We start from the raw sequence: 55,120 nt of genomic DNA, 5'->3' as shown, positions 1-55,120 counted from the left end.
CAGATGCAGGTTGAATAAATACTTTAGCAGCGCCGTGCGTACCCACTACAGCATGATGCAATGTACCATTCTTCAAATTAACCTTTACAAGCTTTCGACGCGCTTCATCCATAGCTTTTTGGACTGCTACCGGCACTTCACGGGATTTACCCTTTCCCATACCGATACTTCCATCGCCATCTCCAACCACCGTCAAAGCAGCAAAGCCAAGAATACGTCCACCTTTAACAACTTTTGTTACGCGATTAACCTGAACCATTTTCTCGCGCAATCCATCAGTCGTTTCTTGCTTTTCGAATTTCGCCATTATAAACCCCGTCTAAAATTCCAAACCGCTTTCACGAGCAGCTTCAGCCAAAGCTTTAATTCTACCGTGATACTTAAAACCGGAACGGTCAAATGCAACCTTTACGATACCCAGGCTCTTTGCTTTTTCAGCAATGCTTTTACCAATACTGGTAGCAGCTTGTGTATTTCCACCATTAGGCATCTCTTTACGCACAACGACATCAAGCGTTGATGAACTTGCCAGAACTTTATTACCATTCTGATCGATGATCTGTGCATATATATGAGAATTTGTACGATGAACAGACAAACGTACCATATGCAACTCAGCGATTTTGGCACGAGTTTTACGTGCTCTGCGCAAACGAGTTTGCTTCTTATCCATAATCTTAGCCCCTAATTATTTCTTCTTGGTTTCTTTCAACTTAACCACTTCATCAGCGTAGCGCACACCTTTACCTTTATAAGGTTCAGGACGGCGATAAGCTCTAATATCTGCGGCAACTTGACCAACCACTTGCTTATCAACACCCTTAATCAAAACTTCAGTTTGTGTAGGGGTAGTTACCTGAATGCCAGCTGGCATTTTGTGAGCAACCGGGTGAGAAAAACCCAAAGTCAAATTAAGCGTATCTCCTGCAGCCTGAGCACGATATCCAACACCCACCAAAGTCAGTTTACGCTCATAACCAACACTTACACCCTGAACCATATTTGCAACTAGTGAACGCATGGTTCCAGACATAGCATTTGCCAAATTAGTTTCATTTACCGCCTTGCATTGCAATAAATCACCTTCGCGATCAATTGAAACATCAGGAGACATTTTACGAACCAATGTGCCGAGAGGGCCCTTAACCGAAATTTCAGAAGCACTTAAAGTGACTTCTACATTTGCCGGTACCGTAATAGGATTTTTAGCGACTCGTGACATACTTTACTCCATCACGCAACAATACAAAGAACTTCACCACCGATTCCGGTAGCACGCGCCTTACGATCTGTTATAACACCCTTCGATGTTGATACAATCGCAATACCAAGGCCATTCATCACCTTTGGTATTTCCTGGCTGCCCTTATAAACACGCAAACCTGGGCGGCTTACACGTTCAATTTTCTCAATAACTGGCAGCCCAGCATAATATTTCAAGCCAATTTCTAAAATAGGCTTACCATCTTCATCACGTACTGCAAAGCCATCAATATAACCCTCGTCTTTTAAAACTTGAGCTATTGATACTTTCACTTTTGATGAAGGCATAGCAACATTTACTTTTTCCGAACGCTGCGCGTTACGGATTCGCGTCAACATATCGGCAATAGGATCGCTCATACTCATAATTTCTCTCCCGTTACCAACTAGCTTTAACCATGCCTGGCACTTCGCCACGCATCGCAAATTCACGAAGTTTAATACGACCTAAACCAAACTTCCGATATACGCCTCTTGGACGCCCAGTAAGTGCACAACGATTTCTCAAACGAACTGGACTAGCATTTCGTGGCAATTGCTGAATTTTCAGACGAGCAGCAAAACGCTCTTCATCTGTCAATTTAGAATTGTTTACAATTGCAATAAGTTCAGCACGTTTAGCTGCGTATTTTTCAACCGTGTTACGTCTTTTCAGATCACGGTTAATCAAAGACATCTTTGCCATATCAGCCTCAGTTCTTGAAAGGAAATTTAAAGGCAGCTAGAAGGGCACGACCCTCCTCATCTGTCTTAGCGCTGGTAGTAATACTGATATTCATACCACGCAACATATCAATTTTATCGTATTCAACTTCAGGAAAAATAATCTGTTCTTTGACGCCCATATTATAATTACCGCGACCGTCAAAAGATTTACCTGAAATTCCCCTAAAATCGCGCACACGAGGAATTGCAATAGTAACCAGGCGATCTAGAAATTCATACATCTGGTGCCTGCGTAACGTAACCATGCATCCGATAGGATAATCATCACGAATTTTAAAACCAGCAATTGATTTCCTGGATTTTGTAACAACCGGTTTTTGACCTGCAATTTTTTGCATATCACCAACTGCAAATTCCATAACTTTCTTATCAGCAACCGCTTCACCAACACCCATATTGAGCGTGATTTTTTCAATGCGAGGAACTTCCATTACTGACTTATACCCAAACTGTTTAACCAGCTCAGGAACGATTGTTTCTTTGTAATAATCTTGAAAGCGTGACATATCTACTCCTTACACATCCAATATTTCGCCGTTAGATTTGAAAGCACGTACTTTACGTCCATCTTCCAACACCTTAATACTAACGCGATCGGCTTTTTGGGTGGCCGGATTAAATAAAGCCACATTTGAAATGTGTAGTGGCATCTCTTTTTCAACAATGCCACCAGTTGAACCTTTCATAGGATTTGGTTTTTGATGCTTCTTAACTTTATTAGCACCTTCAACCAGAATTCGGTCGAGATCCAGCATCTGCAGAACTGTTCCGCGCTTTCCCTTATCTTTTCCCGTGATAATGACCACATCATCACCCTTTCGAATTTTATTCACACTTCCTCCTTACAGCACTTCTGGTGCCAGCGATACGATCTTCATAAAACGCTCAGTACGTAATTCACGTGTAACTGGGCCAAAAATACGCGTACCAATTGGCTCAAGCTTTGCATTAAGAAGTACAGCTGCATTTGCATCGAATTTGATAAGAGAGCCATCAGGACGACGAACACCTTTAGCAGTGCGCACTACTACCGCACTGTAAATTTCACCTTTCTTAACACGACCGCGGGGGGCAGCATCTTTAATAGTGACTTTGATGATATCGCCGATACCGGCATAACGACGCTTGGATCCGCCTAATACTTTAATACACTGAACAGTACGTGCACCAGTATTATCAGCAACATCCAGCTTTGATTGCATTTGAATCATTTTATTTCTCCAACTTATTCCGTCTAATGCTGAAAACACGCAGCATACAAATCAGTCCGACGGACAGTTTTGGAACCACTGCGTGGTTTACTCGCAGAGGTGCACATTTAAAAGCGAGATTATAGCGTGTATTTGCCTGCTAAGCAAGCATTAAATCAGTTTACTTTTCTCAACCAGTTTGCTTACTTTCCAGGTTTTGGTCTTTGCCATTGGACGACATTCTTCGATCAAAACAAGATCACCCTCATGAAACTCATTAGACTCATCATGAGCATGATATTTCTTTGTACGACGAATAACTTTACCTAACAATGGATGCTTTACTTTGCGTTCCACCAATACAGTAACTGTTTTATCCATTTTATCACTTACAACTTTGCCAGTTAGCGTACGCTTAACTTTAACTTCGACGTTCATGCTATTATCGCCTTTTCAGTAAGAATGGTGCGTACTCGCGCTATGTCTTTGCGTACATTACGCAATTCACTGGATTTACTCAATTGCTGTGTAGCAAACTGCATACGCAAACCAAATTGAGCTTTAAGCAATTCAACCAATTCTTTATTTAAGTCTTCTACCGACTTACTTCTAAATTCAGCAGCTTTCATATTTTTAACTTCCTACCTGACGAACAACAAAGGTCGTTTGAATTGGCAGTTTTGCAGCACCCAAGCGAAAAGCTTCGCGAGCAAGTGCTTCATCAACACCGTCCATTTCGTACAACACTTTACCGGGTTGAATTTCTGCAACATAGTATTCAGGATTACCCTTACCATTACCCATACGAACTTCAGCTGGTTTCTGTGAAATTGGCTTATCAGGGAAAATACGAATCCAAATTCTGCCACCACGTTTAATGTGACGAGTCATTGCTCTACGAGCAGCCTCAATTTGGCGTGCTGTCAAACGTCCACGACCAACTGCTTTAAGACCAAACTCACCAAAACTTACTTTTGCACCGCGAGTAGCCACGCCAGTGTTACGGCCCTTATGCTCTTTACGGTATTTTCTTCTAGCTGGCTGTAGCATGTTTAGCTCCTGACTTCCGAGGTTTTCTTTCTGGTTCAACAGCCGGCGCTACTGGTAATTCACCTTTACCCAAAACAACACCCTTGAACACCCAAACTTTCACACCAATAATGCCATAGGTGGTTTTTGCTTCAGCAAAACCATAATCCAGATCTGCTCGTAAAGTCTGCAGTGGCACACGTCCTTCTCTATACCACTCTCTTCTAGCAATCTCAATTCCGTTCAGACGACCTGAACTTTGAATTTTTATTCCCTGTGCACCTAAACGCATTGCATTTTGCATAGCACGTTTCATTGCGCGACGAAACATGATCCGTTTTTCCAACTGCGTCGCTATACTTTCAGCAATCAACTGGGCATCAATTTCAGGTTTACGAATTTCTTCGATATTAAGATGAACTGGAACACCTAACATTTTTTGCAATTGTGTTTTCAGTGACTCAATATCTTCACCTTTTTTACCAATTACAACGCCCGGTCTTGCACTATAAATAGTAATCCGTGCATTTTTTGCAGGGCGTTCAATTACAATCTTCCCAACTGAGGCATGTGATAATTTAGCCTTAAGAAATGAACGAACTTTGATATCTTCATTCAACATGGTTGCAAAATTTTTACTGCTTGCATACCATTTGGAAGACCAATTTTTCAGAACGCTAAGGCGAAAACCTATTGGATGAATCTTTTGTCCCATTTTCTTTCCTTTAATCGCCGACAGTCACGGTAATGTGGCACGTGGGTTTAAGAATTCGATTACCACGACCTTTGGCTCGAGCAGTAAAGCGTTTGAGGGAAGACCCTTCATCCACTAAAATTGTTTGAACCTTAAGTTCATCAATATCCGCACCTTCATTATGCTCAGCATTTGCTATCGCAGATTCGAGCACTTTCTTGATTATGGCAGCACCTTTCTTAGGGCTAAAAGCCAGAATATTCAGCGCACGATCAACTGGCAAACCGCGAACCTGGTCCGCAACCAAACGACCTTTTTGAGCTGACAACCTTGTGCCGCGTAATATAGCAGAAACTCTCATCATCAGCCCCTATCTCTTCGCTTTTTTATCTGCAGCATGGCCTTTAAAGGTTCTCGTCAAGGAAAACTCACCTAACTTGTGACCAACCATGTTTTCCGAAACAAATACCGGTATATGCTGCTTCCCATTATGAACAGCGATAGTCAAGCCGACAAAATCAGGCAAAACCGTAGAACGACGTGACCATGTCTTCACAGGACGCTTATCATTTGTTGCACGAACTGTCTCAATCTTCTTGAGCAAGTGTGCATCAACAAATGGACCTTTTTTAATTGAACGAGCCATTATCTCTTACTCCTTATGTGCTACGACGGCGGACGATCATGCCGGTAGTACGTTTATTGCGACGAGTACGGTAACCCTTAGTCTTAGTGCCCCATGGACTAACAGGATCACGACCGGCGGCTGTTTTACCTTCACCACCACCATGCGGGTGATCAACAGGGTTCATAACAACACCCCTAACTGTTGGACGCACACCACGCCACCTTACAGCACCAGCCTTACCAATTGAACGCAGAAAATGCTCTTCATTGCCCACTTCACCAATGGTAGCTCGGCAATCTACGTGAACCTTACGAATCTCACCCGAACGTAATCGGAGTTGCGCATAACTGCTATCTCTAGCAAGCAATTGCACAGATGTACCAGCTGAACGAGAAATCTGCGCACCCTTACCTGGCTGCATTTCGACGCAATGTATCGTCGAACCAACCGGAATATTTCGCAAAGGTAGCGCATTACCAACCTTGATAGGCGCATCTGAACCAGAAACAAGCTGCATACCAGCAGAAACACCCCGCGGAGCAATAATATAGCGACGCTCACCATCCAAATAGCATAACAGAGCCAAGTTAGCAGTTCTGTTTGGATCGTATTCAATCCGTTCTACTTTTGCGACGACACCGTCTTTATTGCGCTTGAAGTCAACGAGCCGATAATGCTGTTTATGTCCACCACCTTGGTGACGAACAGTTATACGACCATTATGATTACGGCCGGCATGTTTTGACTGACTTTCAAGCAAGGGAGCATGCGGCTTACCTTTATGCAAACCGGGCGTTACAACTTTAACTTGAGCGCGTCGACCTGGTGAGGTCGGTTTTAATTTAACAATAGCCATATTTTTATCCCCTACTCGCCAGCTACAAAGCTGATTTCCTGGCCAGGCTTAAGACATACGTAAGCCTTTTTCCAGTCTTTACGCTTGCCTATAAACTTACCCGCGCGTTTGGATTTACCCTTAACATTCGCAACCTGAACATTGTCTACTTCAACCTTGAACAGCAGTTCAACAGCCGCCTTGATTTCAGGCTTAGTTGCATCTGGGACAACACGAAATATAACCTGTTCGTTCTTATCAGCAATATAAGTTGCTTTTTCAGAGATTTGCGGAGCAAGCAACACTTGCATCAAACGCTCTTGAGTCACCTGAACGGAATTCATAGCAAAATCTCCTCAATCAACTTCACTGCATTACGCGTCACAATAACGTTACTAAAGCGCACCAAACTTACAGGATCAGCATGCTTTGCTTCAACGATTAGAACGTTGTGTAGATTTCGTGAAGACAAGTAAAGATTTTCATCAAAAGTGTCCGTGATGATCATCACATCATCCATCCCCATGCCTTTGATTTTCTTCTCTAGCAATTTTGTCTTTGGCAAATCAACCTTAAAGTCTTCAACTACTGACAAACGTCCTTCACGGGCTAACTGAGACAGTATTGAAGCCACACCAGCACGGTACATTTTACGGTTTACTTTATGACTGAAATTCTCATCCGGGCTACTTGGGAAAGTTTTACCACCCCCTCTCCACAATGGGCTAGAAGCCATACCCGCCCTTGCACGACCCGTTCCCTTTTGACGCCAAGGCTTACGCGTGCTTTTTGCAACTTCAGACCGACCCTTCTGCGCTCGGTTTCCACTGCGCGCGTTTGCTTGATACGCGACTACTACTTGATGAATCAGCGCTTCGTTATATTCACGCGCAAACAACTCATCAGAAGTTGCTACTGTTGCGGTTGACTCACCTTTATCATTTATAAGCTTTAGATCCATTATGCACCTACCTTGATACCAGGGCGTACAATCACATCACCACCCTTAGAACCTGGGATAGCACCTTTAATCAGCAGCAATTGGCGCTCAGTATCAATACGCACAATTTCCAAATTTTGCACTGTACGCTGAACATTTCCGTAATGGCCCGCCATACGCTTGCCTGGAAAAACACGGCCAGGATCTTGCGCCTGTCCAATTGAACCTGCGGAATTATGCGATACGGAGTTACCGTGACTTGCACGGTTAGAACTAAAATGGTGACGTTTAATTGCACCAGTAAAACCCTTACCCTGGGTCGTCCCTGTTACATCAACTATTTGACCAACTTGAAAAACATCGACGCTTACAACACTTCCAGCCTGCAATTCGCCTACGTCTTTTGCATTCAGACGGAATTCTTTTAAACCACGACCAGCTTCTACACCTGCTTTCGCAAAATGACCAGCCTGAGGTTTTGCTACACGACTTACACGCCGGCTACCAAAAGCCAACTGTACAGCCGAATAACCATCATTTTCAGATGTTTTAATTTGTGTTACGCGATTATTTGACATGTCGAGCACTGTTACAGGAATGGAAGTACCATCATCTGTAAATACTCGAGTCATGCCAATCTTTCGACCGACAAGTCCTAACGACATAATTATTCCCTTTTAAAGGCGCCGATTACAATTGACCGACTTATTAAGTTCTATATTTCACAATAACTGTGAAAAGCCGTGCATTATACATAGCTTTATCAGTTATCGCAAATAACACTAAATTACAGTTTGATTTCTACATCCACACCGGCTGGCAGATCAAGCTTCATCAACGCATCAACAGTCTTATCTGTTGGATCAATAATGTCCAACATACGCAAATGCGTGCGAATCTCAAACTGATCACGTGAGGATTTATTTACGTGAGGTGAGCGCAAAATATCAAAACGTTCAATACGCGTTGGCATCGGGATAGGCCCTTTAACCACAGCTCCAGTACGCTTGGCAGTTTCAACTATTTCCAAAGCAGACTGATCAATCAAACGATAATCAAATGCCTTCAGACGGATACGAATTTTTTGACTTTGCATTATTTTTCCAAAGAGCGAAGCGGAGGATAAAATACCCTCCGCATATTAATAATATAATTTACTCGATTACTTTAGCAACAACACCGGCACCAACGGTACGACCACCTTCGCGAATCGCGAAACGCAGTCCTTCTTCCATCGCTACTGGCGCGATTAATGCGACGGTGACGGATACATTGTCACCCGGCATTACCATTTCTGTTCCTGCTGGCAATTCGACTGATCCGGTTACGTCTGTGGTACGGAAAAAGAACTGCGGACGATAACCATTGAAGAATGGGGTGTGACGACCACCTTCATCTTTACCCAACACGTAGATTTCTGCAGTGAATTTGGTGTGCGGGGTGATTGATCCTGGCTTTGCCAGAACCTGGCCACGCTCTACATCTTCACGCTTGGTTCCACGCAGCAATACACCTACGTTGTCGCCTGCCTGACCTTGATCCAGCAGTTTGCGGAACATTTCTACGCCGGTACAGGTGGTTTTGACAGTGGCTTTAATTCCAACAATCTCTACTTCTTCACCGACCTTGATGATGCCTCGCTCAATACGGCCGGTTACTACTGTTCCACGACCTGAGATGGAGAATACATCTTCTACAGGCATCAGGAATGCGCCGTCTACGGCACGTTCCGGTTCCGGGATGTAGCTGTCCAGTGCTTCTGCCAATCTGAAGATGGAGGGCTCACCGATTTCTGACTGGTCACCTTCCAGCGCTTTCAGTGCTGATCCTGTTACTACCGGGGTGTCATCACCCGGGAAGTCATACTTGGATAGCAACTCGCGAATTTCCATTTCTACCAGTTCCAGCAATTCCGGATCATCTACCATGTCTGCTTTGTTCATGTATACGATGATGTAAGGTACGCCAACCTGACGCGCCAACAGAATGTGCTCACGGGTCTGGGGCATTGGGCCGTCTGCTGCAGATACCACCAGAATCGCGCCGTCCATCTGCGCTGCACCGGTGATCATGTTTTTGATGTAGTCAGCATGCCCCGGGCAATCTACGTGTGCGTAGTGACGCTTTTCTGTTTCATATTCTACGTGGGAGGTGTTGATGGTAATTCCACGTGCTTTTTCTTCCGGTGCGGAGTCAATCTGGTCGTAACCTTTTGCATCGCCACCAAATTTCTTTGACAGAATCGTGCTGATCGCCGCTGTCAGGGTGGTCTTACCATGATCTACGTGACCAATTGTTCCCACGTTTACGTGCGGTTTTGTCCGCTCAAACTTGCCTTTTGCCATGATGATTTTTCCTCTTAATTTACCTGTTATTTCTTGTTCATAATTGCTTCAGCAACGTTCTTAGGCGCTTCAGCATAATGTTTAAATTCCATCGAGTAGGTTGCGCGACCCTGAGTTGCTGAACGCAATGAAGTTGAATAGCCAAACATTTCCGCAAGCGGCACTTCTGCCTTCACTACCTTACCTGAAGGGGTATCATCCATACCTTGAATCATGCCTCGACGGGAACTCAAATCACCCATCACATCACCCATATAATCTTCAGGAGTTTCAACTTCAACTGCCATCATAGGCTCGAGCAGCACAGGACTCGCTTTACGCATACCATCTTTAAATCCGATGGAAGCAGCCATTTTAAAAGCGTTTTCATTCGAGTCAACATCATGATAAGAACCATCGAATAATGTAACCTTCACATCGACAACTGGATACCCTGCTAGCACACCATTAGGTAACGTTTCACGCAACCCTTTTTCAACAGCAGGAATAAATTCGCGAGGAACTGTACCACCTTTGATCATATCGATGAATTCAAAGCCCTTACCCGCTTCGTTTGGCTCCATTTTGAGCCATACATGACCATACTGCCCCTTACCACCAGATTGCTTAACAAATTTACCTTCGACTTCAACAGGCTTTCTAATTGCTTCACGATATGCTACTTGTGGCGCACCAACGTTGGCTTCAACACCAAATTCACGACGCATACGATCAACCAGAATCTCAAGGTGCAACTCACCCATTCCGGAAATAATTGTCTGACCAGATTCCTCATCTGTACGTACACGGAATGAAGGGTCTTCCTGAGCCAACCTGTTCAAAGCAATTCCCATTTTTTCCTGGTCAGCTTTGGTTTTCGGCTCTACTGCCACGTGAATAACCGGTTCAGGGAAAATCATGCGTTCTAGCGTAATAATTTTGGCCGGATCACATAAAGTATCGCCTGTTGTTGCTTCTTTTAAACCTACTGCAGCAGCGATATCACCCGCATGTACCTCTTTAATTTCCTCGCGCTGGTTTGCGTGCATCTGCAATATACGACCAAGACGTTCTTTTTTGCCCTTGATAGGATTGTAAATCGTATCACCAGATTTCACGATACCGGAATAAACACGGAAGAAAATTAACTGACCCACAAATGGATCGGTCATAATTTTGAATGCTAACGCAGAGAATGGATCGGTGTCATTTGCATTACGCTCAGAAATTTCACCATTTTCCAACTCACCCTTAACTGCCGCAATATCAGTAGGTGCTGGCATGTATTCAATGACCGCATCCAACATTGCCTGAACACCCTTATTCTTAAAGGCTGATCCGCAAAGCATTGGAACAATTTCGCTGGCAATAGTACGTGTACGCAAACCAAGCTTAATCTCTTCAACCGACAAATCCCCTACTTCAAGGTATTTATTCATCAGATCTTCAGATGCTTCAGCCGCACTTTCAATCATTTTTTCACGCCATTCCTGCGCCAACTCTTGCAATTCAGCAGGAATATCTCTTAATTCAAACTTCATTCCCTGAGATGCTTCATCCCAGAAAATCGCCTTCATTTTGATCAGATCTACCACACCCTTGAACTGATCTTCAGCACCAATTGGAATCTGAATTGGCACTGGATTTGCTTTTAGACGAACACGCATCTGATCATAAACTTTAAAAAAGTTTGCCCCAGAACGATCCATCTTATTCACAAAAGCCAAACGTGGCACACGATATTTATTTGCCTGACGCCACACAGTTTCCGACTGAGGCTGAACACCACCTACAGCACAATAAACCATGCATGCACCATCCAATACACGCATAGAACGCTCTACCTCAATGGTAAAGTCTACGTGCCCTGGTGTATCAATAATATTAATATGATGTTCCGGGAAATTGCCATCCATCCCCTTCCAGAAACAGGTAGTAGCAGCAGAAGTAATGGTAATACCCCGTTCTTGCTCCTGCTCCATCCAGTCCATCGTGGCAGCACCATCATGCACTTCACCAATCTTGTGCGATACGCCTGTATAGAACAAGATTCGTTCTGTCGTTGTGGTTTTGCCCGCATCAATGTGCGCACTGATGCCAATATTACGATAACGTTCGATAGGTGTTTTGCGTGCCACGGTAAGCCTTAATAAGTCAAATAGCCGCTAAGACAGGTGAATTACACCCCATCTCGCGGCAAAATTAAACAAGAAACTATTTAGAAACGGTAGTGCGCAAATGCTTTATTTGCTTCTGCCATACGATGCACTTCATCGCGCTTCTTCATAGCGCCGCCACGACCTTCCGCGGCATCCAGCAGTTCGCCAGCCAATCGAAAGCCCATAGACTTTTCTCCTCGCTTACGAGCAGCATCTTTTAACCAACGCATTGCCAAAGCAGAACGACGAACAGAACGAACTTCAACAGGAACCTGATAATTCGCACCACCTACTCGACGACTTTTAACTTCAACCACAGGTCGCACATTAGACAGGGCTGTCGTAAACACTTCCAGCGGATCTTTACCGGTCTTGGTAGCAATCTGCGTAAATGCACCATAAATGATGCGTTCTGCAACGGATTTTTTACCTTGATTCATCAATACGTTTACAAATTTAGCAACATCATGGCTGCCAAATTTTGGATCCGGCAATACCTCGCGCTTGGGTACTTCTCTACGTCTTGGCATTTTCTACCTCAATTCAATTAAGCTGATTTCGGGCGTTTAGCACCGTACTTAGAACGACTTTGCTTACGGTCTTTAACACCAGCCGTATCCAAACTTCCACGCACCGTATGATAACGAACACCCGGCAAATCCTTTACACGACCACCCCGTATTAATACCACCGAGTGTTCCTGAAGGTTGTGGCCTTCACCACCAATATAACTACTTACTTCAAAACCATTGGTCAACCTAACACGCGCAACCTTACGTAACGCAGAGTTTGGTTTCTTTGGTGTAGTTGTATAGACACGCGTACATACTCCCCGTTTTTGAGGGCAACTTTCCAGCGCTGGCACTTTACTTTTTGCTGGTTTTGCTATGCGTGGCTTACGCACTAACTGATTAATTGTTGGCATTAGCATTCATTCCTGAAAATGATGGGGACGGCTCTAAAGCCGCCCCTTAATTAAATCTCTGCAAGCCGTACCACATAACAAAACTATGGAATCGGCTAAAAAGACTGTGGATTCTATTGGCTTTTATTCAGATTGTCAAGCAACTTGCTCATCACTCTGGGTTTCAGCCCCCCCTTCTTGCCTTAAATCACGGTCTGCAGCCATATCAACTCCCAAGCGCTGCTTGCGTCTGGCAGTATGATAAGCCAGTCCAGTACCCGCAGGAATCAGACGACCAACGATTACGTTCTCTTTCAGGCCACGCAAATCGTCTTTTTTACCCATAATTGCTGCTTCTGTCAGTACACGTGTTGTTTCCTGGAAAGATGCTGCGGAAATAAACGAATCTGTTGACAAGGATGCCTTGGTAATACCCAGCAGCATATAATCGAACGTCGCTGGTTGCTTATTCTCAACTGCCATCTTTTCATTTTCTTCCAACAGGTCAGCTCGCTCAACTTGCTCGCCTGGAATAAAACGTGTTTCGCCTGGATCAACAACCGCTACACGACGCAACATTTGACGCACAATCACTTCAATGTGTTTGTCGTTAATTTTAACGCCTTGCAACCGGTAAACATCCTGCACTTCATCCGTGATATAACGTGCAAGCGCTTCCACTCCCAGCAAGCGCAAAATATCGTGTGGATCTGCTGGCCCATCAACAATACTCTCACCTCTGTTCACAACCTGACCATCGTGTGCAGTAACGTGCTTTTCTTTTGGGATAAGGTACTCATTTGCCATGCCATCCAAATCAGTGATAACTAACCGCTGCTTACCCTTAGTATCTTTTCCAAATGAAACTGTTCCTGTTACTTCTGCCAGAAGACCTGCATCTTTGGGTGAACGTGCTTCAAACAACTCTGCTACACGCGGAAGACCACCGGTAATATCGCGAGTCTTAGAGGTTTCTTGCGGTATTCTGGCCAGTACATCACCCACACTCACCTGCAGACCATCTTTAACTGTAATAATAGATCCTACATGGAATGTAATGTTGACAGGCGTGTCTGTATCAGCCAGTTTAACTTCATTACCCTGCTCATCAAGCAATTTAACTTGCGGACGCAAACCTTTAGCTTGCGCTGCACTCCTGCGTTTTGGATCGATTACTACCAGTGTAGACAAACCTGTTACATCGTCAATTTGCTTGGCAACCGTAACACCTTCTTCAACGTTTTCAAATCGCACCTTACCCGCATATTCAGTGATAATAGGACGAGTATGTGGATCCCAAGTAGCGAATACCTTACCTGCCTTCACCACATCGCCATCTGTTACTATCAGCGTGGCACCGTAAGGCACTTTATGACGCTCACGTTCTTTACCTTTTTCATCCTGAATTATTAATTCACCGCTACGGGAAATAACAATTTTTTCGCCCTTAGGATTGGTAACATAACGTAAGCCTGTCAGGAACCTTACTGCACCATTAGACTTACTGTCTATCTGGCTAGCTACTGCGGCTCGAGATGCAGCACCACCAATATGGAAGGTACGCATAGTCAACTGAGTACCTGGCTCACCAATTGATTGCGCTGCAATAACGCCAACAGCTTCGCCCACATTGACAGGTTGCCCACGACCTAAATCTCGCCCATAACATTGAGCGCACAAACCAAAACGCGTATCACAACTTAATGGTGTGCGTACTTTTACTTCATCAATACTTAGCGCTTCAATATGATCAACTTTATCTTCATCCAGCAGTGTTCCTGCTTCGTATACCGTTTCCGCTGTATCTGGATTAATAACGTCTGCAGCAACCACCCGACCTAATATACGTTCGCGTAAAGGCTCAACAACCTCACCGCCTTCAACCAAGGCTTTTACATACATGCCTTCTTTGGTACCACAATCATGTACTGTCACTACCAAGTCTTGCGTTACATCAACCAAACGACGAGTCAGATAGCCTGAATTAGCCGTTTTCAATGCGGTATCAGCCAGTCCTTTACGTGCACCGTGTGTCGAAATAAAATACTGAAGCACATTCAAACCTTCACGGAAGTTTGCTGTAATCGGCGTTTCGATAATTGAGCCATCTGGCTTAGCCATCAATCCCCTCATACCTGCCAACTGCCTAATTTGTGCAGCAGAACCACGCGCTCCAGAATCCGCCATCATATAGATGGAATTAAAGGATTCCTGACTCACTGTCTTTCCATCACGATCAACGACGCTTTCAGAACCTAGCTGAGTCATCATTGCCTTTGCAACCATATCACCTGCACGGCCCCAGATATCGACAACTTTGTTGTAGCGCTCACCCTGAGTCACCAAACCGGATGTGTATTGCGCTTCAATTTCCTTCACTTCAGCCTCAGCAGCTGCAATCAAGGATGATTTTTGCGTTGGAACCAGCATGTCATTTACGGCAATGGATATACCTGCACGTGTTGCAAGCGTAAAGCCCATGTACATTAACTTATCTGCAAAGATAACTGTCTCACGCAATCCACAACGACGGAAACTGGCATTGATAAGCTTGGAAATTTCTTTTTTCTTCAGGGACTTATCAATAAAGGAAAAAGGCAATCCTGGTGGCAGGATTTCTGAAAGAAGCGCTCTTCCAACGGTTGTTTCATATCGATTGATTTTTTCAATATGTTCCCCATCCTTAGAAACTTCAATTTCCTTGATCCTCACCATAATCTTTGCATGCAATTCAACTTGCCGTGATTCATACGCACGTGAAACTTCATCTACATTGGCGAAGCGTGTCCCTTCGCCCTTTGCGTTAATTTTTTCGCGAGTTGTATAATACAATCCAAGCACGATATCTTGAGACGGCACAATGATTGGTTCACCGTTAGCAGGTGACATGACGTTATTGCTTGCCAACATCAATGTTCTGGCTTCCATTTGCGCTTCTAGCGACAGAGGCACATGAACAGCCATTTGGTCACCGTCAAAGTCGGCGTTAAACGCCGCACATACCAATGGGTGCAATTGAATAGCCTTACCTTCAATCAACATCGGTTCGAAAGCCTGAATACCTAAACGATGTAGTGTTGGCGCGCGATTCAGCAAAATTGGATGTTCACGAATCACATCTTCAAGAATATCCCAAACTTCGGGGATTTCGTCTTCTACCATGCGCTTTGCCGCTTTAATCGTTGTTGCAAGACCCATTACTTCCAATTTATGGAAAATGAACGGCTTGAACAATTCCAGCGCCATTTTCTTAGGCAGACCACATTGATGCAATTTCAACTGCGGACCAACAACAATAACGGAACGACCTGAGTAATCAACTCGCTTACCCAAAAGGTTCTGACGGAATCGTCCGCCCTTACCTTTAATCATATCGGCAAGAGATTTCAATGGACGCTTATTCGCGCCAGTCATAGCCTTACCGCGGCGTCCGTTGTCCAGAAGGGAGTCAACCGATTCTTGAAGCATCCGCTTTTCATTTCGAACAATAATTTCCGGTGCTTTTAATTCCAGCAATCGCTTCAACCGGTTATTTCTGTTTATTACACGGCGATACAAATCATTCAAGTCTGAAGTAGCAAACCTACCTCCATCCAATGGCACAAGTGGGCGTAACTCTGGCGGAAGTACAGGTAATACCTGCAATATCATCCACTCTGGTTTAATACCGGACTTCTGGAAACCTTCCAGAACTTTTAGACGTTTTGCTAGTTTTTTGATTTTTGTATCAGAACCAGTTGAATCCAGCTCGCGACGCAAACGTTCAATTTCAGCATTCAAGTCAAGAGAAGACAGTAGGTCACGAACCCCTTCTGCACCCATGAACGCTTTAAATTCATCACCATACTCTTCAACTTTTGCCAGATAATCATCTTCAGTTAATAACTGGCAGCGAGCTAAAGGGGTCATACCTGGATCTGTAACAACATACCCCTCGAAATACAATACGCGTTCAATATCGCGCAGTGTCATATCGAGAACCATCCCCAACCGGGAAGGCAGTGACTTTAAAAACCAGATATGTGCAACCGGGCTTGCGAGTTCAATATGAGCCATACGCTCACGACGAACTTTAGAAAGCGTAACTTCTACACCGCATTTTTCACAAATTACACCACGATGCTTTAAGCGTTTGTATTTACCACATAAGCATTCGTAATCTTTAGTAGGTCCAAATATTTTTGCACAAAACAGTCCATCGCGTTCAGGCTTAAATGTACGGTAATTGATTGTTTCAGGTTTTTTTACTTCGCCATACGACCAAGAACGAATTTTTTCTGGAGAAGCCAGACCGATTTTAATCGCATCAAATTCTTCTTCCTGTGTTACCTGTTTAAATAAATCGAGCAATGCTTTCATTTGCGACTCCTAATATTTGGCAGTCTTACTGGAATGACGGGTTTAGATCTTAATTAACGAAGCGTCGAGGTTACTCAGACGCTTCTAGCTCACAGTTTTCAATACCGCTCTAGATCAATATCAATTCCCAGCGAACGAATTTCTTTCACCAACACATTGAAAGATTCTGGCATACCAGCATCAATCTTGTGCTCACCCTTGACAATATTTTCATAAACTTTAGTACGGCCGCTTACGTCGTCTGACTTCACTGTCAGCATCTCCTGAAGCGTGTATGCAGCTCCATACGCTTCCAATGCCCACACTTCCATCTCACCGAAACGCTGACCACCAAACTGCGCCTTACCACCCAACGGCTGCTGGGTAACCAAACTATAAGGTCCAGTTGAACGCGCATGCATCTTATCGTCAACTAAATGGTGTAATTTCAGAACATGCATATAGCCTACAGTAACTGGTCGGTCAAACTTTTCACCGGTTCGACCATCAGTCAGATGTATCTGACCAGATCTAGGCAGATCTGCCAACTCAAGCATATCTTTAATTTCTTCTTCGTTAGCACCGTCAAATACTGGCGTTGCAAAAGGGACACCTTTTTTCAAATTGCCTGCCAAGTCCAATATTTCATTATCAGTCAAAGAAGCAATATCTTCTGGCTTACCAGTACTATTGTAAATTTTATCTATGAATGCACGGATATCGTCAACTTTAGCTTTTGCTTGCAACATATCGTCAATCTTTTTGCCCAGTCCTTTTGCAGCCCAGCCCAGATGCGTTTCAAGAATCTGACCAACGTTCATTCGCGAAGGGACGCCAAGTGGATTCAATACGATGTCCATTGGAATACCCCCATCTGTGTAGGGCATATCTTCTACTGGTACTATCCTGGAAACCACACCTTTATTACCATGGCGTCCAGCCATTTTATCGCCAGGCTGTAGACGACGTTTAACAGCAACATACACCTTGACCATTTTTTGAACACCAGGTGAAAGTTCATCACCACTTGTCAATTTTTTACGTTTTTCTTCAAAAGCCTGATCAAAATCAACACGCTTCTGAGCCAGACTATCTTTCAGGGATTCAAGCTGTCGTGCTGCCGTTTCATCAGCCAGTCTAATATCAAACCAATCATGACGATTCATATCTGCAAGATACGATTTAGTAACTTTCGTACCTTTAGCTAATTTCTTAGGACCGCCATTTGCTACTTTATCAAAAAGCAAACGTTCAATACGTCCGAACGCGTCATCTTCAACAATTCGCATCTGATCAGCCAGATCTTTTTTGAATTGCTTTAATTGATCATCAATAATCTGTGTAGCACGCTTGTCGCGCTCAATGCCTTCCCGTGTAAATACCTGCACATCAATAACTGTACCCGACATACCGGATGGAACGCGCAGGGATGTATCTTTTACATCCGAAGCCTTTTCACCAAAAATTGCACGTAGCAGTTTTTCTTCCGGGGTAAGTTGTGTTTCACCTTTAGGTGTCACTTTACCTACCAGAACATCGCCAGCTTCTACTTCGGCACCAATGTAGCAGATTCCTGATTCATCCAACCTGGACAACATGCGCTCAGACAGATTTGAAATATCACGGGTAATCTCTTCAGGGCCTAGCTTCGTATCCCTTGCCACCACTGACAATTCTTCAATATGAATGGACGTAAAACGATCATCAGCTACAACTCGCTCAGAGATTAGAATCGAATCTTCAAAGTTATATCCGTTCCATGGCATGAATGCCACCAGCAGGTTCTGCCCCAGGGCCAACTCACCCATATCGGTGGATGCACCATCTGCAATGACGTCTCCCTTTGCAAGTACGTCACCCACATGCACCAATGGTCTTTGATTAATATTGGTGTTCTGGTTAGAGCGGGTATACTTAATCAGCGTGTAGATATCCACACCCACTTCGCCTTCCAATGCCTCTTCATCGTGAACTCGCACAACAATACGACCAGCATCAACGTAATCCACCACACCGCCACGCAATGCCTGAACAGTAGTACCTGAATCAACGGCAGCTGTACGCTCTATCCCTGTACCCACCAATGATTTTTCAGCGCGCAGGCAAGGCACTGCCTGACGCTGCATGTTTGAACCCATCAAAGCGCGGTTTGCATCATCGTGTTCCAGGAAAGGAATCAATGAAGCAGCAACAGAAACGATCTGTGATGGCGCAACGTCCATATATTCAATTCGGTCTGGAGATGAAAGTGCAAATTCATTTTTATGTCTGCACGAAACAATATCCTGCTCGAATTTACCTTCTTTACTCAAGTCTGCATTAGCCTGAGCAATCACAAACTTACTTTCTTCAATGGCTGATAAATAATCAATCTGATCAGTCACCTTCCCATCAATCACTTTACGGTATGGTGTTTCAAGGAAACCATACTCATTGGTGCGAGAGAAAAGTGCCAACGAATTAATCAAACCAATATTTGGACCCTCTGGTGTTTCAATAGGGCAAACTCGACCATAATGTGTAGGATGTACGTCACGCACTTCAAATCCAGCACGCTCACGAGTCAAACCACCAGGACCCAGTGCTGAAACACGACGCTTATGTGTAATCTCGGATAAAGGATTAGTCTGGTCCATGAATTGTGAAAGCTGGCTGGAACCGAAAAACTCCTTAACAGCTGCAGACACTGGCTTCGCATTGATTAGATCATGCGGCATCAGGTTTTCTGACTCAGCCTGGCTCAAACGTTCTTTTACAGCACGTTCAACGCGCACAAGACCTGACCGGAATTGGTTTTCAGCGAGTTCACCTACGCTTCTTACCCGGCGATTCCCTAAATGATCAATATCGTCAATCTCACCGCGTCCGTTACGCAGTTCAACCAGTATTTTGATAACTGCAATAATATCTTCATTATCCAGCGTACCTGACCCTACTAGTTCTTCACGGCCTACGCGACGATTAAACTTCATACGGCCAACAGCAGACAAATCGTAACGATCCTCACTGAAGAACAATGATGTAAACAAGGCTTTAACTGAATCTTCGGTTGGTGGCTCACCTGGGCGCATCATTCGGTAAATAGCTACTTGCGCGGCCAATTGATCCAGAGTTTCATCTATACGCAGGGTCGAGGAAATGTACGTACCCTGATCCAAATCATTGGTATAGATAGTCTGAATCTTGGTAACACCCACTTCGCGAAGTTTTTCTAGCACTTCTTCAGTAATTTCGTCGTTAGCATTTGCGATGATTTCACCGCTTTCTTTATCGACAATATTATGAGAAAGCACGTGGCCGATCAAAAACTCTTCTGGTACTGCAAGCTTTTGAATGCCAGCTTTTTCCATTTCACGAGTGTGCTTAACGGTAATCCGTTTGTCCTTTGGTACGATTACTGTCCCATCTTTTGAAACAATATCGAAACGCGCAATCTCTCCGCGAAGACGATCAGGGACTAATTCAAATTGAATCCCCTTCTTTAAAATATGGAAGGTGTCATTGACAAAAAACAACGCCAATATTTCTTCAGAGGAATAATTTAAAGCCTTTAACAATGTGGTCACTGGCATTTTGCGACGACGATCGACTCGGAAATATAAAAAGTCTTTAGCGTCAAACTCGAAATCCAACCATGAACCACGGTAAGGAATAATCCGCGCTGAAAACAATAATTTCCCGGAAGAATGCGTTTTACCCCGATCATGTTCAAAAAACACACCCGGAGAACGATGTAATTGGGAAACAATCACCCGCTCAGTACCATTTATAATGAATGACCCGGTATGCGTCATGAGCGGCATTTCACCCATGTACACTTCCTGCTCCTTAACCTCTTTTACTGTAGGTTTGGAAGCCTCTTTGTCCATGATGGTTAAACGCACCTTTGCGCGCAAAGGTGCGGCATAAGTCAGACCACGTTGATGACACTCTTTCATGTCAAATGGTGGCTCACCCATAGTGTAACTAACATAGTCAAGCTTTGCATTTCCCGAATGACTTACGATAGGAAAGATAGACGTAAAGGCAGCTTGCAACCCTTCATTTTTGCGCATATTCTGAGGGACATCAGCTTGCAAAAATGAGGCAAATGAATCAAGCTGTGTGGACAGAAGAAAAGGAACGGGTAAAACGCTTGCGCGTTTAGCAAAACTTTTACGAATCCGTTTTTTCTCGGCAAAAGTATAGCTCATAATTTCTCCAAGGAGTTGGCTAGCGCAGCAAAAAACAAAAGACAACAAACTGCGTAATAAGGTTCAGAATTGTAATAAAAAATTCGGTGAATTATTGATTCCAACTCTTACGAACTGAATTCTGTCTTGTGTTTTCTGTAAACAGAAAACTCGAAGCAACTCAGAGAATTGCTTCGAGAATTAATTTGAGGGATGCGAACCGCACCACCCCAAGGGCACAACATTTTATTACTTAATCTCAGCAGTACCACCAGCTTCAACAATCTGTTTCTGGATTGCTTCAGCATCAGCTTTAGAAACGCCTTCTTTAACAGCTTTAGGTGCGCCATCAACCAAGTCTTTAGCTTCTTTCAAGCCCAAACCTGTAATGGTACGAACAACTTTAATTACGTTAACCTTGTTATCACCACAAGCGGTCAAAATAACGTTAAATTCGGTTTGCTCTTCAGCAGCAGCTGCACCACCAGCGGCAGCTGGTGCAGCAACAGCAACTGCAGCAGCTGCAGACACACCAAATTTCTCTTCCATTTCTTTAATCAGTTCGGACAAGTCCAGAACAGACATACTTGATATTGCATCCAAAATTTCAGCTTTTGAAACAGCCATTTTATTCTCCTGATTTAAATAGTCTTGGTGAACGGGGAGCATCCCACCTTCACCGAATTAATTAAGCAGCTTGCTTTTGATCGCGTACAGCAGCCAAACCACGAACGAATTTCGTAGGCACTTCATTGAGTGTCTGTACAAATTTCGCAATCGGTGCTTGCATCGTGCCCAACAACTTAGCCAGTAACTCATCACGGCTTGGCATAGCAGCAAGTGTCGCGACTTCTTTTGAAGTCATGACTTGATTTGCCATTGCGCCAGCCTTAATGACAAATTTGTCATTAGTTTTAGCGAAGTCGTGCAACACTTTAGCCACCGCAACCGGATCACTTGACATGCCATATACCAACGGCCCCACCATATGTGGCGCTAAATCGGCAAAAGGTGTGTCTGCAACTGCGCGACGGGCTAGCGTGTTTTTAAGAACTCGAAAATAAACACCAGCGGCACGTGCTTTTGCACGAAGCGCAGTAATTTGTCCGACTTCAAGACCGCGATACTCAGCGACGACAATAGCTTGAGCTGTTGACACCTGGATGCCAACTTCAGCTACAACCGCTTTCTTCTCATCTAGATTGAGACTCAAGGCCTTTCCTCCTTCCGTTAAAATTAAGCTGCTATTTTCAAATGCAAAAATAACAACCAACCCACGGCGACCTTTCTTCCAGGAGAACCAGATAATATGACTTAAATTTAGTCATCCTACCCAAATCCTGTTTCGGGTTCACCATCTGCGCGGGGAGCACACACGTTACTCATGCAAACAGAATTCACACAAATTAGGTGCATACAACATTAAATTTTTGGTTAATCATATTCTGATAATCATCAGTATTCGCTTAACTTCAAATCCCTGCGGTCTTTGATAATCTGTCAGAGCAAAATACCCTGACAGCCCAAAGTTCTTTTTACCTACAACAGAGCCGGACTTAATTCGAACTCTTAAACAATTACTTAGACTACTGTTGATTGGTCTACTCTAATACCTACGCCCATTGTGCTGGACAAAGATATCTTCTTAAGATATACACCTTTAGAAGCAGCTGGCTTTGCTTTATTTAAAGCATCAACCAAAGCAATAATATTTTCTTTGAGCGCTTCAGCACTAAACGATGCACGGCCGACTGTACATTGCACAATACCACCCTTATCTGTACGGTACTGAACCTGACCAGCTTTTGCATTTTTTACTGCAGTAGCAACATCTGGAGTCACGGTACCGACTTTAGGGTTTGGCATCAAACCACGCGGCCCAAGAATCTGCCCCAATTGTCCAACAATACGCATTGCATCAGGACTTGCTATTACCACATCAAAATCAAGATTACCGGCTTTAACTTGTTCGGCTAAATCTTCATATCCCACAATATCCGCACCAGCTGCTTTTGCAGCATTTGCTGATTCGCCTTGAGCAAACACTGCCACACGAACAGACTTACCCGTTCCCTGCGGAAGCACAACAGAACCACGCACAACTTGATCAGATTTACGTGCATCAACACCCAAATTTACTGACAAATCAACGGATTCATCAAATTTTGCTGTGGCGATTTCTTTGACCAGGCTTAATGCATCGACCAATGGATATGATTTATTGCTATCTACTTTTTCACGAATAGCTTTTATTCGTTTCGATAAATGTGCCATCTTATACACCCTCCACTTCAATACCCATACTACGTGCACTGCCAGCAATTGTTCTAACAGCGGCATCCATGTCAGCCGCAGTTAAATCCGGCATTTTGGTCTTTGCAATTTCTTCAGCCTGGGCACGAGTTAGTTTACCTACTTTGTCGGTGTGCGGACGCGGGCTACCTTTTTGAAGCCCAGCGGCTTTCTTAATCAGAATAGTCGCCGGAGGCGTCTTCATGATGAATGTGAAACTCTTATCTGCATAAGCAGTTATCACAACAGGGATTGGTAAGCCAGGCTCCAAACCTTGAGTTTGCGCATTAAACGCTTTACAGAATTCCATAATATTCAGACCACGTTGACCCAACGCTGGTCCAATAGGAGGACTTGGATTTGCCTTACCTGCAGGCACTTGTAGCTTTACATAGCCAACAATTTTCTTTGCCATTATTACTTCCTTTTAAAATGAGTTATAACGCGTTTGAGGTCTCTTTTGAATCTTTGACCCTACTTCGCTCCTCTTCCAGAATTCAGTTGCTCTGGATCAACCTTTTTCGACTTGACCAAAATCAAGTTCAACAGGCGTTGCGCGCCCAAATATCAACACTGACACACGCAACTTACTCTTGTCGTAGTTAACATCTTCGACATTTCCATGGAAATCGGTAAACGGCCCTTCAGTAACACGCACTGATTCCCCCACTTCAAACAGCGTTTTAGGCTTGGGCTTTTCAACCCCTTCCTGAATCTGATGAAGAATATTCTCAACTTCTTTATCACTAATCGGCGTTGGCTTCATTGCCGTACCACCAATGAAGCCCGTTACTTTAGGCGTACTTTTTACCAAATGCCAGGATTCGTCGGTCATATCCATCTGAACAAGCACATAACCAGGGAAAAACTTACGCTCGCTGATGCTTTTCTGGCCAGCCTTCATCTCGATGACCTCTTCAACGGGCACCAAAATTTCACCAAATTTATCTTGCATACCAGCACGCTCAATTTTCTCAAGCAATGCTCTTTGTACACTTTTTTCAAAGCCCGAATAGGCATGTACTACGTACCAACGTTTAGACATTAATCCCCCCGGCCCATCAACAACTTGACTGCCCATAAGAGGCCCGCATCCACGAACCAAAGAAAGATGGCCATAACGATAACCAGCAAAAACACAACACCCGTTGTTTGCAAAGTTTCCTTGCGCGTTGGCCAGACCACTTTCCTGGCTTCACCCCATGAGTCCTGGCTAAAAGCAAAAAACTGCTTCCCCGGTTCTGTATACCATGTAGTTGCTATTGCGAGCATGAGCCCGACTAACACAGCAACAACACGAATAACCATTGCTTGTTCGGCTAGCGCGTAATAACCAGCAATACCAGCTATTAGCAACAAAACCGCCAAACCCAATTTAATTTTATCTGCCATATTTATGATTTGGGTGATTAAATTTGCCTTAGAGCAATCTTATTAAATAGCCACAAGAAAACGACCTATTTAACCTTTTTCTCTTCAGCTCCTACATGTACATTTAAATGGCAGGCCAGGAGGGCCTCGAACCCCCAACCCTCGGTTTTGGAGACCGATACTCTGCCAATTGAGCTACTGGCCTTTAAACGTGAAAGTTCAGCAGTGCAACTCTGAATTCTATCAGAATTCAGAGTCATTCACAGCAGAACCATTTTCGAGTACCGCGTTTGCTTTACTCGATTACTTTAGCAACAACACCGGCACCAACGGTACGACCACCTTCGCGAATCGCGAAACGCAGTCCTTCTTCCATCGCTACTGGCGCGATTAATGCGACGGTGACGGATACATTGTCACCCGGCATTACCATTTCTGTTCCTGCTGGCAATTCGACTGATCCGGTTACGTCTGTGGTACGGAAAAAGAACTGCGGACGATAACCATTGAAGAATGGGGTGTGACGACCACCTTCATCTTTACCCAACACGTAGATTTCTGCAGTGAATTTGGTGTGCGGGGTGATTGATCCTGGCTTTGCCAGAACCTGGCCACGCTCTACATCTTCACGCTTGGTTCCACGCAGCAATACACCTACGTTGTCGCCTGCCTGACCTTGATCCAGCAGTTTGCGGAACATTTCTACGCCGGTACAGGTGGTTTTGACAGTGGCTTTAATTCCAACAATCTCTACTTCTTCACCGACCTTGATGATGCCTCGCTCAATACGGCCGGTTACTACTGTTCCACGACCTGAGATGGAGAATACATCTTCTACAGGCATCAGGAATGCGCCGTCTACGGCACGTTCCGGTTCCGGGATGTAGCTGTCCAGTGCTTCTGCCAATCTGAAGATGGAGGGCTCACCGATTTCTGACTGGTCACCTTCCAGCGCTTTCAGTGCTGATCCTGTTACTACCGGGGTGTCATCACCCGGGAAGTCATACTTGGATAGCAACTCGCGAATTTCCATTTCTACCAGTTCCAGCAATTCCGGATCATCTACCATGTCTGCTTTGTTCATGTATACGATGATGTAAGGTACGCCAACCTGACGCGCCAACAGAATGTGCTCACGGGTCTGGGGCATTGGGCCGTCTGCTGCAGATACCACCAGAATCGCGCCGTCCATCTGCGCTGCACCGGTGATCATGTTTTTGATGTAGTCAGCATGCCCCGGGCAATCTACGTGTGCGTAGTGACGCTTTTCTGTTTCATATTCTACGTGGGAGGTGTTGATGGTAATTCCACGTGCTTTTTCTTCCGGTGCGGAGTCAATCTGGTCGTAACCTTTTGCATCGCCACCAAATTTCTTTGACAGAATCGTGCTGATCGCCGCTGTCAGGGTGGTCTTACCATGATCTACGTGACCAATTGTTCCCACGTTTACGTGCGGTTTTGTCCGCTCAAACTTGCCTTTTGCCATGATGATTTTTCCTCGTTAGTAACCAAACAATATATAACTTGGCACCGTGGAGCAGGATTACCACGCGCTGCCTGCCCTTCTATATTTACCGGAATTTACGCCAACATTTCCTGCCGCCATAAATTCCAAATTCAATCTATGGAGCCCATGATCGGAATTGAACCGATGACCTCACCCTTACCAAGGGTGTGCTCTACCCCTGAGCTACATGGGCAATAAACCAACTCCAACACTTTACTGGAGCGGGTGAAGGGAATCGAACCCTCGTCGTAAGTTTGGAAAACTTCTGCTCTACCATTGAGCTACACCCGCTTTTTCGCACAGTTCAAAACCAATTAACTGCACCAAACTTTTCCCCTGCTCACATAAAAGCAGAGTTTTAATTCCGCCTAACTGCATCAAGGTGTATTTTGGTGGAGGGGGAAGGATTCGAACCTTCGAAGGCAGAGCCGTCAGATTTACAGTCTGATCCCTTTGACCGCTCGGGAACCCCTCCAGACTAAACCGCATATTATGCATTATTCACACAATATGTGTCAACGCATATAAGCAATGAATTCACTTATGGCTTTCACCTTAAGTACATCACCTACCTTCGATTAATCGAAGGTAGGGTTTATTGATGGTGCCGGCAAAAGGAATTGAACCCTCGACCTTCTGATTACAAATCAGCTGCTCTACCAACTGAGCTATGCCGGCGGAGTGCGCATTATAGATGGTTGTGCACAATTCATCAATATGAAAATGTACAAAATTTTTGACTATTACTTAATTAGCTTCAAATGTGATTTTTTTACAACGGGCTTTTGTGGCAATTTATCCTCAACTTTACTTGCAGGCTTTTGCTGCGCATCAACATCCGCAACAACTCCAACAATTTCTTTGACACCTTCTGGTTCTTTGGGGAAAAACATACCTTGACCATTTTCCCTGGAAAATATGCCAATAACTGCTTTTACTGGCACATACAACTCTCTTGACGCGCCACTAAAACGCGCAGAGAACTGTATTGCATCATTTCCCATTGTCAGGTTATTGGTTGCACTCAAGCTTAGATTAAGGACTATTTCTCCGTCCTTAACAAACTCCATGGGCACTCGCGTCTGCGAATCTACAGCAACCGCTAAATAGGGGGTCAAGCCGCTATCCGAGCACCATTCATATATTGCACGAATGATATAAGGTTTAGTAGATATGTCAGCCACGATCCCTCCCAAGCTTACTTACGCATCACTTTTTCAGACGGCGTCAACGCTTCAATAAATGCGGGGCGCACAAACAGGCGTTCTGCATATTTCAACAATGGTGCAGCCTGCTTTGGCAGCGTGATGGCATAGTGCTCCAGACGCCAAAGTAATGGGGCTATTGCTACATCCAGCATGGAGTAATCTTCGCCCAGCATGAATTTTTGCTTGACGAAAAGTGGCACCAACTGAGTCAGGTTATCGCGAATGACTGACCTGGATTTGTCTGCCGCTTTTTGACTACCATGCTCAATCACACTGACATGTGAAAACAATTCTTCCTCAAAACGGTAAAGGAAGAGGCGTGCTCGTGCTCGCATCACAGGGTCAGCAGGCATTAATTGTGGATGCGGAAAACGCTCATCGATATATTCATTAATGATGTTTGCTTCGTGCAGGATGAGATCACGCTCTACCAACACAGGAACTTTATTGTAGGGGTTCATCACCGCCAAATCTTCTGGCTTGTCATGAAGATCTACATCGATCACCTGAAAATCCATACCTTTTTCGTACAAGACAATGCGGCATCGTTGACTGAAAGGGCAAGAAGTGCCTGAATATAATGTCATCATAGTTTTTTTACTGCTTGAAGTGGTCATTTATACAAAAATTCTCATCTATGAACCGGGCTATTCTGACTTCGCGATTTCAGCAATGAACAGCCATGCGAGCGCCAGGATGAGAAGCGATGCTGTTTCAGACACAAAACAGCATCAGGAAGTTTCAACTTTTCTTACTGCAGGAGCTATTCACCCCTGCATATACAACCAACATCTTTACTACTAACAAATCAATGTATGTCTTTCCAGAACTCTTTCTTCAGATAGTAAGCTACCACAAAGAACACACTCAGGAACAACAATACATAGATACCGAGTTGCATACGAGTGGTTTTAGCTGGCTCACCCATATAGGCAAGGTAGTTAACCAGGTCTCCAACCATCGCATCATATTCCGGCTTAGACAACTTGCCTGGCTTGACCAACTCTAGCTTATGTACTTCATGTTTTTCGCCATGGGCATCGGTGTGCTCTTCTGTATGCAATACCTGCTCACCTTGCAGTTCATACAGAACGTGCGGCATACCCACTTTGTCAAATGCCGTATTATTCCATCCTGTTGGCCGAGTGTCATCGCGATAGAAGCCGCGCAAATAGGTATACAACCAATCCGGGCTGCGTGAACGAGCCACTACAGTTAAATCTGGCGGAGTTGCACCAAACCACTGCTTGGCATCTTTCTTATCCATTGAGATAGTCATGGTTTCACCCACTTTATCAGAAGCAAATAAGAGATTATCCTTAATTTGCCCTTCTGACAGACCGATATCCTGCAAGCGGTTATATCGCATGTAAGCAGCGCTATGACAACTCAAGCAGTAATTGACAAACACTTTAGCACCACGTTGCAACGAAGGATTATCATACGGATTTATCGGCGCCTTATCTAGTGGCACCCCACCCTCGGATGCGAACGCCAACACTGGCGCTAGCAGCAACAAATAGAGAATTTTCTTCATTATCCTGTCACCCTTTCTGGTTCCGGTTTAGTTTTATCAATCTTGGTGTACCACGGCATCAAAATAAAGAAGCCAAAGTAAACCACACTCAACACTCGCGCAATATTTGTATAAAGTGCAGTTGCAGGTTGGGTTCCAAGATATCCAAGACCTACAAAGCTGATTACAAACAATGTAAGCGCAAATTTGTAGATAGCTCCACGATAACGTATCGATTTGACTTTAGCTCTATCCAACCAGGGAATGAAGAAAAGTATCACAACACCTAACCCCATACCTACCACACCCAGAAACTTATCAGGCACCGCACGCAGAATGGCGTAGAACGGTGTAAAGTACCAAAGTGGCACAATGTGCTGGGGTGTTTTCAACGGATTAGCAGGAATAAAGTTATCTGGTTCAAGGAACCACCCACCCATTTCAGGCAACAGGAACACAATGGCAGAAAACACCATCAAGAAAACAATCACACCCACTATATCTTTCACTGTGTAATAAGGGTGAAAAGGAATACCATCAAGAGGAATGTGTGTGACAGGATCTTTGTTTTTCTTAATTTCCACGCCATCCGGATTATTGGAACCTACTTCGTGCAACGCAATAATATGCGCAACAACAAGACCCAACAACACAAGTGGCAATGCAATCACATGGAATGCAAAGAATCGGTTCAACGTCGCATCACCCACCACGAAGTCACCACGAATCCACAAGGATAAATCATCACCAATTACCGGGATCGCTCCGAATAGCGAAATAATTACCTGAGCGCCCCAGAAAGACATTTGACCCCATGGCAACAAATAGCCCATGAAAGCTTCAGCCATCAATGCCAGATAAATTAGCATTCCGAAAATCCAGACCAATTCACGCGGTTTGCGATAGGAACCATATATCAACCCACGGAACATATGCAAATAGACAACCACAAAGAACATGGATGCGCCGGTGGAATGCATGTAGCGGATCAGCCAACCCCAATCCACATCTCGCATGATGTATTCAACTGAGGCAAACGCCAAATTTGTATCTGGCTTGTAATTCATGGTAAGGAAAATACCGGTTACAATCTGAATAACCAGTATCAACAGCGCCAATGAACCAAAAAAATACCAAAAATTAAAATTCTTCGGCGCATAGTATTCAGACAGATGCGCCTTCCAATTCGCGGTCAGCGGGAAGCGATCATCAACCCAACCTAAAAGACGTTGCATTGCATTCATTTATCAAGCTCCCTTGGTGTCTTCGCCGATCAAAATTCGGGCGTCGCTTAGATATTTATGAGGAGGAATCACCAGATTAAGTGGCGCTGGCACATCCTGGAAAACACGTGCGGACAAATCAAAACGGGAACCATGACATGGACAGAACCAGCCACCCGGCCAATCAGCACCAAGATCTGCAGGTCCGATTTCCTTACGGAATGTTGGTGAACAACCCAAGTGAGTACAAATCCCTACAACCACAAGCATCTCAGGTTTAATCGAGCGATTTTCATTTTTGCAGTATTCTGGCTGTTGAGGCTCTTCTGACTTGGGATCCTTGAGACGACTGTCATTTTTCGGCAGCATTTCAAGCATCTCTTTTGTCCGATTTACTATCCAGACCGGCTTACCCCGCCATTCCACTGCAAGCAGCATACCTGGCTCAACCTTGCTGATATCTACTTCAACCGGTGCACCAGCCGCTTTTGCACGCTGACTAGGCAACATACTCTTCACGAACGGTACCGCCACCGCCACTGCACCTACACCTCCAACGGCAGCCGTCGCAGCGATCAAAAACCTCCGCTTACTGCGATCCACTTCTTTATTGCTCATATCCTGATCCCTGTAATGGAAACTGAAAAACTACAAAAACGAGTATTCTAACCAATTTCCACCTGAAATATAAAGCCTTATCTCAGAAATCAACACCACTTCTCATCCAATTGTTTGAATATCAAGGATTTATAATACCCCCTATTTATACTTGACAATATTACTCGACAATTTTATTCTGCTTCACACAGAAACAAAAATTATTAATTTAACAAGGAGGTTCACATGAGTTTCATTTCTGATTTCAAAGCTTTTGCCATTAAAGGAAACATGATTGACCTTGCTGTCGGTGTCATTATCGGCGGCGCATTTGGCAAGATTGTCAGTTCCTTAGTTCAAGATGTCATCATGCCCCCCATTGGATTATTACTCGGTGGCGTTAACTTCAATCAATTGTTTATTAACCTTGGCAGTCAATCTTTCGCTACTCTTGAAGCCGCCGAAAAAGCTGGTGTACCACTTATCAAGTATGGCGTATTTATCAACTCGGTAGTCGACTTTACTATTGTTGCTCTGGTTATTTTTATCGTTATCAGTCAAATCGATAAATTAAAAAAACAACCTTTACCTGCTGATCCAACTACCAAAGAATGTCCACACTGCCTTTCTACTATTCCACTTAAAGCCACTCGTTGTGGTCACTGCACTTCAGAGCTGAAGTAACCCTTTTATTCCTGCCTGATTAATTCCGGCAGGAAATGTCACACAAACATTCCACCAATTTCCCGCTTTCCCCTAATCATCCGTAAAACCTACTGCTTTCGCCATAGCATCGATGTATTCCTACGGGAAATGTCATACTTAGTTTTCTAAGAATCTAACTGATTAAGATATTGCGTTAGACAGGATTATTGATATCAATAAATTGGTGTTCCAGGTCAAATTGCTTTGCCAGATGCTTCCCTAGCGCCTGCACACCATAACGTTCAGTGGCATGGTGCCCAGCAGATATGAACGCCACACCCGTTTCACGCGCCAGGTGGACTGTATGCTCTGAAATTTCGCCCGTTATGAATGCATCAATACCTTGTGCAATCGCTTCAGCAAAATAATCCTGCGCGCCGCCACTGCACCAGGCCACACGTTGGATTTGCTTGGACACATCTCCAATAGACAATGGAATCCTTCCTAATTTTTCTGCGATTGACTCAGATATACTGCCCAAACTTCTTGGCTTCTTTAAACTACCGACTGCCGCTATATTTTGCTCACCAAACCATCCTTCCAGTTCAAACCCCAACTGCTTTCCCAACTGTGCATTATTCCCTAACTCAGGATGAGCATCTAACGGCAAATGATAAGCTATCAGACTGATGTCGTTGTTTATCAGCAAGCCCAAGCGCTTGCGCTTGATTCCCGTCACTTGATGAGATTCATTACGCCAGAAATAACCGTGGTGAACCAATATCGCGTCGGCATTTGCTGCAATTGCTGCCTGCAACAATTCTTGGCTAGCCGTTACGCCGCTGACGATTTTATTTACCACTGGCCGCCCTTCTACCTGCAGACCATTCGGGCAATAATCTCGGAAACCCTCTGCATTCAGCAATTGTCCGGTATAATGCACAAGTTCAAACAAATTCGTCATGGAACCCCCTTAGATGCGTAAACTTTGGCTCATATTTGCTCAAAGCGCAACTATTGCGCTCGCTTTTTTCATGGTCATATCCATACTGAAACCTGAATTATTATCCTGGCGCGGCAATTCAGTCACGATCAAGGAAGTTGCGCCAAGCAGCAAGACTGAAGTGATCAGTTCATACAGCGTTGCGGCCACGAAAGCCATGCCTTCAGTGGTGAATGTGTTTACCAGCAAGGAAGTTCAGGCTCAACGCAATCCATTGATGAACGACCCGATTTTTCGCCATTTTTTTGGTGATCGCATCGAAACCAGACCCCAGCGTGTTTCAAGTCTGGGTTCAGGTGTTATTGTCAGCTCGCAAGGCTATATCCTTACTAATCATCACGTAGTTGAATCTGCAGATGAAATCCAGGTAGCGCTTGCCGATGGCCAATCTATTCCAGCACAAATTGTAGGTACTGATCCGGATACAGATCTGGCAGTATTAAAGGTCAATCTTAAAAATCTTCCGGCGATTACCTTTGGCCATTCTGAAAATGCCAAAGTGGGCGATGTGGCATTGGCTATTGGCAATCCATTCGGTGTCGGCCAGACTGTCACCATGGGTATCATCAGCGCATTGGGGCGCAGTCATTTGGGCATCAATACTTTTGAAAATTTTATTCAGACAGATGCTGCAATCAACCCAGGAAACTCTGGAGGCGCACTTGTTGATTCTTCTGGCAATCTGATCGGGGTCAATAGTGCCATTTATTCTCGGAGCGGTGGTTCTCTTGGGATTGGGTTCGCCATTCCTGCCAGCGTTGCCAAGCAAATCATGGAGCAAATCATTGACCACGGCAGTGTTATTCGTGGCTGGATTGGCGTTGAAGTGCAAGACCTGACACCAGAACTGGCGGAATCCTTTAAACTCTCCTCGCCGAAGGGAACACTCATTGCTGGCGTTCTGAGAAATGGCCCTGCAGACAAAGGTGGCATCAAACCAGGTGACATACTACTTGAGATCAATGGCAAACCCGCCAACGATTCAGCGGATATGTTGAATAAAATTTCTTCTTTAACGCCCAATAGCCAAGCTTCAATTAAGGTATTGCGCAATCAGGCAGAGTTAACTTTACATATATCTGTAGGGAAACGACCCAAATTGCAACAACCGATGGAAGACCAGGGTCAACTCAATTAACGTATAATCAGGGTCAATGAGTGTTCAGTGCGGTAATGTGGGTTGCATAGGAAAACACATCCTGATCCATCTCTTCAAAACCTGACTGCAAAGCTTCCAGCGCTTCTTTATGAAGCTGTTTATCGTTCATTTGCAAACTCACTTTTATTAGCTCACTGCTCGGGGATGGTACGCTGCTATCCCCAATGACTTTTTCTGTAAGCTGCTTAGCCAATAGACTGTTAGTCTGTTGCCGCCATCCTTTTTCTGTGTAGAACATTTTCCACGCCTGGTTAGCGACATTTTTGGCTACGGCAAAATCGTTCTGTTCACCGGTGAGCTTTGCATATCTCAACAGTCCCGCTGCAACAAAAACATAGTCTTCCAGCTCACCTTCGCCCGTAAAACGCCCCTTACTCTTTGCCTTATAAAGTTTCTGAGAGTGCCACATTTCCTCTGTCAAAAATTGTGCGACTTCCCTTGCAGCAGGCTTATAAATTGGCGCCACTTTTGCTGCTTCTGAAAAAGCCATTAATGCCAGTCCATTAAGTGCAGCCAGTCTCTTATCATCTTTGAGAATGATGCGCCCCCTTCTACTTTTTTTTAATTTTGTATATATACGTTTAAGCGTTTCTGATTCTTCTTTGCTTGGCTCTGTAATAGTGATTGGCAAATAACCCCATTCAAATACGCTAGGAGTTGCCATTCCCCAAGTTTTACTTAGCAGCTCATATTCGCCGGTAGACAGCAGGTTTTTTAATGTTTCTTTATCCCACAAATACACACCACCCTCACGTCCTTGAGCATCTATAGCAGAGGTGCTGGTCATAAAACCAGCGGATTCCACGTTATGCAATTCATCCAGAATGAAGTCCAAAGCTTCGAATGCAGTAGTCCGATATTTCGGCATTTTCAACACGTCTGCTGCTCGAAGGTAAAGTAGCGCTAGCTGAGCATTGTCGTAAAGCATTTTTTCAAAATGGGGAACGCGCCAGTCTGGATCAGTGGTGTAACGAAAAAATCCACCGCCTATATGATCCCGCAATCCCTGGCTTGCCATTTTATCAAGTGTCAAATTAAGGAGCATCCTTAATTTGGGTTGAGGGGCTTGATCATAGGCCTCCAGTAATGCGGCAAGCTGTGGTGTCATGGGAAATTTATTCACACTGCCAAACCCACCGTTGAATGTATCGCCCCTAGCCAAAGCTTCTTCAATCAACTTTTCGCGATATCGAACTGCTATTGCTTTGGAAAATTTCGTTGCTCTGAGTTTGTTCAATTCTCCTCCTGAATCAGCCACCTGCTTTGCGATCAACTTCAATTGGCTTGATTCTTCTTTCCAACGGCTTTGAAGGCGTGCAATTACTTGATAAAAATCCTGGGGGGGAGCATAGAGCAGGGCATAGAGCGGGTAGCCTTCCGGGGTAATGAAAACGTTTAGCGGCCATCCTGAACGTCCATTTGTACGTGCAGAAAAGTCCTGCATTTCCGCATCCAGCGATGACATTAATTCACGATCCACTTTTACCGGGATGAAATTTTCATTCAGCAAGGCGGCAATCTGGGGATTGCGATAGCTTTCTTTTTGCATGACGTGGCACCAGTGGCATGAGAAATAGCCAATTGACACGAACAGCAATTTATTTTGTTTACGGGCTAATTCGATTGTCTTGGCATTCCACTCTTGCCATTCGACAGGGTCCTGGCTATGAAGTGCGAGGTAAGGGGAGAGGTTATCTTTGAGTTGATTGGACATGCCCCAAGTCAGCGGGGAGGCGATCAAACCAAACAAAAGCAGGAACATTATTCGCATTCGAATCTCCTGAGACAGGATTCATGCTTAAATTACGGCGCTTTGTTTTGCTCCGAATCTATCGCATCCAATTCCTGATCCATCTCATCTTCGCTCATCGGCTCATAATCCGGTTCTTTTGTCTTGGGTTTGGATATGAAGATGGAAAGCATGATTCCCGTTTCATATAATATCCATAGTGGTATTGCCAGCATGAATTGGGACACTACGTCTGGTGGCGTAAAAATCGCACCAATTACAAACGCACCAACAATGACATAAGGGCGAACTTCACGCAGCTTAGCCACTGTGACCAAATTCATTTTGACCAATACGATAACAGCAATTGGCACCTCAAATGTTACGCCAAAGGCCATAAATAAAGTCAGCACAAAATCCAGATACTTGTTGATATCTGTCATGACTGCCACGCCAGCCGGAGCTGTCTTCGCTATGAATCCGAAAACCACAGGAAAAACGAGGAAATAGGCAAATGCCATTCCACAGATAAACAACAGGGTACTGGCAAATACCATCGGCAATGCCAGCCGTTTTTCATGGCTATACATACCAGGAGCGATAAACGCCCATATCTGGTACAACACATAAGGCAAAGCAACAAGAAAGGCAGCCATCATGGCTACTTTCATCGGTACAAAAAATGGTGTTGTGACATCTGTTGCGATCATCTGACCACCCTTAGGCAAGGCCGCCAAAAGCGGCTGCGCCAGCAAAGTATAAAGATCAGAAGCAAATGGAAACAGACAGACAAACACAAGGATGACGGCAATCAGAGCACGTATTAAACGGCTCCTGAGCTCCATCAGATGCGCAATAAAGCTGTCTTGCGGGGTAGTTTGATCCGGTTCCAAAGTATTCAGGCTTGTTTTTGTGGGTTAGTTGAGGGCTCTTTTTTCGATTCAAAGCCCAGTTCAAGTTGCGCGGCTGGCACATCTTCAGAAACAGGTTCTTCAAGAGGTGTTTTAAGACTCTTCTCGTGTATGCTTTGCTCTTCTTCTGCTTCTGGTGTTGCTTTGATCAGTTGTTCGGTCTTCACAACTTCATCTGTAAATGTGTGTTCCGCAGTAAGTGCCGCTTCTTTGAACTGCTCCTGATACTTACGCAGTTCATCCAACTTCATTTCACGATTGATATCCGCTTTCACGTCCGTTACATAGCGTTGCATGCGGCCAAAAAGGTGACCAAGTGTGCGCGCAACTTTTGGCAAGCGTTCGGGCCCGATAACCACCAAGGCCACAACAGCAATTACCATCAATTCTGAAAAGCCGATATCAAACATTTAATGAAGAGTTTTAGGTTTTAAATGAAAAAAACTGATGAAAATAGCACAGGATGATTGAACCATATCCTGTTGCACATCAACTTTTCGCTTTATCCTTCACTTCACCATCAATCGTTTGACCGGCTTCGGATGTTCCGATTTTTGAGGACTTTTCTTCCTCACGCATGGCGTCCTTAAAGCTCTTTACAGCCCCGCCTACATCACCGCCCATATTTCGCAGTTTCTTCGTACCAAATATGACCAGCACAATAACCAAAACAATCAGCCAATGCCAAATACTGAATGATCCCATTTACCTACTCCTTATTCACTAAATTCAAACTTATACAATCAGGTTACATATGCGGCAGTTTTTCGCCGCCAAATACATGCACGTGCAGATGAAAAACCTCCTGCCCGCCTCCACGACCTGTATTAATCATGGTTCGAAATCCATTTTCCAAGCCTTGTTCTTTTGCCAGTTTAGGAGCCAACAAGAGCATTTTACCCAAAATAGCCTGATCAACACTTTCGCAATGAGCTAGTGATTCTACATGTTTTTTCGGGATTAACATGAAATGCACCTGTGCAAGAGGATGGATATCATGAAATGCCAATACATCCTCATCCTCGTACACTTTTTTGCACGGGATCTCACCTGCCAGAATTTTACAGAAAATACAATCGCTCATTGCTTATCCTTTAAAACTGGTTAGCTTCTTGCTGCTTTTTCTTCCAAACCAGACAATCCCTCACGTCTTGCCAGCTCGGCTAATACTTCATCCGGGTGTATCCCCTGGTTAGCCAACATCACCAGGCAATGAAACCACAAATCTGCCGTTTCATAAATAATATGTTGTCTGTCGCCATCTTTTGCGGCTAACACTGTTTCAGTAGCTTCTTCGCCAATTTTTTTCAGGATGCTGTCTAATCCCTTACTATACAGCTTGGCGACATAAGAGCTTTGTGGATCAGCAGATTTTCGTTGTTCCAGCATTTCAGCAAGACGGCTTAGTGTTTCACTCATTTTTTGTATATCTCTGCCGGATCTTTAATTACCGGGGCATCTATAATCCAGGTATCGCTTTCCAGTTTCTGGAAAAAGCAATCATGTCTTCCTGTATGACAGGCTATCCCCCCGATTTGTTCAACTTCCAGCAATATTACGTCTTCGTCGCAGTCCAGGCGAATTTCTTTTACTTTTTGCACATGACCAGACTCTTCACCCTTGTGCCAGAGTTTTTTTCGTGAGCGTGACCAGTAAACTGCTTCACCACATTCAGCGGTACGCTTTAACGCTTCCCGGTTCATCCACGCAAACATCAAGACTTTTCCGGTTCCTGTTTCCTGTGCAATCACCGGTACCAGACCATCATGGGTCCAATTCACTTTACTCAGCCAGCTTTCACTCACAACCTTACCTCAATACCAAACCGGCGCATATGTTCTTTTGCCTGATGGACAGTATATTCCCCAAAGTGAAAAATACTGGCTGCCAGCACAGCATCCGCATGACCCTTAATAACACCTTGCACCAAATGATCCAGATTTCCCACACCGCCACTGGCAATCACAGGTATACCCACCGCATCGGAAATGGCACGCACCAGGGGAAGATCAAACCCATTCTTGGTGCCATCACGATCCATACTGGTTAACAATATCTCACCGGCTCCCAGCGCTTCCAGTTTCAACGCCCATTCCACCGCTTCCATTCCCGTTGCATTGCGACCGCCGTGAGTGAACACTTCCCATCGTGGTTCAGGGTCAGTTGAAACCTGCTTGGCATCAATCGCTACAACAATACATTGGGTTCCAAATTTTGCTGCTGCATCTGCCACCAATTGCGGATTTTGAACAGCCGCTGTGTTAATACTTACTTTATCTGCACCTGCGCTCAACAAACGACGTACGTCATCGACCTTTCTCACACCACCACCAACCGTGAGTGGAATAAACACTTCCGATGCGACTTCTTCAATAATATGCAGGATAATATCCCGCTCATCACTGCTGGCTGTAATGTCCAGAAATGTCAGTTCATCTGCGCCTTGTTCATCATATCGACGGGCAATTTCAACTGGGTCCCCTGCATCTCGCAAGCCAACGAAATTGACCCCTTTAACCACACGACCACTTGTCACGTCCAGACAAGGGATAAGTCTTTTTGCTAAACCCATAATTTCTCACCACAGGATAAAACCGGCGAAACTGCTTTAACAGCCATTTTTACCGCCACATCCTGTTCCTTTGTGGTTATTTTGCTTCGCTCAATTCATCTGCCAATTTCTGCGCTTCAGCAAAATTTAGCGTACCTTCGTAGATAGCACGACCAGTAATCGCACCCATGATTCCTTCTGACTCTACTGCACAAAGTTTATGCACGTCATCCAGATTAGTGATGCCACCACTGGCGACTACCGGAATGGTCAGCGCCTGAGCAAGTTTGACTGTCGCCTCAATATTGACGCCACTTAACATGCCATCACGGCCAATATCTGTATAAATGATCGCCTCGACACCATACCCCTCAAAGCGCTTTGCCAGATCAACCACATCATGCCCGGTCACCTTGGACCATCCGTCTACCGCTACTTTTCCATCTTTCGCATCCAGCCCGACAATAATATGGCCAGGAAAGGCATTGCAGGCATCATGCAAAAATCCGGGATTTTTCACCGCAGCAGTACCAATAATGACATAGGTAATACCATTATCCAGGTAACGCGCAATGGTATCCAGATCGCGGATCCCTCCCCCTAACTGAACCGGAATATCAATGCCGACCACATCTACTATGCTGCGAATTGCAGCTTCGTTGATCGGTTTTCCCGCGAAAGCGCCATTCAGGTCTACCAGATGCAACCGCTTTGCGCCCTGATCCAGCCAGTGCTGAGCCATAGCACCCGGGTCTTCCGAAAAAACCGTTGCCTCCTCCATTAATCCTTGTTTGAGGCGTACACAGTGTCCGTCTTTAAGATCTATTGCGGGAATAATCAACATGATACGAGTCTTATGAAGTAAATTATCTAATGAAAATTAAAATGAACAGGTGCCATCTTCTGGTTGGCAACTACCTTGGGTGACTTTTCCGTCCCATATTACAAAATTACCTAGCAAGGTCAATCCAGCAGCCTGGCTTTTTTCGGGATGGAACTGTACGGCAAACACATTATCACGCGCAACAGCGCTGGTGAATGGGAAGGGATAAACAGTGAATGCTGCAACCAGGTCCGGCGTCCCTGCTTCAACATAATAACTATGCACAAAGTAGAAGCGAGAACCTTCAGGTATGCCTGTCCATAAGGGGTGCTGCTGCACCTGATGCACCTCGTTCCAGCCAATATGAGGTACTTTAAGCTTCTCACCCTTTTCATCCACCATCAGCTCATTGGGGAAACGCAACACCTTTCCAGGCATAATACCCAGACCTGCTACATTGCCTTCTTCACTGAATTCAAACAGTGCTTGCATGCCCAGGCAAATACCCAGAAACGGTTTGGTTTTGGATGCCTCGATGACAGCTTCACGTAATCCCCGTGCTTCCAGTTCGTGAATACAATCCGGCATTGCCCCTACTCCGGGAAAAACAATTCTCCCAGCTTTTGCAATCACATCCGGATCAGAGGTGACGCTGACAGAGACACTGGGCGCTACGTGTTCCAATGCCTTTGAAACAGAGCGCAGGTTGCCCATTCCATAATCAACTACAGCAATATCTATCACAACGCACCCTTGGTTGAAGGCATCTGCCCGGCCATACGATCATCCATTTCAACAGCCATGCGCAATGCGCGTCCAAACGCTTTAAATATGGTTTCTGCCTGATGATGGGCATTTTTACCGCGCAAATTATCAATATGCAGCGTGACCAGCGCATGATTAACAAAGCCCTGGAAAAATTCGCTGATCAGATCCACATCAAAATCTCCGATTCTGCCACGGGTAAATTCGACACCCATAGTCAGCCCAGGGCGACCGGACAGATCCATCACTACGCGGGACAATGCTTCATCCAGAGGAACATAAGCGTGACCATAACGACGAATCCCTTTTTTGTCGCCAATGGCCTTGGCAACGGCCTGGCCGAGCGTAATACCGATATCTTCCACGGTGTGATGTGCATCGATATGCAAATCACCTTTGGCGGCTACTTCAATATCAACCAGTCCATGGCGGGCAATCTGATCAAGCATATGATCCAGAAAAGGAACACCGCTATTGAGAACCGCTTTACCGGTACCATCCAGATTAATCTTAACGCTGATCTGCGTTTCAAGAGTGTTTCGGGTAACTTGCGCTTCGCGCATGACATGCCTCAAATATAAAGTAATTAAGTTGTATGGATATCTGGCTGAGTTTCAATCACTCATCTTTAAAGCGCAACATAGGCTTACTTTAAACATCTTTCCAAAATATAAATCTTACAGGCTATTCATTAATACCTGAATGAATTGTTCATTTTCCTGTTCAGTGCCTACAGTCACACGCAAACAGTTATTCAACAACGGATGACCATTGTTCAGATTCTTGATCAACACACCACGCTGCCTGATTCCTTCAAATACGCTATCTGCTTGAGGCACGCGAATCAGAATAAAATTTGCATCACTTGGGAACACTTCAATACCCGGGATAGTTTCCAGTTGGGTTTTGAGCACTGCCCGCTGTACCATAATCGATTTAGCCTGTTGCGTCAGAACATCAATATGTTCCAACACAGTTTGCGCAACCACCTGCGTTAACACGTTGATATTATAGGGTAAGCGCAATTTTTCCAATTGCACTATCCAATCCGCGCTACCTGCCATAAATCCCAGTCGCAACCCGGCAAGTCCCAGCTTGGATAACGTACGCATCACCAGCAAATTCGGGTATTGTGCCAAACGGGGCAAAAAGCTTGTACCAGCGAATGCGTGATAAGCCTCATCGACGATGACAAGCCCCGGTGCAGCTTCTATGATACGCGATATGTCCTCAGCGTCAAACAGATTGCCGGTAGGGTTATTGGGGTAGGCGATAAAGATCACTGCTGGCTGATTTTGCTCAATTTCTGCCAGTATCCGCTGCATATCCAGCGAAAAATCAGCATTGAGCGGCACCCCCACGTAACGCATACCCGTGAATGTCGCTATCATCTTGTACATCACAAATGAGGGTTCAATACTAAGCAAGACAGCATCAGGCTTGGCGACTGCCATAGCAATGATTTGAATCAACTCATCTGAGCCGTTACCCAGCATCAAGTCCATTCCGACCGGAATATCCATTGCTTTACGCAAGCTTTCCTTGAGCGCAATCGCGCCAGGATCAGGATAACGATTCATCGGTGTGCTGGATACTAGTTCCGAGATTTTCGCCTGCAGGTCTGCTGGCAAACTATAGGGGTTCTCCATTGCATCCAGCTTGATCATGCCGGTACTGACCGGAACATGATAGGCTTTCAGTGAAAGGATTTCGTCTCGAATGATTGAGTCAGGCTTAGGCAACATCATTTATTTCATGAAAAATGGTTTAAGGCTAACATAATCAGTCAGCCTGTGAATAACTAGCTCTTCATCCGATATTCAGCAGATCTGGCATGGGCTTGCAATCCTTCTCCATAGGCCAAAGTAGCAGCTACCTTCCCCAACGTTACCGCACCTTGCTTAGACACCTGAATCAGGCTGGTACGCTTCTGAAAATCATACACACCCAGCGGGGAGGAAAAACGCGCGGTGCGAGAAGTGGGCAGCACGTGGTTGGGCCCCGCACAATAATCGCCCAAAGCTTCACAGGTCATACGCCCCATAAAAATTGCACCGGCATGCTTGATTTTTTTTGCCCATAGCTCAGGCTCGTCCATGGAAAGCTCGAGGTGTTCCGGGGCTATATAATTTGCAATACGAACTGCCTCATCCAGATCTTTCACCTGAATCAGTGCCCCTCGATTTTCCAGTGATTCACGAATCACCGCTTTACGTGGCATATCTTCCAACAGACGATCAATGCTAGCTGCCACAGCATCCAGAAACGCGCCATCCGGCGAGAGTAAAATAGATTGCGCCAGTTCATCGTGCTCTGCCTGGGAAAACAGATCCATGGCGATCCAGTCCGGATCGGTTTTTCCATCACAAATCACCAGAATTTCTGAGGGACCGGCCACCATATCAATTCCCACTACGCCGAATACCCTGCGCTTTGCAGCCGCTACATAGGCATTACCGGGGCCAACAATCTTATCCACTTGCGGTACGCTTTCAGTTCCGTACGCCAGAGCAGCCACGGCTTGCGCGCCACCAATTGTAAATACTCGATCAACGCCACACACTGCTGCAGCAGCCAGAACCAGTTCATTTAACTGACCATCAGGTGTTGGCACGACCATGATCAATTCCGCTACACCCGCTACTTTAGCCGGGATTGCGTTCATTAACACAGAAGAGGGATAGGCCGCTTTACCTCCAGGTACATAAAGGCCTACGCGGTCAAGGGCGGTGATTTGCTGGCCCAGCATAGTGCCGTCTTCTTCGGTATAACTCCAGGACGCCATTAATTGACGATCATGATAGGTACGCACCCTGTGCGCAGCCTGCTCCAACGCATCGCGTTGTTCAGCAGGCAAATTACGCAGCGCTTCTTCAAGACGCTCTTTGGGAAGCGATAGTTCGCTCATGCTTTTTGCCGACAGTCGATCAAAGCGCTGACTATATTCCATCACCGCAGCATCGCCACGCTTTTTCACATCCGCTAATATATCTGCAACAACATGATCAATAGCAGCATCTTGCGCGCCTTCAAATGCGAGCAATTGAACCAGTTGCGCATCAAAGTCTGGCTGTGTGGTGTTATATCGTTTGATGTTTAACATGATTTGAGTCAACTTTTTTGACGGTATTAACGACTACGAGTTAAGACTATTTCCAGGCCAGACTACTTCCCGGCCTGCTGTCTGACAGCGTCTGCAAAGGTATCCAGTATCGGTTGAATCTGTGCGCGTTTCAGCTTGAGCGCAGCCTGATTGACGACGAGACGCGAGCTGATATCCATGATTTCTTCTACTGCCACTAGATCATTCGCTTTCAGGGTATTGCCGCTACTCACCAAATCAACAATGGCATCAGCCAGACCAACTAGCGGTGCCAGCTCCATGGAACCATACAATTTTATCAGGTCAACATGCACACCTTTGCGCGCAAAATGTTCCCGAGCAGTCTGGACATATTTGGTTGCCACACGTAAACGGGCGCCTTTGGTCACTGCCTGCTGATAATCAAATCCGTTCTGCACTGCCACCATCATCCGGCAACGGGCTATCTGCAAATCCAGGGGTTCATACAACCCTGCACCGCCGTGCTCATACAACACATCCTTACCAGCGATTCCCAGATCAGCTGCACCATACTGGACATAGGTCGGCACATCAGAGGCTCGCACGATAATCAACCTTACATCCGGGCGATTCGTATCCAGAATCAGTTTACGTGAAGATTCAGGATCATCTAACGGAACAATGCCTGCCGCTTTTAATAACGGTGTGGTTTCTTCGAATATACGACCCTTGGAAAGGGCAATGGTAATACTATTCAATTACGTAATCTCTAATAGGTGCAAAAATATAATATTACCACAGAGCACATCCAGACCGCAGACAGAACAATGGGTTAAACTGCCTTACAATAATCAAGATACTGCGGATACGAGCTTATGTGTAAGTCTTTAATGGACGCGTTTGATGCGCCCACCTAACTGCGACAGCTTTTCCTCGATACATTCATAACCGCGATCCAGATGGTAAATACGGTCCACCACTGTTTCGCCTTGCGCACTCAGGCCAGCAATCACCAGACTCGCCGATGCGCGCAGATCCGTCGCCATGACAGTTGCGCCACTAAGCTCAGGTACTCCACGCACAACGGCAGCATTACCTTCCACTTCAATTCCCGCACCCATACGCTGCAGTTCCTGCACATGCATGAATCGATTTTCGAAAATGGTTTCAGTCATGATTGCCGTACCTTCCGCAATCACGTTCAACACCATAAACTGGGCCTGCATATCCGTAGGGAAAGCAGGATAAGGTGCAGTACGCACATTCACTGCTTTTGGCCGTCCGGTCATTTCCAGACTGATCCAGTCCTCGCCCGCTTCAATTTTAGCGCCGGCCTCACGCAGCTTTTCAAGCACTGCATCCATGATATCTGTGCGCGTATCTTTCAGCATGATCTTGCCGCCAGTAGCTGCAGCCGCAACCAGGAAGGTACCTGCCTCAATCCGGTCAGGCATGACGCTATACGTTGCGCCGTGCAAACTTTCAACACCATGAATGGTGATCACATCTGAACCTGCACCTTCAATTTTGGCACCCATGGCAATCAGGCAGTTTGCCAGATCCACCACTTCAGGCTCGCGCGCTGCGTTCTCAATCACGGTTGTACCATCTGCCAGCACCGCTGCCATCATGAGATTTTCTGTACCCGTAACGGATACCAGATCCATGAATAAACGAGCCCCTTTCAAACGGCTTGCTTTGGCTTCGATATAGCCGTGCTCTATCTGAATTTCCGCGCCCATGGCTTGCAAACCCTTGATATGCAAATCTACAGGGCGCAGACCAATGGCACACCCGCCCGGAAGGGATACGCGCGCCTTTCCAAAACGGGCCAGCATCGGGCCCAGCACCAGAATGGAAGCGCGCATGGTCTTTACCAGCTCGTAAGGCGCAACCAGATTAGGCAACTTTGCTGCATGCAACTCCACACCCATTTTTTCGTCTACTGAGACATTCATCCCCATCTGCACCAGCAATTCAATCATGGTGGTAATGTCTTTTAAATGGGGCACATTACCCAGCTTCAGTACATCACCCGTCAAAATGCTGGCGCAAAGTATAGGCAAAGCCGCGTTCTTTGCGCCGGAAATCCTGACTTCGCCAGATAAGGGGATGCCGCCCTGAATTGACAGCTTATCCACGATTAGCCCATTCTTCAGGGGTCAACGTTTTCATGGAAAGGGCGTGAATCTCTTGTTTCATTCTGTCGCCCAAGGCCTTATAAACCAGCTGATGCTGCTGCACCATATTTTTACCTTTGAATTCAACACTGACGATCACTGCTTCAAAATGGTGACCATCACCTGCCACTTGCACATATTCACAAGGCAAGCCAGTTTCGATATAACCTTTGATGTTTTCTGGAGTAACCATAATATCCTCTTTATTGACGCAATTTGTAGCCACTCTTCAAGAGGGCCAATGCCATGAATGTTAAAACTAAAAAGCATGTCGCTACGATCGACAAACTTAAATAAGGTGAAACATCGGATACACCGAAAAATCCGTAACGAAATCCATCAATCATGTAAAAAAACGGATTGAAATGAGACAGTCCCTGCCAAAATGCTGGCAAAGAATGAATGGAATAAAATACGCCAGATAGAAAAGTAAGTGGCATGATAATAAAATTCTGGAATCCTGCCAACTGGTCAAATTTTTCCGCCCAAATTCCGGCAATAATCCCCATTGCACCCAGAATGCAGCTCCCGGTCAAGGCAAACAGCAAAATCCAGAGAGGCTGGTACATTGGCATGTTCGCAAAAAAAAGTGTTCCCAGAAAAACGCCAAATCCGACTACCAGGCCGCGCACAGCGGATGCCAGCGTGTAGGCCATAAAGAATTCCCGGTAAGACAGAGGCGGCAACAAAATAAAGATGATACTCCCCGTCACTTTGGATTGGATCAAACTGGACGAACTATTTGCAAAAGCATTTTGCAGCACGGCCATCATGACCAGACCGGGAATCAAAAAAGCCGTGTACGACACACCCGGATAAACCTGTACATGCCCTTCAAGTACATGTGAAAAAATCAGCAGATACAACAGGGCAGTCAAAACCGGAGCCAGTACTGTCTGAAAACTCACTTTCCAGAAACGTAACAGTTCTTTGTAAAAAAGGGTGTAAAAACCTGTCATCATTAATGTTTGCTCATTATTTTAACAAACACATCTTCCAGATCAGGTTGCACCAATTCCATATCACCGATACAAACATTAGCTTCACGCAATTGCACCATCACCCATTCCAGCTCCGCATAATCGCTAATTTCCAGCGTATAGGTTTCGGCATCCTTCGCACACATCCTGGATTTTAAAGACAGGGGCAATGTATCCGGTGTCAGTTTCAGCTTGATATGCTTATCTGTAATGGTGTCCAGTAAATTTTGCGTGCTATCCAGAGCAACAATTTCACCCTGCTTGAGCATAGCAATGCGGCTGCACAATGTTTGCGCTTCTTCCAGATAATGGGTCGTGAGGACAATGGTGTGACCATCCTGATTCAGTTTGCGAATAAACTGCCACAGGGTCTTCCGCAACTCCACGTCCACTCCGGCAGTCGGCTCATCCAGAATAATCACAGGAGGTTTGTGAACCAGCGCCTGCGCCACCAGCACTCGCCGCTTCATTCCGCCCGAAAGTGCGCGCATATTCACGTTGGCTTTTTCTGTCAGATCCAGATGATGCATAATCTCATCAATCCAGTCATCATTCTTGCGCAAGCCAAAATAGCCGGACTGAAATTTGAGCGCCTCACGCACGGTAAAAAAGGGATCGAACACCAATTCCTGAGGCACCACCCCCAAAACGCGACGCGATTCTCGATAGCTGGCAACCACATCGTGCCCCAGCACTTCAGCCACGCCTTTGTCAGCGCGTGTAATGCCCGCGAGAATACTGATCAAGGTGGTTTTTCCTGCACCATTTGGCCCAAGCAGCGCAAAAAATTCACCTTGTCTGACCTCGAGATCCACCCCCTTCAGGGCATGAAGACTTCCGAAGTTTTTATGAATGCCGCTAATTCGTATGGCAGGTAACATCAAGGAATTTTACTTTTTTACTGGTGAGATTTGGCTAGGGAAATTCACAGCAACTTTGCTGCATTCATTGGTTGGGGATCATTTCTTCAACGCCGTAAAGCGCAATCAGACTTTTCAGATTTTCAGGCAGATTAAAAAACAAAATAGGTTGATTCCTGAGCTGCGCCTCACGCATCCACTGCAGCAGTATGCTTACAGCAGATGAATCCACTTCCTCCACGCCCGCCAGATCCACCTTCACATCTTCATGATTGAATAAGGATTCTCCTTCTTCCATGATGGCGCGCGCATTATCCATAGTGATCGACCCTTTTAACACAAAACGTTCACCGTTTTTGCTGATCATTTTTTAGCAGCCGTGCTTTGTGAACCACCGGAAGCAGATTGATTTTTCTCAACCAGGGTTTTGATCAGTCCATCAATACCTGATTGACGAACTTCGCTTGAAAAAGAGCTGCGATAGTTAATCACCAGACTCACACCATCCACTGTTACATCATAGACCTTCCAGCCATCCGCTGTTTTTTCCATGGCATAATCTATAGGGATAGGCTGTGCGCCCGGCTGAACAACCTGTGTTTTAACCGTCACATCGGTTTCATCCGGCTGCATTTTAAAAGGTTTAAAATCAATTACCTGATTTTTATACGCTGCTAATGAATTGGAATAGGTTCTCACCAGTAACGTACGAAACTCTTTAACCAACGATTCTTGCTGCGGCGCAGTTGCACTGCGCCAGTTTTTACCTACTGCCAGACGAGTCATGCGCGCAAAGTCAAAGTGTGGCAAAATTTTTGCCTCAATTAATTTGTGCAACTTTTCCTGGTTACCAGCAAGGTCTTTATCCTGCTTGATTAATGCCAGCACTTCCTGAGTGGTATTTTTAGCAAGCGCATCAGGTGTCATATCGGCAGCTTGCACGCTAAAAGACCCAAAAAACAATGCAGCTATTAACATGCGATTTATAAAGTTCATTTCATTTATCCTGTAAAGTTTTTAACTTGATAATCCTGATTACTGCTCAGCTTTTTTTCCGCCTTCAGACCCTTTGCTGAACAGGAACTGTCCAATCAAGTTTTCCAGTACAACAGCAGACTGGGTTAATTTAAACGTGTCGCCATCCTTGAGCATCGCCTCATCACCGCCTGGAGATAGACCTACATATTGCTCCCCCAAAAGGCCAGAGGTCAAAATAGAAGCCGTTGTATCCTTTGAAAATGCATATCTTTTATCGATGCGTATTGTCACTTTTGCTTCATATTTAGAATTATCAAAAGCTATTTCAGCGACCCTTCCGATGACTACACCGGCACTTTTTACGGGCGCTTTGGGTTTAAGTCCGCCAATATTCTCAAAATCTGCATGCACAACATAGCTCTCAGACATATTGAAAGTGCTCAAGTTCCCCACCTTGAGACCGAGCACGAGTAAAGCAGCCAAACCGCCCACCACAAAAATGCCTACCCATAAATCCAGCGTTGTTCGCGTCATTTTTGCAACCTTTCAAAAAATATTCATAGAGTTAGCTTTTTAAATTCCCGTATCAACTCACGCCGCGGAACATAAAAGCTGTCAAAATAAAATCCAGTGCCAATATGGCCAGAGAGGATGTCACCACGGTTCTTGTTGTTGCATGGGATACGCCTTCTGCCGTTGGTGGTGCATCATAGCCTTCAAAAAGCGCAATTGAGGTGACAGCCAACCCAAACACAAAGCTCTTTATCACGCCATTTACAATGTCGGTTCTGAAGTCAACTGCTGCCTGCATTTGCGACCAGAAAGAACCCACATCTACGCCAATCATGACTACACCAACCAAATACCCGCCAAATATACCCATTGCGCTGAACATGGCAGCCAGCAACGGCATTGAAATCACCCCACCCCAGAATCGCGGGGCTACCACACGCGCAATCGGGTCAACGGCCATCATTTCCATGGCAACAATCTGTTCTGTGGCTTTCATCAAGCCAATTTCTGCAGTTATAGCAGAACCTGCGCGACTGGCAAACAGCAACGCGGCCAGTACAGGCCCCAGTTCACGAACCAGGCTCAATGCAACCAACGTACCCAATGCCGACTCGGAACCATACTTTTGCAACGTTTCGTACCCTTGCAACCCCAAAACCATACCAACAAAAAGCCCCGACACCAGAATGATAATCAGCGACAGCACACCGCTGAAATACACTTCTTTGATAATGAGATGAATACGGCGGAAGCTCATGCCAGAACTAAGCAGAATCATCGCAAAAAAACGAGAGGCATAACCCAGGCGCCAAATACCGTTCACCACATGGCGGCCGACTCCCTGCAATGCACTGATTAACCCGTTAAACATGGAGTGCTCCCTTCATCAGGTCTTCCCGATAATCCGTTGCCGGATACTGGAACGGCACCGGCCCATCCATTTCGCCATGAACGAATTGGTGTACAAAAGGCAGGTCCGATTGACGCATCTCTTCAGATGTACCATGTGCCACAACCAGTCCTTCCGATACAAAATACACATAATCAACGATTTTGAGAGACTCCTGCACATCATGCGTCACGATTATAGACGTAATACCCAATGTATCCGTTAATCGTCGAATCAGGTTACCAATGACACCGAGAGAAATCGGGTCAAGCCCTGCAAAAGGTTCATCGTACATCATCAACATAGGATCCAGCGAGATAGCACGCGCCAGTGCGACACGTCGCGCCATGCCTCCCGACAATTCTGCCGGCAACAGGTGGCGCGCACCACGCAAACCAACTGCATGCAATTTCATCAGTACCAGATCACGAATGACGTTTTCCGGGAGATCCGTGTGTTCCCGCATTTGAAAAGCCACGTTATCAAATACAGACATATCCGTAAACAGCGCACCAAACTGGAACAACATACCCATTCGGTGGCGCATCTTATACAAGCCGTCTCTATCCAGTTCATGCATCACTTGCCCGTCAACGCGAACTTCTCCGGCAGTCGGTTTGATCTGCCCCCCTATCTGGCGCAGCAAAGTGGTTTTTCCACACCCGCTCCCGCCCATGATAGCCACTACTTTGCCACGGGGAATAGACATATCGATCCCTTTCAGGATTGCCCGTTTACCGTATGCAAAATTAAGGTTAGAGATTTCTACCAGGTTATCAGCGGACACAAATGATCACACAAATATTCAAAAGGCATTCATTTTAATCTAGTTTTGTCATTTCAACAAAACTCGTTACAAACCCATAATTTCCAACAATCGCTGAACATCACTCATGGCTTTCAAATCAGGCTCGCGGCTGATTAAAAAAATCTGCGTTCCTTGTTCGTTGTATGCCTGTAACTCCTGAGCCAGTTTTTTATAGTCTGCCAGAGGTGTTAACCATACAACCCGGCCTTCCAGGCCGCTTTCAGATTCAATCCTGCCCAACGAATCCGCCAACACCCATTGAGAAGAAAGCATAATCAACTTTTCTTTATCAGCTAAATTCATTCCTTTGGGATTCGCTTCCAGCACAAAACGAAAAGGGTCCATCACATCATTGCACCACACTCCCAACTCAGCAGCAGTCAAGCCAGACCACTCAGCATAAGGCAGGTAAACGCAGGAAAAATGGTTGTTGTAGAAGGTTAAGCGCCAATCAGGTGGCAAATCCTCCGGGTAAAACACCCCCATCCAGGACGCATGCTCCCATCCCACGCTTCCGACATAACACTGATAGGTTGGTGTTTTTTCCATATACTGGCATTATAAGAGCCTTATGAAGTCCTGTCAGGTTAACAAAGTTCATTCATGCATTTCGACCTCTTTTACGAAATTTCCAACCCCCCTTTTCTGGAGCGTACTGAAGCTCAGGCCTATGAAGATGCTATTACGGAAATCACGCTGGCTGATGAATTAGGCTTTCGTTGTGCGTGGCTGGTGGAACATCATTTCATGCGTCACTATTCCCATTCTTCGAAACCGGACCTGATACTTGCCGCGCTGTCTCAGCGTACCAACGCTATCCGCCTGGGACTGGGCGTTATTCCCATGCCGTTGCATCATCCTGTGCACATTGCTGAACGGGTTGCCACGCTGGACATTTTATCCAAGGGAAGAATAGAGGTTGGTATTGGGCGCGGCTTTTCCCCTCAAGAGTTTCAGGTATTTGGCAAGGAGATGGGGGCAAGCCGCAACACGGTGGATGAATCGCTGGAAATTCTGCGACTTTCATTCAACAAAAAGCCAGTTACATTTAAAGGGGAGCATTTTCAGTTAACGCAGACGGACATTTTACCCCAAACAGTGCAAACACCCCACCCACCATTATGGAGCGCTGCCGTCAGCCCGGATAGCTTTCCCTGGGTAGCCAAACAGAAACTAGGTATGCTGGCTGGGCCTTTCAAACCCTGGCTCATGACAAAACATGACATCAAGCATTTTCTTGATGCGTGGGAGAGCCCAGAAAAACCGCGTATCGGCATGACACTGGGCATCGTCTGCCTGCCAGACCGGAACCGCGCCAAACAAGTTGCCAAACAGGCGCTCATCTGGTTTTACCAGGAACTGTACAAAACCACCCTGCCTGTTCTGGAAAAACTCTATCCCAGCTACGAACATTTCCATGAACTGGGCCGTTTCCGGGAAATCATGAAACTCGGAATCAACCTGACATTACTGGAAACATTCGGACTAGCGGTTGTCGGCAACCCGGATGATTGCATCAAACAGTTGAAGAAGTATCAGGCCGCAGGGGTTACCAATATGTTGCTAGCAGTTGGCGCAGGCGGAACTCAGACTGAAATCGTACAGGAATCGCTCCGCTGCATCGCAGAAGAAGTCATGCCCGCATTTCGCTCGGATGCCAATTAACACCTGCGTACCAAGAATTTAATTAATGAACATTTTCATTACCGGCAGTGCATCTCATCTGGCTCAGGCGTTACTGCCTGGACTATGCAGTTCCCCTCAAGTTTCAAAAGTGACTGGCATAGATCTCAGACCCTCAGCCTTTCAGCACAACAAATTCCATGAAACACAAATGGATGTGCGTGACCCACGCCTGCCAGCTCTCCTGAGAGGACAAGACGCACTGATTCATCTGGCTTTTGTCGTACTGCGGGGTAAAGTCAGCATCGCTGACATGTTTGCCATTAACGTCACGGCCAGCCAGCGATTATTCGATGCAGCCCGGGATGCCAATATCAATCGACTGATTCACTTATCCAGCACATCGGTTTATGGCAGCGGTTGCGACCTGAAAGAAACAGACACATTCAACCCTTTACCGGGGTTTCTTTATGCTCAGCATAAAGCCGCGCTGGAACAATGGATGACCTCTCACCATCCTCGTGCGGTGCGTCTGCGTCCACATATTATTCTTGGCCCACATGCACAGCCGCTGTTAAAAACGCTGATCCGCCAGCCATTTTATATTCGCCTGCCTGATCCGCAACCATTGCTGCAATGTGTGCATGAAGCAGATGTGGCAGCCGCTATTCAACTGGCGCTATTTTCTGAAGCGCAAGGTGCTTACAATCTGGCGGCACCGGATAGCTTCAGCTTCAAAGCGATCATCAAGAAATATCACACACTTGCGCTGCCTTTGCCTTTTGGTGTTGCCAGGGCGGCATTGGGGGCCAGTTGCAAATGGTTTGGTGTTGGAGGAGAGCCAGCGTGGTTGGATGGGGTAGGGAAAACCCTGACAGTGGACTGTACAAAAACGCGAGCATTGGGATGGGAACCCCAATTCAGCTCGCTTGGCGCTATTGACACAATAATGAACCAGATTGGCTAGAAAGCTTAGATCGATTAGATAGTTCTTACCATTTTTGGAATTACTGCAAATCTAGAAAACTCGGTTTTAACCGCGCCTCTGCGCCTCCGCGGTTAATTTACAAATTGCCTAAACCGCTTAATGAACAAAACTAGGCTGCGAACCGCTGAGCCAATTCCAGCACACGTTTACCGGAAGGAAATTCCGCTTTCCCTGCTGTTTCTACAGCCTTTGCAAATCCAGAAAAAAAATCAGGCAAAGCTTTGACCACAACTTGTTTACGCAATCGGCCAGCACTTTGCACCGCCCATTCAGCGCGATAATTAGCCTGCGGTGCTGCAGAGCAGATCTTCATGCTCCAAGAAGGTTCGTGAATTTTCCACTCATGAGGCCGCACGACCAGACGATGCGCTTTCAACGTCTCCACTCCCACGTAAGGCCCTTCAAATTCCACCTGCAAATCTGCACAAATGCCACTCAACATATGATCCAGATTGGAAAGCGCATCATCCAATGCGGATGTCACCGCCACTTTCTCGCTGTGGCTTTGCTGGACTAAATAGGAAATAAAATCTTTCATTCGGTAACCCTGAGTTGGCACTTTGGTAAAATCAAAAAAGCATTTTACCATGCGCGCAATCCTCGCGGCCAACAGCAGATAAATAGCCATTAACTCCTCAAGGCTTTTTGAATTTCAATCTTGGGAATACGCATCCGCCTTTCTCCAACGCGATCATTGGCTTGAATTCCAGGTCGAACTGGCGCTGTGTGCCAGAAGCGGCCACTGAAAAATTTTCTCCAAAGCAGACGTTAAAGTATTCATGGTGTACTCTAATCACATATTTTTATCTAGGCAGCTTAGCAAACGATGCGAGCTACCAAATGCAATTTAACAAGAGGAACGCTACTTGCGCAATATACATTGGTTGTTGAAGGCATTCAGCACAATTGGATTGATATTGACTTTGGGAGTGAGCTTGAGCGCGGATGCAGGACTATTCGGGTTCGGTGGGGATAGCTGGAAAGAGGAAGTTCTCTTGCACGATGGGCAAAAGATAGTCGTCACGCGCTCACAGACGTATGGCGGACGGCATGACCCGGGTGATTCGCCTCCGGTAAAAGATCAGTCCATTACTTTTTCTTTACCTGGTACAAGTAAATCCATCATCTGGAATGACGCAACTACTGAGGATATTGGGCATGCCAACTTTGATATACTGGCGCTGCACATAAAAAATAATACACCATACATCGTGGCATCACCCAATCTCTGCATTTCCTATAACAAGTGGGGTAACCCTACGCCGCCTTACATATTCTTCAAATACATCGGTAAAGCTTGGCAACAAATTTCTCTTTCTGAGTTTCCAGTTGAATTCAGCAATATTAACTTGGTGATAAACACTGAATCACATGCAAAAGAGTTGGTCGATTATGGCGTAGCTTCTGTAGAATTAGTCAATCAATTGAATAGTAGTTTAAGGCAAGCAGAATATATAACCATTATTCGCGAACCAATCAGCAACGGTTGTCCAAAACTGGAACGAATAGAAGGTGGGTGGCAAACACCAGGCGGACCTAAATTAGCTTATCCCATTCCGTCACCTCAACCCAAATGACCGCTTTATAGAACCCTAAACGACCGTTCAGGGTCGCGAACGACATTTCTCCTTATTTAGCTAAGGGTCTTAGGAAGTTAAAGCGGGTTTAGTCTCAACAATTTGAGTAGTCCAAGGTAAAGATTATCACGACGATGATTAAAGCGATATTCAGTTTC

At 45.4% G+C, this 55,120-nt stretch carries 68 protein-coding genes, 5 tRNA genes and 1 pseudogene (1 of these 74 cut by a window edge); 5 read left to right on the top strand and 69 right to left on the bottom strand.

The annotated features are described in order from the left end of the window. The 42 genes from rpsE to petA all read right to left on the bottom strand — a co-directional run. A protein-coding gene (gene rpsE / locus EDC63_RS13135; RefSeq protein ID WP_124946383.1) for a 30S ribosomal protein S5 crosses the window boundary here: on the bottom strand, positions 1-307 show its 5' portion. Its footprint begins 200 nt before the window's first position; 307 of the gene's 507 nt are visible here — the first part of the coding sequence; the start codon lies at positions 305-307; its stop codon lies beyond the left edge, outside the window. Between the two features lie 12 nt (positions 308-319). Beyond that, positions 320-673, bottom strand: coding sequence for a 50S ribosomal protein L18 (gene rplR, locus EDC63_RS13130; RefSeq protein WP_124946381.1), 354 nt, complete (start codon positions 671-673; stop codon positions 320-322). A 15-nt stretch (positions 674-688) separates the two neighbouring features. Next, positions 689-1,222 (bottom strand): 50S ribosomal protein L6, encoded by a 534-nt coding sequence (gene rplF / locus EDC63_RS13125; RefSeq protein ID WP_124946379.1) that lies wholly within the window; start codon positions 1,220-1,222, stop codon positions 689-691. A gap of 11 nt (positions 1,223-1,233) precedes the next feature. Continuing rightward, complete coding sequence (gene rpsH / locus EDC63_RS13120; protein ID WP_124946377.1) at positions 1,234-1,629, bottom strand: 30S ribosomal protein S8; 396 nt, start codon at positions 1,627-1,629, stop codon at positions 1,234-1,236. Positions 1,630-1,642: 13 nt separating this feature from the next. Next, the gene (gene rpsN, locus EDC63_RS13115) at positions 1,643-1,948 is read right to left on the bottom strand and encodes a 30S ribosomal protein S14 (RefSeq protein WP_124946375.1); all 306 of its coding nucleotides are present in this window, start codon (positions 1,946-1,948) and stop codon (positions 1,643-1,645) included. Between the two features lie 7 nt (positions 1,949-1,955). Next, entirely contained in the window at positions 1,956-2,495 is a 540-nt protein-coding gene (rplE, locus tag EDC63_RS13110) for a 50S ribosomal protein L5 (RefSeq protein WP_124946373.1), read from the bottom strand. Between the two features lie 9 nt (positions 2,496-2,504). After that, on the bottom strand, positions 2,505-2,822 hold the full coding sequence (gene rplX / locus EDC63_RS13105) for a 50S ribosomal protein L24 (protein ID WP_124946371.1): 318 nt from the start codon (positions 2,820-2,822) through the stop codon (positions 2,505-2,507). Between the two features lie 9 nt (positions 2,823-2,831). Beyond that, the gene (gene rplN, locus EDC63_RS13100) at positions 2,832-3,200 is read right to left on the bottom strand and encodes a 50S ribosomal protein L14 (protein ID WP_124946370.1); all 369 of its coding nucleotides are present in this window, start codon (positions 3,198-3,200) and stop codon (positions 2,832-2,834) included. Between the two features lie 150 nt (positions 3,201-3,350). Beyond that, positions 3,351-3,617, bottom strand: a complete 267-nt coding sequence (gene rpsQ, locus EDC63_RS13095; RefSeq protein WP_124946367.1) for a 30S ribosomal protein S17 — start codon at positions 3,615-3,617, stop codon at positions 3,351-3,353. Continuing rightward, positions 3,614-3,808 carry a 50S ribosomal protein L29 gene (gene rpmC / locus EDC63_RS13090; RefSeq protein ID WP_124946365.1) on the bottom strand — a complete coding sequence of 65 codons (195 nt, stop codon included), beginning with the start codon at positions 3,806-3,808 and terminating at the stop codon, positions 3,614-3,616. Before rpmC ends, rpsQ begins: the two co-directional genes overlap by 4 nt. A gap of 4 nt (positions 3,809-3,812) precedes the next feature. Beyond that, complete coding sequence (gene rplP, locus EDC63_RS13085; protein ID WP_124946363.1) at positions 3,813-4,229, bottom strand: 50S ribosomal protein L16; 417 nt, start codon at positions 4,227-4,229, stop codon at positions 3,813-3,815. Continuing rightward, complete coding sequence (gene rpsC / locus EDC63_RS13080; RefSeq protein ID WP_124946361.1) at positions 4,213-4,923, bottom strand: 30S ribosomal protein S3; 711 nt, start codon at positions 4,921-4,923, stop codon at positions 4,213-4,215. Before rpsC ends, rplP begins: the two co-directional genes overlap by 17 nt. Before the next feature lie 10 nt (positions 4,924-4,933). Beyond that, positions 4,934-5,263 carry a 50S ribosomal protein L22 gene (gene rplV / locus EDC63_RS13075; protein WP_124946427.1) on the bottom strand — a complete coding sequence of 110 codons (330 nt, stop codon included), beginning with the start codon at positions 5,261-5,263 and terminating at the stop codon, positions 4,934-4,936. Between the two features lie 9 nt (positions 5,264-5,272). Then, a complete protein-coding gene (rpsS, locus tag EDC63_RS13070) occupies positions 5,273-5,548 on the bottom strand; it encodes a 30S ribosomal protein S19 (RefSeq protein WP_124946359.1) in 276 nt (91 codons plus the stop codon). A 13-nt stretch (positions 5,549-5,561) separates the two neighbouring features. Next, complete coding sequence (gene rplB, locus EDC63_RS13065) at positions 5,562-6,386, bottom strand: 50S ribosomal protein L2 (protein WP_124946357.1); 825 nt, start codon at positions 6,384-6,386, stop codon at positions 5,562-5,564. An 11-nt stretch (positions 6,387-6,397) separates the two neighbouring features. Beyond that, positions 6,398-6,709, bottom strand: coding sequence for a 50S ribosomal protein L23 (rplW, locus tag EDC63_RS13060; protein WP_223248270.1), 312 nt, complete (start codon positions 6,707-6,709; stop codon positions 6,398-6,400). Further along, complete coding sequence (rplD, locus tag EDC63_RS13055) at positions 6,706-7,326, bottom strand: 50S ribosomal protein L4 (protein ID WP_124946355.1); 621 nt, start codon at positions 7,324-7,326, stop codon at positions 6,706-6,708. Before rplD ends, rplW begins: the two co-directional genes overlap by 4 nt. Continuing rightward, complete coding sequence (gene rplC, locus EDC63_RS13050; protein WP_124946353.1) at positions 7,326-7,970, bottom strand: 50S ribosomal protein L3; 645 nt, start codon at positions 7,968-7,970, stop codon at positions 7,326-7,328. Before rplC ends, rplD begins: the two co-directional genes overlap by 1 nt. A 122-nt stretch (positions 7,971-8,092) precedes the next feature. Further along, entirely contained in the window at positions 8,093-8,401 is a 309-nt protein-coding gene (gene rpsJ / locus EDC63_RS13045) for a 30S ribosomal protein S10 (protein ID WP_124946351.1), read from the bottom strand. A 58-nt stretch (positions 8,402-8,459) separates the two neighbouring features. Continuing rightward, positions 8,460-9,650, bottom strand: a complete 1,191-nt coding sequence (tuf, locus tag EDC63_RS13040; RefSeq protein WP_124946879.1) for an elongation factor Tu — start codon at positions 9,648-9,650, stop codon at positions 8,460-8,462. A gap of 26 nt (positions 9,651-9,676) precedes the next feature. After that, entirely contained in the window at positions 9,677-11,767 is a 2,091-nt protein-coding gene (gene fusA, locus EDC63_RS13035; RefSeq protein WP_124945403.1) for an elongation factor G, read from the bottom strand. Positions 11,768-11,847: 80 nt separating this feature from the next. Beyond that, a complete protein-coding gene (gene rpsG / locus EDC63_RS13030; protein WP_124945402.1) occupies positions 11,848-12,318 on the bottom strand; it encodes a 30S ribosomal protein S7 in 471 nt (156 codons plus the stop codon). Positions 12,319-12,335: 17 nt separating this feature from the next. Continuing rightward, on the bottom strand, positions 12,336-12,713 hold the full coding sequence (gene rpsL, locus EDC63_RS13025) for a 30S ribosomal protein S12 (protein WP_124945401.1): 378 nt from the start codon (positions 12,711-12,713) through the stop codon (positions 12,336-12,338). Between the two features lie 135 nt (positions 12,714-12,848). Continuing rightward, positions 12,849-17,051 (bottom strand): DNA-directed RNA polymerase subunit beta', encoded by a 4,203-nt coding sequence (gene rpoC, locus EDC63_RS13020; protein WP_124945400.1) that lies wholly within the window; start codon positions 17,049-17,051, stop codon positions 12,849-12,851. A 98-nt stretch (positions 17,052-17,149) separates the two neighbouring features. Beyond that, positions 17,150-21,223 carry a DNA-directed RNA polymerase subunit beta gene (gene rpoB / locus EDC63_RS13015; RefSeq protein WP_124945399.1) on the bottom strand — a complete coding sequence of 1,358 codons (4,074 nt, stop codon included), beginning with the start codon at positions 21,221-21,223 and terminating at the stop codon, positions 17,150-17,152. 228 nt (positions 21,224-21,451) lie between these two features. Continuing rightward, the gene (gene rplL / locus EDC63_RS13010; RefSeq protein WP_124945398.1) at positions 21,452-21,829 is read right to left on the bottom strand and encodes a 50S ribosomal protein L7/L12; all 378 of its coding nucleotides are present in this window, start codon (positions 21,827-21,829) and stop codon (positions 21,452-21,454) included. Between the two features lie 61 nt (positions 21,830-21,890). Continuing rightward, positions 21,891-22,415, bottom strand: a complete 525-nt coding sequence (gene rplJ, locus EDC63_RS13005; protein WP_124945397.1) for a 50S ribosomal protein L10 — start codon at positions 22,413-22,415, stop codon at positions 21,891-21,893. A gap of 368 nt (positions 22,416-22,783) precedes the next feature. Further along, positions 22,784-23,476, bottom strand: a complete 693-nt coding sequence (gene rplA / locus EDC63_RS13000; protein WP_124945396.1) for a 50S ribosomal protein L1 — start codon at positions 23,474-23,476, stop codon at positions 22,784-22,786. A 1-nt stretch (position 23,477) separates the two neighbouring features. Then, on the bottom strand, positions 23,478-23,909 hold the full coding sequence (rplK, locus tag EDC63_RS12995; protein ID WP_124945395.1) for a 50S ribosomal protein L11: 432 nt from the start codon (positions 23,907-23,909) through the stop codon (positions 23,478-23,480). A gap of 96 nt (positions 23,910-24,005) precedes the next feature. Continuing rightward, a complete protein-coding gene (gene nusG / locus EDC63_RS12990; RefSeq protein WP_124945394.1) occupies positions 24,006-24,539 on the bottom strand; it encodes a transcription termination/antitermination protein NusG in 534 nt (177 codons plus the stop codon). Beyond that, positions 24,539-24,892 carry a preprotein translocase subunit SecE gene (secE, locus tag EDC63_RS12985; RefSeq protein ID WP_223248177.1) on the bottom strand — a complete coding sequence of 118 codons (354 nt, stop codon included), beginning with the start codon at positions 24,890-24,892 and terminating at the stop codon, positions 24,539-24,541. Before secE ends, nusG begins: the two co-directional genes overlap by 1 nt. A 102-nt stretch (positions 24,893-24,994) precedes the next feature. Further along, positions 24,995-25,070, bottom strand: a tRNA-Trp gene (locus tag EDC63_RS12980). Between the two features lie 90 nt (positions 25,071-25,160). Continuing rightward, positions 25,161-26,351 (bottom strand): elongation factor Tu, encoded by a 1,191-nt coding sequence (gene tuf / locus EDC63_RS12975; RefSeq protein WP_124946879.1) that lies wholly within the window; start codon positions 26,349-26,351, stop codon positions 25,161-25,163. Positions 26,352-26,490: 139 nt separating this feature from the next. Then, positions 26,491-26,565: transfer RNA gene (locus EDC63_RS12970), tRNA-Thr, on the bottom strand. Between the two features lie 24 nt (positions 26,566-26,589). After that, positions 26,590-26,663 (bottom strand) — tRNA-Gly (locus EDC63_RS12965). Positions 26,664-26,762: 99 nt separating this feature from the next. Then, positions 26,763-26,847 (bottom strand) — tRNA-Tyr (locus EDC63_RS12960). Positions 26,848-26,974: 127 nt separating this feature from the next. Next, positions 26,975-27,050: transfer RNA gene (locus EDC63_RS12955), tRNA-Thr, on the bottom strand. Positions 27,051-27,115: 65 nt separating this feature from the next. After that, positions 27,116-27,556, bottom strand: coding sequence for a ClpXP protease specificity-enhancing factor (locus EDC63_RS12950; RefSeq protein WP_124946296.1), 441 nt, complete (start codon positions 27,554-27,556; stop codon positions 27,116-27,118). Positions 27,557-27,570: 14 nt separating this feature from the next. After that, positions 27,571-28,170, bottom strand: coding sequence for a glutathione S-transferase N-terminal domain-containing protein (locus tag EDC63_RS12945; protein ID WP_124946298.1), 600 nt, complete (start codon positions 28,168-28,170; stop codon positions 27,571-27,573). Positions 28,171-28,388: 218 nt separating this feature from the next. Continuing rightward, the gene (locus tag EDC63_RS12940) at positions 28,389-29,117 is read right to left on the bottom strand and encodes a cytochrome c1 (RefSeq protein ID WP_124946300.1); all 729 of its coding nucleotides are present in this window, start codon (positions 29,115-29,117) and stop codon (positions 28,389-28,391) included. Next, on the bottom strand, positions 29,117-30,340 hold the full coding sequence (locus EDC63_RS12935; protein WP_132920938.1) for a cytochrome b: 1,224 nt from the start codon (positions 30,338-30,340) through the stop codon (positions 29,117-29,119). The genes EDC63_RS12940 and EDC63_RS12935 overlap by 1 nt, the downstream gene beginning before the upstream one ends. Positions 30,341-30,343: 3 nt before the next feature. Then, positions 30,344-30,937, bottom strand: coding sequence for a ubiquinol-cytochrome c reductase iron-sulfur subunit (petA, locus tag EDC63_RS12930; RefSeq protein WP_124946302.1), 594 nt, complete (start codon positions 30,935-30,937; stop codon positions 30,344-30,346). A gap of 225 nt (positions 30,938-31,162) precedes the next feature. Here petA and mscL point away from each other — a divergent pair, with 225 nt between their 5' ends. Further along, positions 31,163-31,600 carry a large-conductance mechanosensitive channel protein MscL gene (gene mscL / locus EDC63_RS12925; protein ID WP_124946303.1) on the top strand — a complete coding sequence of 146 codons (438 nt, stop codon included), beginning with the start codon at positions 31,163-31,165 and terminating at the stop codon, positions 31,598-31,600. A 175-nt stretch (positions 31,601-31,775) separates the two neighbouring features. On the opposite strand, the gene EDC63_RS12920 is transcribed toward mscL, so the two are convergent. Then, positions 31,776-32,525 carry a Nif3-like dinuclear metal center hexameric protein gene (locus EDC63_RS12920; protein ID WP_124946305.1) on the bottom strand — a complete coding sequence of 250 codons (750 nt, stop codon included), beginning with the start codon at positions 32,523-32,525 and terminating at the stop codon, positions 31,776-31,778. A gap of 13 nt (positions 32,526-32,538) precedes the next feature. Between EDC63_RS12920 and EDC63_RS12915 the strand changes: the two genes are divergently transcribed. Further along, positions 32,539-33,702, top strand: a complete 1,164-nt coding sequence (locus tag EDC63_RS12915) for a Do family serine endopeptidase (RefSeq protein WP_124946307.1) — start codon at positions 32,539-32,541, stop codon at positions 33,700-33,702. Positions 33,703-33,715: 13 nt separating this feature from the next. On the opposite strand, the gene EDC63_RS12910 is transcribed toward EDC63_RS12915, so the two are convergent. From EDC63_RS12910 to EDC63_RS12795, 24 genes are all read right to left on the bottom strand, one after another. Then, positions 33,716-35,494: a thioredoxin domain-containing protein gene (locus EDC63_RS12910; RefSeq protein ID WP_124946309.1), complete on the bottom strand. Its 1,779-nt coding sequence runs from the start codon at positions 35,492-35,494 to the stop codon at positions 33,716-33,718. A 32-nt stretch (positions 35,495-35,526) separates the two neighbouring features. Next, entirely contained in the window at positions 35,527-36,297 is a 771-nt protein-coding gene (gene tatC / locus EDC63_RS12905; protein ID WP_124946347.1) for a twin-arginine translocase subunit TatC, read from the bottom strand. A gap of 53 nt (positions 36,298-36,350) precedes the next feature. Further along, on the bottom strand, positions 36,351-36,773 hold the full coding sequence (gene tatB, locus EDC63_RS12900; protein ID WP_124946311.1) for a Sec-independent protein translocase protein TatB: 423 nt from the start codon (positions 36,771-36,773) through the stop codon (positions 36,351-36,353). Between the two features lie 79 nt (positions 36,774-36,852). After that, on the bottom strand, positions 36,853-37,068 hold the full coding sequence (gene tatA, locus EDC63_RS12895; protein WP_124946312.1) for a Sec-independent protein translocase subunit TatA: 216 nt from the start codon (positions 37,066-37,068) through the stop codon (positions 36,853-36,855). Positions 37,069-37,111: 43 nt separating this feature from the next. Beyond that, positions 37,112-37,447: a histidine triad nucleotide-binding protein gene (locus EDC63_RS12890; protein WP_124946313.1), complete on the bottom strand. Its 336-nt coding sequence runs from the start codon at positions 37,445-37,447 to the stop codon at positions 37,112-37,114. A gap of 20 nt (positions 37,448-37,467) precedes the next feature. Continuing rightward, complete coding sequence (locus EDC63_RS12885; RefSeq protein WP_124946314.1) at positions 37,468-37,782, bottom strand: phosphoribosyl-ATP diphosphatase; 315 nt, start codon at positions 37,780-37,782, stop codon at positions 37,468-37,470. Then, a complete protein-coding gene (gene hisI / locus EDC63_RS12880) occupies positions 37,779-38,168 on the bottom strand; it encodes a phosphoribosyl-AMP cyclohydrolase (protein WP_124946315.1) in 390 nt (129 codons plus the stop codon). Before hisI ends, EDC63_RS12885 begins: the two co-directional genes overlap by 4 nt. Further along, a complete protein-coding gene (gene hisF, locus EDC63_RS12875) occupies positions 38,165-38,935 on the bottom strand; it encodes an imidazole glycerol phosphate synthase subunit HisF (RefSeq protein WP_124946316.1) in 771 nt (256 codons plus the stop codon). Before hisF ends, hisI begins: the two co-directional genes overlap by 4 nt. A gap of 76 nt (positions 38,936-39,011) precedes the next feature. Continuing rightward, the gene (gene hisA, locus EDC63_RS12870; protein WP_124946317.1) at positions 39,012-39,758 is read right to left on the bottom strand and encodes a 1-(5-phosphoribosyl)-5-[(5-phosphoribosylamino)methylideneamino]imidazole-4-carboxamide isomerase; all 747 of its coding nucleotides are present in this window, start codon (positions 39,756-39,758) and stop codon (positions 39,012-39,014) included. A 36-nt stretch (positions 39,759-39,794) separates the two neighbouring features. Further along, complete coding sequence (hisH, locus tag EDC63_RS12865; protein ID WP_124946318.1) at positions 39,795-40,481, bottom strand: imidazole glycerol phosphate synthase subunit HisH; 687 nt, start codon at positions 40,479-40,481, stop codon at positions 39,795-39,797. Continuing rightward, positions 40,478-41,065 (bottom strand): imidazoleglycerol-phosphate dehydratase HisB, encoded by a 588-nt coding sequence (gene hisB / locus EDC63_RS12860; RefSeq protein WP_124946319.1) that lies wholly within the window; start codon positions 41,063-41,065, stop codon positions 40,478-40,480. Before hisB ends, hisH begins: the two co-directional genes overlap by 4 nt. A gap of 114 nt (positions 41,066-41,179) precedes the next feature. Then, complete coding sequence (hisC, locus tag EDC63_RS12855) at positions 41,180-42,250, bottom strand: histidinol-phosphate transaminase (RefSeq protein WP_124946320.1); 1,071 nt, start codon at positions 42,248-42,250, stop codon at positions 41,180-41,182. Between the two features lie 53 nt (positions 42,251-42,303). After that, positions 42,304-43,605: a histidinol dehydrogenase gene (gene hisD / locus EDC63_RS12850; protein ID WP_124946321.1), complete on the bottom strand. Its 1,302-nt coding sequence runs from the start codon at positions 43,603-43,605 to the stop codon at positions 42,304-42,306. A 62-nt stretch (positions 43,606-43,667) separates the two neighbouring features. Beyond that, positions 43,668-44,324 carry an ATP phosphoribosyltransferase gene (gene hisG, locus EDC63_RS12845; protein ID WP_124946322.1) on the bottom strand — a complete coding sequence of 219 codons (657 nt, stop codon included), beginning with the start codon at positions 44,322-44,324 and terminating at the stop codon, positions 43,668-43,670. A gap of 129 nt (positions 44,325-44,453) precedes the next feature. Then, on the bottom strand, positions 44,454-45,707 hold the full coding sequence (murA, locus tag EDC63_RS12840) for a UDP-N-acetylglucosamine 1-carboxyvinyltransferase (RefSeq protein ID WP_124946323.1): 1,254 nt from the start codon (positions 45,705-45,707) through the stop codon (positions 44,454-44,456). Further along, positions 45,700-45,939, bottom strand: a complete 240-nt coding sequence (locus EDC63_RS12835) for a BolA family protein (protein ID WP_124946325.1) — start codon at positions 45,937-45,939, stop codon at positions 45,700-45,702. The genes murA and EDC63_RS12835 overlap by 8 nt, the downstream gene beginning before the upstream one ends. A gap of 10 nt (positions 45,940-45,949) precedes the next feature. Beyond that, complete coding sequence (locus EDC63_RS12830) at positions 45,950-46,705, bottom strand: ABC transporter permease (protein ID WP_124946349.1); 756 nt, start codon at positions 46,703-46,705, stop codon at positions 45,950-45,952. 2 nt (positions 46,706-46,707) lie between these two features. Further along, positions 46,708-47,607 (bottom strand): ABC transporter ATP-binding protein, encoded by a 900-nt coding sequence (locus tag EDC63_RS12825; RefSeq protein ID WP_124946327.1) that lies wholly within the window; start codon positions 47,605-47,607, stop codon positions 46,708-46,710. Positions 47,608-47,671: 64 nt separating this feature from the next. Then, entirely contained in the window at positions 47,672-47,953 is a 282-nt protein-coding gene (locus EDC63_RS12820) for an STAS domain-containing protein (RefSeq protein WP_124946329.1), read from the bottom strand. Continuing rightward, on the bottom strand, positions 47,950-48,582 hold the full coding sequence (locus EDC63_RS12815; protein WP_124946331.1) for an MlaC/ttg2D family ABC transporter substrate-binding protein: 633 nt from the start codon (positions 48,580-48,582) through the stop codon (positions 47,950-47,952). The genes EDC63_RS12820 and EDC63_RS12815 overlap by 4 nt, the downstream gene beginning before the upstream one ends. 39 nt (positions 48,583-48,621) lie before the next feature. Continuing rightward, positions 48,622-49,098 (bottom strand): outer membrane lipid asymmetry maintenance protein MlaD, encoded by a 477-nt coding sequence (gene mlaD, locus EDC63_RS12810; RefSeq protein WP_124946333.1) that lies wholly within the window; start codon positions 49,096-49,098, stop codon positions 48,622-48,624. Between the two features lie 52 nt (positions 49,099-49,150). After that, positions 49,151-49,948 carry a lipid asymmetry maintenance ABC transporter permease subunit MlaE gene (gene mlaE / locus EDC63_RS12805; RefSeq protein WP_124946334.1) on the bottom strand — a complete coding sequence of 266 codons (798 nt, stop codon included), beginning with the start codon at positions 49,946-49,948 and terminating at the stop codon, positions 49,151-49,153. Further along, positions 49,941-50,753, bottom strand: coding sequence for an ABC transporter ATP-binding protein (locus EDC63_RS12800; protein ID WP_124946336.1), 813 nt, complete (start codon positions 50,751-50,753; stop codon positions 49,941-49,943). The genes mlaE and EDC63_RS12800 overlap by 8 nt, the downstream gene beginning before the upstream one ends. A 66-nt stretch (positions 50,754-50,819) precedes the next feature. After that, a complete protein-coding gene (locus tag EDC63_RS12795; protein ID WP_124946337.1) occupies positions 50,820-51,323 on the bottom strand; it encodes a DUF72 domain-containing protein in 504 nt (167 codons plus the stop codon). 54 nt (positions 51,324-51,377) lie between these two features. Between EDC63_RS12795 and EDC63_RS12790 the strand changes: the two genes are divergently transcribed. Beyond that, positions 51,378-52,439 (top strand): LLM class flavin-dependent oxidoreductase, encoded by a 1,062-nt coding sequence (locus EDC63_RS12790; RefSeq protein ID WP_124946339.1) that lies wholly within the window; start codon positions 51,378-51,380, stop codon positions 52,437-52,439. Positions 52,440-52,464: 25 nt separating this feature from the next. Then, positions 52,465-53,364, top strand: a complete 900-nt coding sequence (locus tag EDC63_RS12785; RefSeq protein WP_124946341.1) for an NAD-dependent epimerase/dehydratase family protein — start codon at positions 52,465-52,467, stop codon at positions 53,362-53,364. Between the two features lie 130 nt (positions 53,365-53,494). Here EDC63_RS12785 and EDC63_RS12780 read toward each other — a convergent pair whose 3' ends face one another. Then, positions 53,495-54,013: a hypothetical protein gene (locus EDC63_RS12780; protein WP_124946343.1), complete on the bottom strand. Its 519-nt coding sequence runs from the start codon at positions 54,011-54,013 to the stop codon at positions 53,495-53,497. A 238-nt stretch (positions 54,014-54,251) separates the two neighbouring features. Here EDC63_RS12780 and EDC63_RS12775 point away from each other — a divergent pair, with 238 nt between their 5' ends. Next, on the top strand, positions 54,252-54,962 hold the full coding sequence (locus EDC63_RS12775) for a hypothetical protein (RefSeq protein ID WP_124946345.1): 711 nt from the start codon (positions 54,252-54,254) through the stop codon (positions 54,960-54,962). A 77-nt stretch (positions 54,963-55,039) separates the two neighbouring features. On the opposite strand, the pseudogene EDC63_RS12770 reads toward EDC63_RS12775, so the two are convergent. After that, positions 55,040-55,120: pseudogene (locus EDC63_RS12770) on the bottom strand (IS1595 family transposase); the annotation flags it as partial.

It is taken from the genome of Sulfurirhabdus autotrophica (genome assembly GCF_004346685.1).
In the GTDB taxonomy this organism is placed as follows: Bacteria; Pseudomonadota; Gammaproteobacteria; order Burkholderiales; family SMCO01; genus Sulfurirhabdus; species Sulfurirhabdus autotrophica.
Note: the sequence above shows the minus strand (reverse complement) of the source record. Positions and strands in the feature narration are given on the sequence as shown.

What these genes read in the sequence shown, in the direction of transcription:
- rplR (WP_124946381.1), bottom strand. Translation starts at nt 673, where the DNA reads ATGGATAAGAAGCAAACTCGTTTGCGCAGAGCACGTAAAACTCGTGCC.
- rplF (WP_124946379.1), bottom strand. Translation starts at nt 1,222, where the DNA reads ATGTCACGAGTCGCTAAAAATCCTATTACGGTACCGGCAAATGTAGAA.
- rpsH (WP_124946377.1), bottom strand. Translation starts at nt 1,629, where the DNA reads ATGAGTATGAGCGATCCTATTGCCGATATGTTGACGCGAATCCGTAAC.
- rpsN (WP_124946375.1), bottom strand. Translation starts at nt 1,948, where the DNA reads ATGGCAAAGATGTCTTTGATTAACCGTGATCTGAAAAGACGTAACACG.
- rplE (WP_124946373.1), bottom strand. Translation starts at nt 2,495, where the DNA reads ATGTCACGCTTTCAAGATTATTACAAAGAAACAATCGTTCCTGAGCTG.
- rplN (WP_124946370.1), bottom strand. Translation starts at nt 3,200, where the DNA reads ATGATTCAAATGCAATCAAAGCTGGATGTTGCTGATAATACTGGTGCA.
- rpsQ (WP_124946367.1), bottom strand. Translation starts at nt 3,617, where the DNA reads ATGAACGTCGAAGTTAAAGTTAAGCGTACGCTAACTGGCAAAGTTGTA.
- rpmC (WP_124946365.1), bottom strand. Translation starts at nt 3,808, where the DNA reads ATGAAAGCTGCTGAATTTAGAAGTAAGTCGGTAGAAGACTTAAATAAA.
- rplP (WP_124946363.1), bottom strand. Translation starts at nt 4,229, where the DNA reads ATGCTACAGCCAGCTAGAAGAAAATACCGTAAAGAGCATAAGGGCCGT.
- rpsC (WP_124946361.1), bottom strand. Translation starts at nt 4,923, where the DNA reads ATGGGACAAAAGATTCATCCAATAGGTTTTCGCCTTAGCGTTCTGAAA.
- rplV (WP_124946427.1), bottom strand. Translation starts at nt 5,263, where the DNA reads ATGAGAGTTTCTGCTATATTACGCGGCACAAGGTTGTCAGCTCAAAAA.
- rpsS (WP_124946359.1), bottom strand. Translation starts at nt 5,548, where the DNA reads ATGGCTCGTTCAATTAAAAAAGGTCCATTTGTTGATGCACACTTGCTC.
- rplB (WP_124946357.1), bottom strand. Translation starts at nt 6,386, where the DNA reads ATGGCTATTGTTAAATTAAAACCGACCTCACCAGGTCGACGCGCTCAA.
- rplW (WP_223248270.1), bottom strand. Translation starts at nt 6,709, where the DNA reads ATGAATTCCGTTCAGGTGACTCAAGAGCGTTTGATGCAAGTGTTGCTT.
- rplD (WP_124946355.1), bottom strand. Translation starts at nt 7,326, where the DNA reads ATGGATCTAAAGCTTATAAATGATAAAGGTGAGTCAACCGCAACAGTA.
- rplC (WP_124946353.1), bottom strand. Translation starts at nt 7,970, where the DNA reads ATGTCGTTAGGACTTGTCGGTCGAAAGATTGGCATGACTCGAGTATTT.
- rpsJ (WP_124946351.1), bottom strand. Translation starts at nt 8,401, where the DNA reads ATGCAAAGTCAAAAAATTCGTATCCGTCTGAAGGCATTTGATTATCGT.
- tuf (WP_124946879.1), bottom strand. Translation starts at nt 9,650, where the DNA reads ATGGCAAAAGGCAAGTTTGAGCGGACAAAACCGCACGTAAACGTGGGA.
- rpsG (WP_124945402.1), bottom strand. Translation starts at nt 12,318, where the DNA reads ATGCCAAGACGTAGAGAAGTACCCAAGCGCGAGGTATTGCCGGATCCA.
- rpsL (WP_124945401.1), bottom strand. Translation starts at nt 12,713, where the DNA reads ATGCCAACAATTAATCAGTTAGTGCGTAAGCCACGCATAGCAAAACCA.
- rpoC (WP_124945400.1), bottom strand. Translation starts at nt 17,051, where the DNA reads ATGAAAGCATTGCTCGATTTATTTAAACAGGTAACACAGGAAGAAGAA.
- rpoB (WP_124945399.1), bottom strand. Translation starts at nt 21,223, where the DNA reads ATGAGCTATACTTTTGCCGAGAAAAAACGGATTCGTAAAAGTTTTGCT.
- rplL (WP_124945398.1), bottom strand. Translation starts at nt 21,829, where the DNA reads ATGGCTGTTTCAAAAGCTGAAATTTTGGATGCAATATCAAGTATGTCT.
- rplA (WP_124945396.1), bottom strand. Translation starts at nt 23,476, where the DNA reads ATGGCACATTTATCGAAACGAATAAAAGCTATTCGTGAAAAAGTAGAT.
- rplK (WP_124945395.1), bottom strand. Translation starts at nt 23,909, where the DNA reads ATGGCAAAGAAAATTGTTGGCTATGTAAAGCTACAAGTGCCTGCAGGT.
- nusG (WP_124945394.1), bottom strand. Translation starts at nt 24,539, where the DNA reads ATGTCTAAACGTTGGTACGTAGTACATGCCTATTCGGGCTTTGAAAAA.
- tuf (WP_124946879.1), bottom strand. Translation starts at nt 26,351, where the DNA reads ATGGCAAAAGGCAAGTTTGAGCGGACAAAACCGCACGTAAACGTGGGA.
- EDC63_RS12945 (WP_124946298.1), bottom strand. Translation starts at nt 28,170, where the DNA reads ATGATGACATTATATTCAGGCACTTCTTGCCCTTTCAGTCAACGATGC.
- EDC63_RS12940 (WP_124946300.1), bottom strand. Translation starts at nt 29,117, where the DNA reads ATGAAGAAAATTCTCTATTTGTTGCTGCTAGCGCCAGTGTTGGCGTTC.
- EDC63_RS12935 (WP_132920938.1), bottom strand. Translation starts at nt 30,340, where the DNA reads ATGAATGCAATGCAACGTCTTTTAGGTTGGGTTGATGATCGCTTCCCG.
- petA (WP_124946302.1), bottom strand. Translation starts at nt 30,937, where the DNA reads ATGAGCAATAAAGAAGTGGATCGCAGTAAGCGGAGGTTTTTGATCGCT.
- mscL (WP_124946303.1), top strand. Translation starts at nt 31,163, where the DNA reads ATGAGTTTCATTTCTGATTTCAAAGCTTTTGCCATTAAAGGAAACATG.
- EDC63_RS12920 (WP_124946305.1), bottom strand. Translation starts at nt 32,525, where the DNA reads ATGACGAATTTGTTTGAACTTGTGCATTATACCGGACAATTGCTGAAT.
- EDC63_RS12915 (WP_124946307.1), top strand. Translation starts at nt 32,539, where the DNA reads ATGCGTAAACTTTGGCTCATATTTGCTCAAAGCGCAACTATTGCGCTC.
- EDC63_RS12910 (WP_124946309.1), bottom strand. Translation starts at nt 35,494, where the DNA reads ATGCGAATAATGTTCCTGCTTTTGTTTGGTTTGATCGCCTCCCCGCTG.
- tatC (WP_124946347.1), bottom strand. Translation starts at nt 36,297, where the DNA reads ATGGAGCTCAGGAGCCGTTTAATACGTGCTCTGATTGCCGTCATCCTT.
- tatB (WP_124946311.1), bottom strand. Translation starts at nt 36,773, where the DNA reads ATGTTTGATATCGGCTTTTCAGAATTGATGGTAATTGCTGTTGTGGCC.
- tatA (WP_124946312.1), bottom strand. Translation starts at nt 37,068, where the DNA reads ATGGGATCATTCAGTATTTGGCATTGGCTGATTGTTTTGGTTATTGTG.
- EDC63_RS12890 (WP_124946313.1), bottom strand. Translation starts at nt 37,447, where the DNA reads ATGAGCGATTGTATTTTCTGTAAAATTCTGGCAGGTGAGATCCCGTGC.
- EDC63_RS12885 (WP_124946314.1), bottom strand. Translation starts at nt 37,782, where the DNA reads ATGAGTGAAACACTAAGCCGTCTTGCTGAAATGCTGGAACAACGAAAA.
- hisF (WP_124946316.1), bottom strand. Translation starts at nt 38,935, where the DNA reads ATGGGTTTAGCAAAAAGACTTATCCCTTGTCTGGACGTGACAAGTGGT.
- hisA (WP_124946317.1), bottom strand. Translation starts at nt 39,758, where the DNA reads ATGTTGATTATTCCCGCAATAGATCTTAAAGACGGACACTGTGTACGC.
- hisB (WP_124946319.1), bottom strand. Translation starts at nt 41,065, where the DNA reads ATGCGCGAAGCGCAAGTTACCCGAAACACTCTTGAAACGCAGATCAGC.
- hisC (WP_124946320.1), bottom strand. Translation starts at nt 42,250, where the DNA reads ATGATGTTGCCTAAGCCTGACTCAATCATTCGAGACGAAATCCTTTCA.
- hisD (WP_124946321.1), bottom strand. Translation starts at nt 43,605, where the DNA reads ATGTTAAACATCAAACGATATAACACCACACAGCCAGACTTTGATGCG.
- EDC63_RS12835 (WP_124946325.1), bottom strand. Translation starts at nt 45,939, where the DNA reads ATGGTTACTCCAGAAAACATCAAAGGTTATATCGAAACTGGCTTGCCT.
- EDC63_RS12830 (WP_124946349.1), bottom strand. Translation starts at nt 46,705, where the DNA reads ATGACAGGTTTTTACACCCTTTTTTACAAAGAACTGTTACGTTTCTGG.
- EDC63_RS12825 (WP_124946327.1), bottom strand. Translation starts at nt 47,607, where the DNA reads ATGTTACCTGCCATACGAATTAGCGGCATTCATAAAAACTTCGGAAGT.
- EDC63_RS12820 (WP_124946329.1), bottom strand. Translation starts at nt 47,953, where the DNA reads ATGATCAGCAAAAACGGTGAACGTTTTGTGTTAAAAGGGTCGATCACT.
- EDC63_RS12815 (WP_124946331.1), bottom strand. Translation starts at nt 48,582, where the DNA reads ATGAACTTTATAAATCGCATGTTAATAGCTGCATTGTTTTTTGGGTCT.
- mlaD (WP_124946333.1), bottom strand. Translation starts at nt 49,098, where the DNA reads ATGACGCGAACAACGCTGGATTTATGGGTAGGCATTTTTGTGGTGGGC.
- mlaE (WP_124946334.1), bottom strand. Translation starts at nt 49,948, where the DNA reads ATGTTTAACGGGTTAATCAGTGCATTGCAGGGAGTCGGCCGCCATGTG.
- EDC63_RS12795 (WP_124946337.1), bottom strand. Translation starts at nt 51,323, where the DNA reads ATGGAAAAAACACCAACCTATCAGTGTTATGTCGGAAGCGTGGGATGG.
- EDC63_RS12790 (WP_124946339.1), top strand. Translation starts at nt 51,378, where the DNA reads ATGCATTTCGACCTCTTTTACGAAATTTCCAACCCCCCTTTTCTGGAG.
- EDC63_RS12785 (WP_124946341.1), top strand. Translation starts at nt 52,465, where the DNA reads ATGAACATTTTCATTACCGGCAGTGCATCTCATCTGGCTCAGGCGTTA.
- EDC63_RS12780 (WP_124946343.1), bottom strand. Translation starts at nt 54,013, where the DNA reads ATGGCTATTTATCTGCTGTTGGCCGCGAGGATTGCGCGCATGGTAAAA.